We start from the raw sequence: 51,190 nt of genomic DNA, 5'->3' as shown, positions 1-51,190 counted from the left end.
AAACGCCCGGTTACATTCCGAACCCGGAAGCTAAGCCTTTCAGCGCCGATGGTACTGCAGGGGGGACCCTGTGGGAGAGTAGGACACCGCCGAACGAATATTGATGAAGCGTCAGCCCCCGTGCTCAGCACGGGGGCTGACGCTTTTCTGCGTTCAGAACCGCGTTCAGGACCTCTGACCGCCCGCCCTCACTTTGCCGCCGCTACGGCGATCGGCAGCGGGTCCTGGGGCTCGCGGCCGAGGAGTTCGGCGAGGTCCGGAGTGGTGTCGGCCAGGAAGCCGTGGCGGACGGCCGACGCGAGGGAGGCCAGCATCGGGGGCTGGAAGGGCAGCAGGTCCGGCGTCTCCAGCAGCCGTCGGCGGTATTCGGCGAGGTCGAGGGTGTGGTGCGGGGCGCCCAGCTCGGCAGCGATCTGGGCCGCCGTGATCGGGGTGCCGACCAGGTCGTAGACGCGGCCCTGGTGGGCGCCGGGGTCCGCGGCGACGACGGCCGCGGCTTCGGCGAGGTCGTCCCGGGCGACCGCGGCCAGGGCGCCGTCACCGAACGGGGACCGCACACCGGCGTCGCCCGCCGGCGTCAGCAGGGCGCCGAACAGCTCGGCGTAGAGGCCGTTGCGGAGGATCGTCCAGGGCAGCCCGCTCGCCTGGAGGAGGCGTTCGGTCGCGCGGTGGGCGAGGGCGAAGCCGAGGTGGTCGCCCGCGGTCGTGAGGCTGGTGTAGACGACGTGGCCGACCCCGTCCCGTACGGCCGCGTCCAGGGCTGCCGTGTGGCGGCGGATCACCACGTCGTCCTCGGCGTAGCCCGCGGAGACCAGGACCAGCGTCGTGACGCCGGAGAGGTCGAGGGTCGAGGGGGTGTCGAAGTCGAGGGGGCGTATGCCCTCGGCCGGGGTGCGGCTGCCGCCGAGGGCCGTCTCGCCGCGGGCGTGCAGGGCGGCACGGGTGGCCCTGCCGAGGTTTCCGTTCGCTCCGGTCACCAGGATCATGATCAGTCGCCGTCTTCCGTCGTCGTTCTGTCGTTCGTTGTTCGTCGTTGTTCGTCGTCGTTCTCGGCGGTCCGTGTGTGTGCGGCGGGCCGCCGTGGTTCTCTTCGGTAACTAGGCTTGATCCTTGATCGGCCGTCCACCGGCCACAAGGAGGCATTTCGATGTCCGTCACGCACACCGCGGTAACCGCCCAGGTCAGCGCGCCGACGGCGCCCGCGGCCCTCGATCCGTGCGGGCTGCCGGAGCATCCCGACTGCGGGATCCGGGACGTCCTGGACCGGATCGGCGACAAGTGGTCGGTGCTGGTGATCGTCGAGCTGGCGGGCGGGCCGCGGCGCTTCCGGGAGCTCCAGCGGGCGATCGACGGCATCTCGCAGCGCATGCTCACCCTGACAGTGCGCAGGCTGGAGCGCGACGGGCTCGTGCTGCGTACCGTCTATCCGACCGTGCCCGCGCAGGTGGACTACCGGCTGACGGAGACCGGCGCGGGGCTCACCCACCTCGTCAAGGCGCTGGCCGACTGGTCGCTGGCCCACCGCGGTGTCATCGCCGAGGCCCGGCACGCGTACGACGACGCCCACCCCGACCACGACATCCACTGAGGCGGGCGGCCGGTGGCCACCAGGTGCAGCCACCCGGGCCGGCCGGCCCGCGTACCGGAGCCGCCTAGAGTGGGTCCGTGCGGTATGAACTGATCATCTTCGACAACGACGGCGTGCTGGTCGACAGCGAGCCGATCTCCAACCGGATCCTCGCGCAGTGCCTCACCGAGGCGGGGTATCCGACGACGACGGAGGAGTCGGTCCGGGACTTCATGGGCGCGGCCATGCACCGTGTGCACGACGTCGTCCGGGAGCGGCACGGCGGGACGTTGCCGGAGGGCTTCGACACGGCCTACCACGGGCGGGTCTTCGCGGCGTTCGAGCAGGAGCTGCGGGCGGTGGACGGGGCCGGGACGGTGCTGGAGAAGCTGGCGGCGGACGGGGTGCCGTACTGCCTGGCGTCGTCGGCGACGCACGAGCGGATCAGGGTCGCGCTGCGGACGACGGGGCTCTACGGGCGCTTCGACGAGCGGCGGCTGTTCTCGGCGCAGGACGTCGGGCGCGGCAAGCCGGAGCCGGACCTCTTCCTGCACGCCGCCCGCACGATGGGTGTGGCGCCGGAGCGGTGCGTGGTGGTCGAGGACAGCGCGCTCGGGGTGCAGGCGGCGCGGGCGGCCGGGATGGACGTCTTCGGCTACACCGCGATGACACCGGCCGCGAAGCTCGCGGACGCCACCGCGCTCTTCGGCGGGATGGCCGAGCTTCCCGCGCTGCTCTCCGGCTGAACCGGGGGCCGCTCCCGCGCCTGGTCAGAGGTGACGCCGGATCGTGACGCCGGACACCTACTCAACCGTAGCTTTCGCGTCTAGCGTGCTCGCTCATGAGCGACGCTAGCGACGTACGCGACGTCCCGCAGCCCGCCCGGCCGCTGCGGCTGGGCCGCGCCGCCCTCGCGGTGAGCTTCTTCGCGCAAGGGGCGCTCTTCGCGCTGCTGGTGACCCGGATCCCGGCGATCCAGGACCGCTACGGGATCAGCGACGGGCTGCTGCCGGTGTTCCTGGCGGCCGTGCCGATCCTGGCGGGCGCGGGCAGCGTCGTGACCGAGCAGCTGGTGCGGCGGGTGCGGCCGAGCGTGGTGCTGCGCTGGGTGCAGCCGGTCGTCGCGCTCGTGCTGGTCGGGCTCGGGGCCGGGGACCGGATGTGGGCGGCCGCGGTGACGCTCGCGCTGTTCGGGGTGTGCGTCGGCGGGCTGGACGCGTCGATGAACATGCTCGGGGTGAGCCTCCAGCGGGCGTACGGGCGCAGCATCATGCTGGGCTTCCACGCCGCCTACAGCCTCGGCGGCATCGTCGGCTCGGTGCTGGCCTGGTCGGGGGCGCACTGGCACATCGCCCTGGTGACCGTCTACGGGCCCTTCACCGCGGTGATGATCCCGCTCACGCTCGCCGCGAGCCGCTGGTACCGCGACGCGGACGACGGGCCCGCCGTCCAGGAGGCCGCCGCGGGGAAGGGCCCGCAGGTCGCGATGCGGGTGCTGCTGCCGCTGTGCCTGGTCATGAGCTTCGCCTACATCGGCGACTCGACCGTCTCCAACTGGAGCGCGAAGTACCTCCAGGACACCCTGCACAGTTCCGAGCAGCTCTCCACCGTCCCCTACGCCGTCTACATGGTCACGACGCTGCTCGGCCGCTCGGTCGGCGACTTCGGGGTGCGGCGGTACGGGGCCGTGCCGGTCGTGCGGCTCGGGACGGTGGTGGCGGTCGCGGGCTTCGCGGTGGTGGCGGTGGCGCCGGGGGCATGGGTCGGCATGCTGGGCTTCACGCTGCTGGGGTTCGGGCTGTGCGTCATCGTGCCGCAGACCTTCGCGGCGGCCGGGCGGATGTTCCCGCACGGGTCGGACGCGGCCATCGCGCGCCTGAACGTCTTCAACTACGTCGGTTTCCTCGTCGGCTCGCCGCTGGTGGGCGCGCTGGGCGACGCGTGGAGCTACCGCGGCGCCATGCTCGTCCCGATGGTGCTGGTCGCGGCGACACTGCACTACGCGCGCTCCTTCGGGGCGGCGGGCGGCGGGTACGGTGTCGGCCATGAGCGGCCGAGCACTGTTGATGTGGGATGAGCGGGTCACCGGCTACGACTTCGGGCCCGGACACCCGATGGACCCGGTGCGGCTGACGCTCACCCGGGGCCTGGTGCGGGCGGTGGGGCTGGACCGGGCGCTGACGGTGGTGGCGGCGCCGCCCGCCGGGGAGTCGACGCTCGCGCTCGTGCACGACGGGGACTACATGGCCGCGGTGATGCGCGCGGGCGAGGACCCGGACGCGGTGCGGGCCTCCTTCGCCGCTTTCGCCGCGTACGGGCTGGGCACCACGGACAATCCCGTCTTCCCGCGGATGCACGAGGTCTCGGCGCTGATCGCGGGCCAGTCGGTCGCGGCGGCGGAGGCGGTGTGGCGCGGCGAGGCGGCGCACGCGGTGAACTTCACCGGCGGGCTGCACCACGCGATGCCGGGCGCGGCCGCCGGTTTCTGCGTCTACAACGACGCGGCGCTCGCGGTGGCGCGGCTGCTGGAGCTGGGCGCGGAGCGGGTCGCATACGTCGATGTGGACGTCCACCACGGGGACGGGGTGCAGGCGGCCTTCTGGGACGACCCGCGGGTCCTGACGGTGTCGCTGCACGAGCACCCGCGCACGCTCTTCCCGCACACCAGCGGCTGGGCGGAGGAGACGGGCGGCCCGGACGCGGAGGGCGGCGCGGTCAACGTGGCGCTGCCCGCGGGCACGGGTGACGCGGGCTGGCTGCGGGCCTTCCACGCGGTGGTGCCCGAACTGCTGGCCGCCTTCCGGCCGCAGGTGCTGGTCACCCAGCACGGGGCGGACACCCACGTCGAGGACCCGCTGGCGCATCTGGCGGTGACGGTGGACGCGCAGCGGGCGGTGGCCGAGGCCTGCCACGCGCTGGCGCACGAGCACGCGGGCGGGCGCTGGGTGGCGCTGGGCGGCGGCGGGTACGCGGTCACCGACGTGGTGCCGCGCACCTGGACGCACCTGGTGGCGATCGCCGCGGGGGAGCCGCTGGCACCGGCCACGGAGGTGCCTCAGGAGTGGCGGCACGAGGTGTACGCGCGCACCCGGCAGCCCGCGCCGCTGCGCATGACGGACGGGGGCGAGCCGCGCTGGACGGGCTTCGCGGAGGCCGGGTACGACCCGGCGGACCGGCTGGACCAGGCCATCCTGGCGACCCGGCGGGCCGTCTTCCCGCTGCACGGCCTGCTGCCGTAGCGGGGTGCCGGGGTGCAGGGACGCCGCCGGACGGACCGGACGGGTTTCCGGCGGGTGAATTCGGCCGGTTCGGGGTGCCGCCCCGCGGACGGGCCGGGACGATCATGGCGTGGTGAGTGTGGGCGCGCTGCGCGCGCATCTGGAGGCGACGGGCCTGGCCGGCAAGGTCGGGACGCCGCGTGAGAAGAGCCTGGCGAGCTACCGGCTGTTCGCCGCCCGGGATCCGCGGCTGACGCTGGGCCTTGACCCGCAAGGGGAGTGGGACGTACCGGAGTTGCTGCGGCTGATGGCCGACCGGTGCGGGGTGTCGGCGGATCCCGCGCACACCTCGGGTCAGGAGGCGATCGACCCGGACTGCACGGTCGCGGCGCTGGACGCGTTCGCGGAGCGCCTCGCACGGGCGGCCCGTGACCGTATTCCGATCCTTCTGGGCACAGGACATCCACACCGCCTCCTCGGTTTCTACGCATCTCTGGCGGCCGCTCTCTCGGCGGCGGGATGTGTCGTCCTCACCCCTGCGTATGGTCCGGGAGTGGACATGCGCACGCAGTTCGGCGTACGCCGTCACCTCCTGCGCTACGTCGGAGGGGTCGCCGTCGTCCGTCCCGTGGCCACGGAGGGTGACGGTGCGCCGGTCGAGCCGGGTGCGCACACCCACTCGCCGCTGCCGGTCAGAGCGGCGCTCGCGGCGGCCGCCGAAGACGGCGGAATGCTGCCCGGACTCGTGGTCGGAGATCACGGATTCGTGTGCGGCGCAGGTCAGTTGGGGGTTGAAGCCATCGGGCTGGCGGACTGCGACGACCCCGCCGTTTTCGTCGCCGAGGCGGAGGGCAGCGTATCGGTGGCGGTGCCGGTGGACGACGCCGTAAGGTCCGATTACTACCGGCCATTGACGCGCTACGTGCTCAAACGGGCCTGGCTGTCACAGTAGTCATCCATAGGCAACTCCTCTTCCCCACATACCTCATGCGCCCCTAATCTGGTGGGGAGCGCACATGCCGCTTTGAGTCGCCGGAGGGGAAGCCGGTGCCCGGCGTGTGCGGAAGGTTCAGGTGTGACATGGCTACTACTGAAACGCGCCCTCTGAACGAGGTCGTCTTTCTCACCGTCGCCGAAGTTGCGGCGGTGATGCGGGTCTCGAAGATGACGGTGTACCGCCTGGTGCACAGCGGTCATCTGCCGGCGATTCGCGTGGGCCGCTCGTTCCGGGTTCCGGAGCAGGCTGTCCACGAGTACCTCCGGGAGTCGTACGTGGGGGTGGAATCTGCCTGAGAACGCCCCGGCGGGCAGATGACGGCTTGGATCGGGCCTCGTTTATGCCCCTCCGCTCGGGGCGGGTAGGCTAGGCCGACGAAGGTCGTGTGGGCTCGGACGCCCCGCACCGAGTGAAACCGAAGCGAGGGTAGTCGTGGGCTCAGTCATCAAGAAGCGGCGCAAGCGTATGGCCAAGAAGAAGCACCGCAAGCTGCTCAAGCGGACGCGTGTCCAGCGCCGCAACAAGAAGTAGCAGCCGTCCCCGCCCACGGCGGGGATGAGCGCGGGCGACCTTCCGGCCCTGCGGCCGCCGTCCCGCTTCCTGCCCTCCTCCACCGCCTCCGGGCGGCGGGGGAGGGCAGTGCGCTGTCCGGGACCGGACGGCGCCGGGGAACGGGCGGGGAACGGGCCCGGGTCGCGGCTGTGACGGGTCTGTGTCGGGGCGGGCGGTGTCCGGGCGCAGGGGATACGGTGCGAGTGTTCCCCCGAGGAGGCGCTGAGCGTGAGCGAGGGCAGAGTGGGCGGCGGCGTGGTGCTGGTCACCGGCGCGGCGCGGCAGCTGGGCGGGCGCTTCGTCCGCCGTATCCAGCGCGATCCGGCGGTGGCCCGGGTCGTCGCCGTCGACGCGGTGCCGCCCGAGCACGACCTCGGCGGCGCGGAGTTCGTCCGGGCCGACATCCGGCAGCCGATGATCGCCAGGGTGCTGGCCCAGCACGGCGTCGACACCGTCGTGCACCTGGACGTGACCGGCACCCCGCTGGGCTCCGGCGGCCGCACGCAGGTCAAGGAGACCAACGTCATCGGCACGATGCAGCTGCTCGGCGCGTGCCAGAAGGCGCCCACGGTACGGCGGCTGGTGGTGAAGTCGACCACGAGCGTCTACGGTTCCGCGCCGCGCGACCCGGCGGTCTTCCGCGAGACGACCCCGGTCAAGTCGCTGCCCAGCGGCGGCTTCGCGAAGGACGCGGTCGAGGTCGAGGGCTACGTCCGCGGTTTCGCGCGGCGCCGCCCGGACGTCGCGGTCGCGGTGCTGCGCTTCGCGAACATCCTCGGGCCGACCGCCGACACCCCGCTCGCGGAGTTCTTCAAGCTGCCGGTGCTGCCGACCGTCTTCGGCTACGACCCGCGGCTGCAGTTCGTGCACGAGGACGACGTCGTCGACGTCCTCGTGCTGGCCTCCCGCGAGGCCCGCCGCGGCACGCTCAACAGCGGCACGTTCAACATCGCCGGGGACGGGGTGCTGCTGCTGTCGCAGACCGCCCGGCGGCTCGGCAAGCCCACCGTGCCGGTGCTGCTGCCCGCCGTCACATGGATCGGGCAGCTGCTGCGCACCGTCTCGGTCACCGACTTCTCGCCCGAGCAGATCCGGCTGCTCACGCACGGGCGGGTCGTCGACACCCGCGAGATGCGCGAGACGCTCGGCTTCACCCCGACCTACACCACCGCCGAGGCCTTCCACGACTTCGCCCGCGCCCACGGCCCCGGGCTGCTGCCCCCGCAGCTGCTGGCCGCAGGCGTGGACCGGCTCGCGGCGGCGGTCCCGGGCGGGACGGGGGACACGCGATGAGCGAGAGCGCGCCGAGGGGTGCTTCAGGTTCGGCGGAAGGAGCAGGGGCCGTGGGCGACGCGAAGGTGATCCCGTTCGACGAGGGGGCGCGCGGCCGCCGCGCCGCCGCCCGCCGGGAGGCGGGTTCCGCCGCGGGCGGCGAGGGCGCACCGGGCATCCCCGCGCAGGCCGCGGGCGGACGTACCGGCCCGGAGGCGGCGCAGGAGCCGCCCGCGGCCCCGGGCGGCGGGCTGTTCGGCGCGGTGGCCGGACGGCTGCTGGGCGACGACTGGGACCGCAGGGTCGCCTCCGGCCTGGCCTTCCTGCGCCGCCGGGTGACGGGCGACTACGAGGTCGACGAGTTCGGGTACGACGCCGAGCTGACCGACCAGGTCCTGATGTCGGTGCTGCGGCCGCTGTACGAGTCGTACTTCCGCGTCGAGGTCCGCGGCATCGAGAACATCCCCGCCGAGGGCGGCGCGCTCGTCGTCTCCAACCACTCCGGCACGCTGCCGCTGGACGCCCTCATGACCCAGGTCGCCGTGCACGACCACCACCCGGCCAAACGGCATCTGCGGCTGCTCGCCGCCGACCTGGTCTTCATGCTCCCGCTGGTCAACGAGCTGGCCCGGAAGGCCGGCCACACGCTGGCCTGCGCGGAGGACGCGGAGATCCTGCTGGAGCGGGGCGAGGTCGTCGGGGTCATGCCGGAGGGCTTCAAGGGCATCGGCAAACCCTTCGCCGACCGCTACAAGCTCCAGCGCTTCGGACGCGGCGGGTTCGTCGCGACCGCCCTCAAGACGGGGGTGCCGATCGTGCCGTGCTCGGTGGTGGGCGCGGAGGAGACGTACCCGATGCTCGGCAACGCGAAGACCGTTGCCCGGCTGCTGGGCCTGCCCTACTTCCCGCTGACCCCGACGTTCCCGTGGCTCGGTCCCGCGGGTGTCGTGCCGCTGCCCACGAAGTGGGTCATCCAGTTCGGCGAGCCGATCCCCACGGACGGCTACCCGGCGGAGGCGGCGGAGGACCCGATGCTCGTGTTCAACCTGACGGACCAGGTACGCGAAACGATTCAGCACACCTTGTACGAGCTGCTCGTGCAGCGCCGGTCCGTGTTCTTCTGAGGCCGAGCGCCCCGCGCGGGGCAACCGTCAGGGGCGCGTGGGAGGTGCCCCACGCGCCCCTGTGCGGCGCTACTCGTCGTCCTCCGACGCGCCCAGGCCCAGGCCGGGCAGCAGGCCCGGGAGGAGCGGGGGCAGGGTCACGGAGTGGTCCGTGGACGGCGGGGACGTCGGGGTGGCCGGGGCGGTGAGGCCCGGGAGCGGCCCCAGCGGGTTCGTGCCGCCGATGAGGCCCTGGGCGGGCGCCGTCGCGGACGGCGACGGGGTGGCCCCGGGCGTACCGTCCGCGCCGGGCGTCGCGCTGGACGACGCCGAGGGCGGGGCGGACGCGCTGCCGGTCGAACCGCCGCCCGTACCGCCGGAGCCGGAGCCGTGCGACTCCCGCTTCTTCGGCTGGGGCAGCAGCCCCTGGAGCGGCGCGACCTCCTGGTCTATGGCGTCGAAGACCGAGGAGACCTGGTCGGAGACGTCGGTGAGCTGGCTGGGCAGCTTGCCGCGCAGCTCCGTCCAGCCCTGGCGGTGGGCCTCCGTGAAGTTGTTGAGCGTCTCGATCGGCTGGAGGTCGCCGTCGTGCCGGTAGGCCTGGCTGAGCAGCTTGTGGCCCTCGGTGGCCTCCTGGTGCATGCCCGACAGGGCCTTGCGCACCTCGGCCACCGACTCGTCGTCGAGCTGCCCGCCCCGCCCGCGGTCCATGAGGCGGCGGGCCTCCTGGAGCCGGGTGGAGGCCATGTCGAGGTAGATCTTGCCGCGCGAGGCGTCGCCGCTGGCCATGTCGAGCTTGAGATCTTCCATGCCGCGCTTGAGCGGGTAGAGCGTGTCGCCGGGCAGCGCGTTGGTGCTGGCCGCGGCGACCCCGCCGAAGGCGCCCGCGGCGACGCTGACGGTGAGCCCGCCGACCGCGAGCCGCCGGGACAGCTTGCTGCCGGGGGTGAGCCGGCGCAGCCCGCTCCTGCCGCTCCGGCCGCCGTCGCGCTGCTCGGGCACCCGGGCGGTGACCGGGAAGCTGCCGTCGGCGAGGGCCTGCTCCATGGCGGCGATGAGCTGGGCGCGCTGCACGGTCTTGCGCTCGGGGTCGAGCGTGGGCCGCGGCTGCTCGGCCAGCGCCGTGGCGAGGGCCAGCAGGGTGTTCTGCTCGGGGTCGGCGTGCCGGGCCGCCGCGTGGCTGCCGTGGGCGGCGCCGGACGTACCGGGCCGACGGCCTGCCGCGGTGCCGTCCTGGGCTGCCGCGGCGCCTTCGCGCTCTTCAAGGGCCTCGCGGTCCTCAAGCGCCTGGGCGAAGGCGTTCGCCCGGCGGTGTGCCGTTGCCTGTCCGATCACGCGCGGCACCTCCTCTCGTCATCCACACTCGACTCCCCGCACCGCCCGGGGGTTGCGCGGCCCCTCGGCCATGCACCCGAACGGGTGAAAAGCGAGGGGTGCGGGGCGGTGCGCGGGTGTCCGCATGGGAAGCAACGAGCACCGCGCCAGTTGGGTTACGCAGGTGTGATGATCGTGCGGTGGCACCGGGGCCTCACCTCGCGTCATCCGGGAGGAGTCTGGCCAGCGTGCGGACGGCGCGGTATTGCAGCGTCTTGATCGCGCCCTCGTTCTTTCCCATGACCCGGGCCGTCTCGGCGACCGAAAGCCCTTGCAGGAAGCGCAGTGTCACGCATTCCTGCTGCTGCGGGTTGAGTTTGCGCACCGCGGTCAGCAGCGCCTCGTTGGACAGCGACTCCAGGACCGAATCCTCGGGACTTCGTTCGACCTCGTTCGCGTCGAGCATTTCGCCGGTGGTCACTTCGAGACGGAAACGGCTCGACTTGAAGTGATCGGCGACCAGATTGCGCGCGATGGTGACCAGCCACGCGCCGAAGTCGCGTCCCTGCCAGGTGAAGGTGCCGATACGGCGCAGGGCGCGCAGAAAGGTCTCGCTGGTCAGGTCCTCGGCCGTCGCCTTGGAGCCCACCCGGTAGTAGATGTAGCGGTAGACCGTGTCGCTGTAGTGGTCGTAGAGGCGGCCGAAGGCCTCGGTCTCGCCGTCCTGCGCGCGTTCGACCAGGTCCATCATGCGGCCCGAGTCGGTGTCGGCGGCGGGGCGGCGCGGCTGGGCGCCCGGGGCGGCGGCGTGGGTACCGGCGGATCCCGAACTGTTGCGGGTGCGTCTGCCTGCGGCTGTGCTGACTTCGGCCAGCGCGTACGCGGGCCCGGGGACGGTGGGACCTGACGTGGCGAGGGCGGGCACGGCGTGCGCGGGGACGGCGTGCACAAGGTGCCGGAGCACCATGGCGCGCAGCGCAGCCAGGCCGGAGGTGTCAACCCCGTCGTGTGGGTACACGGGACTCCCAGAGGCAGAACTTCCATCACGTGCAGTACGGGACCGTTCACCCGTCGTGGCGACGTGTGGGTACCGGATTGCGTCTGAGGAGAATAACGCTTCGTACAGGAGACGCTACACCGAGTTGCGCAAATCGTCGTTTGCGCCATTTCCTGTGCGGATTGATGATCGACCAATTATCGAACAGGTGGCTGTTGTTGACCACTTGGGTTCGTGAACAGCTCGCGCAGAGGCCGTGATGTGACCGTGTGCGCGCCGTGCGCGGGGCGTACACCCGCCCGCCGGACGGGGCCGTACGATGCCGGGCCGCCCGCCGGCGCGGCTACTTGTGCCGCCGGCTGATCGCGACCGCCGCCGCCGTACCGCCCGCGAGCGCGCCCAGACCGGCCGCCGCCGGGATCCCGATACGGGCCGCCTTGCGCCCCGTGCGGTAGTCGCGCAGCCGCCAGCCCTCCGCGCGGGCGTGCTTGCGCAGCCGGCTGTCGGGGTTGATCGCGTACGGGTGTCCGACGAGCGACAGTATGGGGATGTCGTTGTGCGAGTCGCTGTACGCCGCGCACGCCGACAGGTCCAGATCCTCGCTCATCGCCAGCGCCCGCACCGCCTCGGCCTTCGCGGGCCCGTGCAGCGGCTCGCCGACCAGCCGCCCGGTGTACACGCCGTCCACCGACTCCGCGACCGTGCCCAGCGCGCCGGTCAGGCCCAGCCGGCGGGCGATGATCGTCGCCGTCTCCACCGGCGCGGCCGTCACCAGCCACACCCGCTGCCCGGCGTCCAGGTGCGCCTGCGCGAGGGCGCGCGTCCCCGGCCAGATCTTGCCGGCCATGTACTCGTCGTAGATCTCCTCGCCGATCGCCATCAGCTCCTCGACGCGGTGCCCCTTGACGATCGACAGCGCGCTGTCCCGCGCGTCCTGCATGTGCTCGGGGTCCTCGGAGCCGGCCATCCGGAAGTACGCCTGCTGCCACGCGAACCGCAGCAGATCCTGCGTGTCGAAGAAATGCCGTTTGTACAGCCCGCGGCCGAAGTGGAAGAGCGCGGCGCCCTGCATCACGGTGTTGTCGAGGTCGAAGAACGCGGCGGCCCGCGGATCCCCGGCGACCGGGAAGCAAACCTCCTCCGTCCTGTCCGCCTCTTGCGGAGCGGTGTCCTCCGGCCGGGGCGTCGTCGCGAGCGCCGCCTCCGCGGCAGCCTCGCCGGCCTGCACACTCCGCTGCGTGGCGGACTGTCTGCGGGGGGTGAGCCATCGGGGAGCGGCCATGCCGTCGAGCATAACGATCCCGTGCGACAGGGCCGGTTCGCGCACGATGCCGGGGCGTGAACCGGCTGTGTCGGCCAGGAGTCACAATGAGCGGATGAGCGGAACGACGAACGAGGGCGAGGGCGCGGGCGCGGCTGCCGCGCGGACGGTGACGCTGATCGGCAAGCCGGGGTGCCATCTGTGCGAGGACGCTCGCGCTGTGGTGGAGGAGGTCGCCGCCGCGACCGGGGCGGTGGTCCTGGAGCAGGACATCACGCAGGACGAGGCGCTGTACGCGCGGTACTGGGAGCAGATTCCTGTCGTGCTGGTCGACGGTGAGCAGCACACGTTCTGGCGCGTCGACCGCGCCCGCCTCCACCGCGCCCTCACCTCCTGACCCCCCTCCTGCGGAGGGCCTGCGCGCCCCTGATAAGCACCGCCCTACCCAGAAGGCGAGCTCAGGTAGGATCGGGGGCGTTTTGTACGGCCGGGGGCGAAGTATGAGGAGTGTGCCGAGTGCCCTCGGTGGAAGGCCCCGCGCCCAGCGGGTTCGCGGTGGTGGATGTCGAGGCGACCGGGTCGTCGTCGCGGCGGCACCGGGTCGTCGAGGTCGCGGTGGTGCTGCTCGGGCTCGACCTCTCCCCGGAAGGGGAGTTCAGCACGCTCGTCGATCCGCAGGGGCCCGTGGGTCCGACGCACATCCACGGGATCGAGCCCGCCCACCTCGGCGGGGCCCCGTACTTCGCCGGGATCGCCGGGCGGCTGCTCGCGCTGCTGCGCGGTCGCGTGCTGGTGGGGCACAACGTGGGGTGCGACCGGGCGTTCCTCGCGGCGGAGTACGCGCGGATCGGGATAGTGGTGCCCGCGGTGCCGGAGCTGTGCACGATGCGGATGGCCGCCGCGTACTCCACGGGTGACACCTACGGGCTGTCGCTGCGGGCGTGCGCCCGCGCGCTGGGGCTCGGGGGTGAGGATGCCCACACCGCGCTGGGGGACGCCCGGACCGCAGCGGCGCTTTTCGGCCACTTCGTGGCGGAGACGGGTACGGTCGGCGCGGTCTCGGCCGCGGAGGCGCTGGCGCAGCGGTTGTCGCAGGCAGTGGATGTGCGCTGGCCCGAGGCCGGTGGTCTGCTGCGGACGGCGGACGCGTTGTGGAAGCGGCGCAGCAACGTTTCGGCCGGGCAGTACGTGCCCAATGTCCGACATGGGAGTGCGTGATGCCCATCACTTCCGCCGGGCAAAACGGACACCATCTTTGTGCACGCGTTCACAAAGACATAGCCTGGCACGCACGGGGCGGCTCCAACGACCGTGGCCGCTCTCAGCCCAGCTCTACCCGCAGGAGCACCGTGGCAACTGGCCGATCACACCGACCGGCGACCCGTAGCCGAGGGATCCCCGAGGCCACCGTCGCCAGGCTTCCGCTGTACCTGCGGGCGCTGACCGCTCTGTCCGAGCGCTCGGTGCCCACCGTGTCCTCGGAGGAACTCGCCGCCGCCGCCGGGGTCAACTCGGCCAAGCTGCGCAAGGACTTCTCCTACCTCGGCTCGTACGGGACCAGGGGCGTCGGCTACGACGTCGAGTACCTCGTCTACCAGATCAGCCGGGAACTGGGACTCACCCAGGACTGGCCGGTCGTCATCGTCGGTATCGGCAACCTCGGCGCCGCGCTCGCCAACTACGGCGGCTTCGCCTCGCGCGGCTTCCGCGTCGCCGCGCTGCTGGACGCCGACGCGGGACTCGCCGGGCGGCTGGTCGCGGGCCTGCCGGTGCGGCACATCGACGAGCTGGAGAGCATCGTCGCCGACAACCAGGTGTCCATCGGCGTCATCGCGACGCCCGCGGGCGCCGCGCAGGAGGTCACCGACCGGCTGGTCGGCGCGGGTGTGACCTCCATCCTGAACTTCGCCCCGACCGTGCTGTCCGTGCCGGACGGCGTGGACGTGCGCAAGGTGGACCTGTCCATAGAGCTGCAGATCCTCGCCTTCCACGAGCAGCGCAAGGCCGGCGAGGGCGAGAACGGCCGGCAGGACCCGGACGGGGACGTCCCCGCCGTGATGCCCGCATGAGTCTTCTGGTCGTCGGACTGTCGCACCGCAGTGCGCCGGTGAGCGTGCTGGAGCGCGCCGCGCTGAGCGCGGACGCGCGTGCCAAGCTGCTCCAGGACACGCTCGCCGCCGAACCCGCGAGCGAGGCCATGGCGCTCGCCACGTGCAACCGCATCGAGCTGTACGCGGACGTCGACAAGTTCCACGCCGGTGTCGCCGAACTGTCCACGCTGCTGGCGCGGCACAGCGAGGTCGGCCTCGACGAGCTGACGCCGTACCTGTACGTCCACTACGAGGACCGTGCCGTCCACCACCTGCTGTCGGTGGCGTGCGGGCTGGACTCGATGGTCGTCGGCGAGGGCCAGATCCTCGGCCAGATCAAGGACGCGCTCGCCGTCGGGCAGGAGCTGCACAGCGCCGGACGGCTGCTCAACGACCTCTTCCAGCAGGCCCTGCGGGTCGGCAAGCGCGCGCACTCCGAGACCGGTATCGACCGCGCCGGGCAGTCCCTGGTCACCTTCGGCCTGGCCCAGCTCGCCCCCGTGACCGGCCCGCTGACCGGCAAGCGCGCCCTGGTCGTCGGCGCCGGCTCGATGTCGTCGCTGGCCGCGGTCACCCTGGCGCGCTCCGGCGTGGCCGGTGTGACGATCGCCAACCGCACCCCCGAGCGGGCCGTACGGCTCGCCGCCCAGCTCACCGAGCAGGGCACGCAGGCGCACGCGGTGGGCATGGCCAAGCTGGCGGCCGCGCTCACGGAGGCCGACATCGTGGTGTCGTGCACCGGCTCGACCGGCCTGGTGCTCACCGCCGAGGACCTCGCGGCGGCCGGCCCGCTGGCCGTACTCGACCTGGCGATGCCGCGGGACGTCGATCCGGCCGCGCACGACCTGGACCACGTCCACCTCGTCGACATCGAGTCGCTCGCCGCGGCCTCCGCGGACGCGCCCATGGCCGCCGACGTGGAAGCCGTGCAGGGCATCGTCGCCGAGGAGGTCGCCGCCTTCGGCGCCGCCCAGCGCGCCGCCCGCATCACCCCGACCGTGGTCGCGCTGCGCGCGATGGCCGCCGACGTCGTCGCGGGGGAACTCGCGCGGCTCGACGGCAGGCTGCCCGACCTGGACGACAAGCAACGCGCGGAGATCGGCCAGACCGTCCGCCGCGTCGTGGACAAGCTCCTGCACGCGCCGACCGTGCGCGTCAAGCAGCTCGCGGGCGAGCCCGGCGGTGCCGGGTACGCCGACGCGCTGCGGGAACTCTTCGACCTCGACCCGCAGGCGGTCGCCGCCGTCAGCCGGGCCGAGACCCCCAGGCCCGCGGTGGCCCGGGTGCCCGACCGAATCGAGAGCGGCGATGACTAACCCCGCGAACACCCCCGCGAATCCCCCTGCCACCCCGGCGACCACCTCCGCGCCCCCGTCCGGCGCCCCCGGGCGCGCACTGCGCCTCGGCACCCGGCGCAGCAAGCTCGCCATGGCCCAGTCCGGCATGATCGCCGACCGGGTCCGCGCCCTGACCGGGCGGGAGGTGGAACTCGTCGAGATCACCACCTACGGCGACGTCTCCCGCGAGAGCCTGGCCCAGATCGGCGGCACCGGCGTCTTCGTGTCCGCGCTGCGCGACGCGCTGCTGTCCGGCGAGATCGACTTCGCCGTGCACAGCCTGAAGGACCTGCCCACCGCACCGCCCGAGGGCCTGGTGCTCGCGGCCGTGCCCGTACGCGAGGACCCGCGCGACGCGCTGGTCGCCCGCTCCGGGCTGACCTTCGCGACGCTCCCGCCGGGCGCGCGGATCGGCACCGGCTCGCCGCGCCGCATGGCGCAGCTCAACGCGTGGGCCCGGTCGCACGGCCAGGACATCGAGACCGTTCCGATCCGTGGCAACGTTGACACCAGGATCGGGTACGTTACTTCCGGCAAGCTCGACGCCGTCGTGCTGGCCGCCGCCGGGCTGAACCGTATCGGCAGGATCGCCGATGCGACCGAGCTGATCTCGGCCGACGCCGTACTGCCCGCTCCCGGACAGGGTGCGCTGGCCGTCGAGTGCGCCGCTTCGGACCCGGAGCTGGCCGCACGGCTCGCCGAACTCGACGACCCGGACACCCGGGCCGCCGTGACCGCCGAACGATCCCTGCTCGCCGCCCTCGAGGCCGGCTGCAGCGCCCCCGTGGGAGCGCTGGCCGACCTTGTGGACGACGGGCAGACCACCGAGCTGCGCCTGCGCGGCGTCGTCGGGACCACCGACGGCACCGAACTGGTGCAGATGTCCATCACCGGCCGCGTTCCGGCGTCCGGCGACGAGGCACGTGCCCTGGGCCGTGAACTCGCCGCCGAGATGCTCGCGAAGGGCGCGGCCGGTCTTATGGGGGAGCGCACACTTTGAACCCCGCCGCCGTCGCTACGACCACGACCGCTGGTGCGGCACTGCCGGCCGGCAACGCCGCAAGCCCCGGCCCCGCCGGGCGGACCGCCCACGGTCACGTCACCTTCCTCGGTGCCGGGCCCGGTGACCCCGGGCTGCTGACCCTGCGTGCCGTCGAAGCGCTCGCCCTCGCCGACCTGCTGGTCGGCGACCGCTCCGTGCTCGACGTCGTCCGCACCCATGCCCGTGCCGACGTCGGCACCGCCGAGCCGTCCGGCGACACCGCCGGGGCAGCCGAACCGGCCGCCGGCAGCGCGGTGTTGGACACCTCCGCCCTCGCCGATGCCGCTGCCCAGCTTGTCATGGCGTCCGCGCGCACCGGCAAGCGGGTCGTCCGTGCGGTCGCCGGCGACCCCGGGCTGGACGCCTGCGCCGCCGCCGAGATGCTCGCGTGCGCGCAGGCCGGCATCCCCTTCGAGGTCGTCCCCGGTGTCGCCACCGAGGTGGGCGTGCCCGCGTACGCCGGAGTGCCGCTCGACGGCGGGGTCCGCTTCGTGGACGCCCCGACCGCCTCGCCGCGCTGCTGGACCGAGTCGGGCGCCAGCGACGCGACGCTGGTCGTCTCCACCACGCTCCAGACCGTCGCCGCCACCGCCGCCGAACTCATCGGCGCCGGCCGCAAGCCCGACACCCCGCTGACGGTGACCGTGGCCGGCACCACCACCCGGCAGCGCACCTGGACCGCGACGCTCGCGACCATCGCCGCCGAGCTCAAGGCCACCAAGGCGCTGCCCACCCCCGAGGACTCCGTCGCGGCCATAGCCGTGGTCGGCGAGCGCGCCGGGCGGCGCGAGCACCTGTCGTGGTTCGAGACCAAGCCGCTGTTCGGCTGGCGGGTGCTCGTACCGCGCACCAAGGAGCAGGCCGCCTCGCTCTCCGACCAGCTGCGCTCGTACGGCGCCGTGCCGCACGAGGTGCCCACCATCGCCGTCGAGCCGCCGCGCACCCCGCAGCAGATGGAACGCGCGGTCAAGGGCCTGGTCACCGGCCGCTACGAGTGGATCGCCTTCACGTCCGTCAACGCGGTCAAGGCGGTCCGCGAGAAGTTCGAGGAGTACGGGCTCGACGCGCGTGCCTTCGCCGGCATAAAGGTCGCCGCCGTCGGCGAGCAGACCGCCCAGGCGCTCGTCGAGTTCGGCGTCAAGCCCGACCTGGTGCCCAGCGGCGAGCAGTCCGCCGCGGGCCTGCTGGAGGACTGGCCGCCCTACGACCCGGTCTTCGACCCGATCGACCGCGTCTTCCTGCCGCGCGCCGACATCGCGACCGAGACGCTCGTCGCGGGCCTCGTCGACCTCGGCTGGGAGGTCGACGACGTCACCGCCTACCGCACCGTGCGCGCCTCGCCGCCGCCGGCCGACACCCGTGAGGCGATCAAGGGCGGCGGCTTTGACGCGGTCCTGTTCACGTCGTCCTCGACGGTGCGCAACCTCGTCGGGATCGCCGGGAAGCCGCACAACGTGACTGTCATCGCGTGCATCGGGCCGGCGACGGCCAAGACCGCGGAGGAGCACGGGCTCCGGGTCGACGTGATGGCCCCGGAGCCGTCCGTGCACGCCCTCGCGCAGGCCCTCGCGGACTTCGGCGCGGCGCGCCGCGACGCGGCGGTCCTCGCGGGCGACCCCGTCACGAGGCCCAGCGAACGCCGTCCCGGCGCCCGCCGCCGCCGCGTCTGACCTGCGGTCCGCTCAGAGGGCACGGACCGCCCGCCGAGCCCGCCTCCCCACCCCGCGGGGCACCCGCTCTTCGGGGCGCGTGTGCCGCGCGGGGGGACCCGTTTCTCGGGGGTGCGCGTGGCGGCGTGGGTGACCCGTTTTCGGGTGCGCGTGTGCCGCGCGGGGGGACCCCTTTTTAGGGGGGTGCGCGTTCGCCCGCCGGGGCACCCGTTTCTCGGGGGTGCGCGTGCCGCGTGGGGCACCAGGTTTTTTAGGGGCGCGGGGAACTGCGCGAGCAACCCACCACCGGCCGGTGGTCCGGTACGGGCCGAAGAGACCCTTTGGGTCGGTGACGACCCGCGCCCCGGTGGGGGTGTGCCGCGCAGTTCCCCGCGCCCCAAAAACGGGTGCCCGGCGCGGCAAGCGCCTGCGTACCCCGCGAGCCCCCGACTTCGCGTCGGGAAGAGCATGGCGCGCGCGGGCGTACCGTGGATCGTATGGCTAGGTATGGGGAGTTTCCCGGGGCGCGGCCCCGGCGTTTGCGGACGTCCGCGGCGATGCGCCGCCTGGTCGCGGAGACCCGGCTGGATCCCGCGCAGTTCATCCTGCCCGCCTTCGTCCGGGAGGGCATCACCGCGCCGCAGGCGGTCTCCTCGATGCCCGGCGTCGTCCAGCACACCCGCGACACCCTGCGCAAGGCGGCCGCGGAGGCCGCCGCCGCCGGTGTCGGCGGCATCATGCTCTTCGGCGTCCCCGAGGTGAAGGACGCGGTCGGCAGCCAGGGAACGGACCCTGACGGCATCCTCCAGCAGGCGATCCGCGACGTCGCCCGGGAGGTCGGCGACGCGATGGTCGTCATGTCGGACCTGTGCCTGGACGAGTTCACCGACCACGGTCACTGCGGCGTCCTGGACGCCGAGGGCCGAGTCGACAACGACGCGACGCTGGAGCGCTACGCCGAGATGGCGCAGGTCCAGGCGGACGCGGGCGTCCATGTCGTCGGGCCGTCCGGGATGATGGACGGCCAGGTCGGCGTGGTCCGCGAGGCGCTGGACGAGATCGGCCGGCAGGACGTGGCGATCCTGGCGTACACCGCGAAGTACTCCTCCGCCTTCTTCGGGCCCTTCCGGGAGGCCGTGAACTCCGGCCTCCAGGGCGACCGCAAGACTTACCAGCAGGACCCGGCGAACGTCCGCGAGTCGCTGCGCGAGCTGGCGCTGGACCTCGCCGAGGGCGCCGACATGGTCATGGTCAAGCCCGCGCTGCCGTACCTGGACGTGCTGACGAAGGTCGCGGAGTCCGTGGACGTGCCGGTGGCCGCCTACCAGGTGTCCGGCGAGTACGCGATGGTCGAGGCCGCGGCCGCGAACGGCTGGATCGAGCGGGAGCGGGCGATCACCGAGACGCTGACCTCGATACACCGGGCGGGCGCGAACATGATCCTCACGTACTGGGCGACCGAGGTCGCGCAGAACCTCTGACGGCGGGGCCGCCTACGGCCCCGCGGGGTCAGTCCCACCAGAACGTCCACAGCGTGCGGCCCAGCACCTCCCCGGCCGCGTACTCCGCCAGCGAGCCGCAGCCCTGGTCGACGTTGTCCGGGCAGAAGGCGTAGTGCTCGGCGGCCACCGCCGCGGCCTCCTCGGGGGTACGCGGCGGGGCGGCCACCGAGACGGTGAGGGTGTCGAAGCCGAGGGCCACGACACGTATCCCGAAGCGCTCCTCCCACGAGCGCAGCACCGCGCACAGCCGCGCCACGTCGTCCTCGTGGTTGAGCGGGCCGTTCCAGCCGATCGCGGCGGGTATGTCGGCGCTGCGGCGGGCGGGCACCAGGGCGAGGAGGGCGTCGTCGATCGCCGTGTCGACGAGCCACTCGGCGATCTCGGCCGCCCGCTCGTCCGGATCCGCCTGCGGCGGCGGTGCGGCGGCGAGGCCGGGCCAGCCGTCGTCCCCCGCGGCCTCGGGGGCTTGCCCGTCCGCGTCGTCCCGCCAGGCCCGGCCCGTCCAGTAGCCGACGAGCACCTCCTCGGCGTCGTGGTCGCCGGGGTCGGACGCGCGCCCGGGTGCCAGGCCGAAGCGGGACAGGTCGAAGCTGTCCTGGTCGATCAGCACCGGGAGCAGCCCCACCGCCCGCGCGGGCAACGCGTCTTCCCAGGCTTCCGGCGCCGCCGCCTGATCGGCGACCCACAGCAGCGGCGCGTCGCCCGAACCGTCCTGCGTGCCGTGCACGAGCCGGCCCGGTGGCAGGGCCAGGCCGAGGGCGGAGCCGGTCGGGTCGGCCGCGAGAGCCGGGAGCGGGTCGGGGAGCGTCGCCATGTCCCGACTGTAGGGGCGGGGTCTGACAACGGGTCCACAATGGGCGGCGCGGACCGCCCAGTTCGCGCCCCGGCCGGTGTCGGTACGGGTGGCGGCGGGAGGTGCCCGGCGCGGGCGGGAAGAAGGCGAGCGGCACATGACGGTGAGAGCGGCGGCGTCCGACCTGCTGACCAGGGCGCGCGGCGGGGACGGCGACGCCTTCCGGGCGCTCACCGAACCGCACCGGCGCGAACTGCTGGTGCACTGCTACCGCATGCTCGGCTCCCTCCAGGACGCCGAGGACGCCCTCCAGGACAGCCTGCTCGCCGCCTGGCAGGGCCTCGACGGCTTCCAGGGGCGGGCCTCGCTGCGCACCTGGCTCTACCGGATCGCCACCAACCGCTGCCTCAACGCGCTGCGGTCGCAGGCCCGGCGGCCCGCCCAGGAGTGGAACGCCCCCGGGCTGAATCCGCCGGAGCCCTCGCGGATGGGCGAGGCCGTCTGGCTGGAGCCCTTCCCGGACGCGCTGCTCGCGGGCGCGATCGACGTACCGCTGGGGCCCGAGGCCCGCTACGAGCAGACCGAGTCGATCTCGCTGGCCTTCGTGACCGCGCTGCAACTGCTGCCGCCGCGCCAGCTTGCGGTGCTCGTGCTGCGGGACGTGCTGGGCTTCCGGGCGAGCGAGGTCGCCGGGATGCTGGACACCACCGTCGAGTCGGTGACCAGCGCCCTCAAGCGGGCCCGCGCGGGCCTGCTGCGGCACCGCGCCGCCGACCCCGGCGACGAGCCGCCGCCGGCCGCCGGGTCGCCCGCCGAGGAGGAGATCCTGGCGCGCTTCGTGAGCGCGTACGAGGCCGCGGACGTGGCGGGGCTGGTCGCGCTGTTCACCGACGACGTCTTCATGTCCATGCCGCCGGTGCCGTTCGAGTACCTCGGGGTGGACGCGGTGGGCCGCTTCTGCGCCGCGCTGTTCGGCGGCGGCCGCGCCTTCGACCTGGTGCCGAGCCGCGCCAACGGCCAGCCGGCCTTCGGGGTCTACCTGCGGGCGGCGGACGGCGAGCGGTACGGGATCGGCGTGATCGTGCTCGGGCTCAGCGGCGGGCGGGTGTCCGCGCTGTGCCGTTTCGAGGGCAGCACCTACCCGTGGTTCGGGCTGCCGCCGTCGCTGCCCCCGGCCCCGTCGGCGCCATCGTCCCCGAAGTCCCCGTCGGCGCCGTCCGCGCCGTCCGCGCCGCGGGTCCGCTGAGCCCGCGCCGGGTGCCCGTACGGGGGCGGGCACCCGGCGCGTCACCCGGTGGGGCCCGTCACAGCCGCAGGACGACCAGGGCGGTGTCGTCGGTGGCGCCCTCCGGCGGGAGCAGCTCGTCCAGCAGCGCGTCGGCGACCTGCTCGGGGTCGGCCTCGCGGTGCCGGGCCAGGGACGTCGCGAGGCGGCCCAGCCCGACGTCGATGTCCTCCCCGCGGCGCTCGATGAGCCCGTCGGTGTAGAGGACGAGCGTGGCGCCCGGCTCGAAACCGACGACGGCCTCGGGGCGCGGCTCGGGCTCGGGGCTGGCGCTGATCGGCGGGTCGGTGGCCTGGTCGAGGAATTCCACCGTGCCGTCCGGGTGCACCAGCGCGGCCGGCGGGTGCCCCGCGGTGCTGTACGTGATGGTGCGGCCGCTCCAGTCGACGTGCGCCTTGACCACGGTCGTGGACTCCGCCCCCTCGACGGACTCGGCGTACAGGCCCAGCGCGTCCAGCGCCGCGGCCGGCCCCTCGGTGACCCGGGCGGCGGCGCTCAGCGCGCTTCTGAGCTGGCCCATCACCGTCGCGGCCTGCAGGCCGTGGCCGACGACGTCCCCCACCGCCACCGTGGTGCGGTTGCCGGGCAGGTCGGCCATGTCGTACCAGTCGCCGCACACGTTGAGCGCGCTGACCGCCGGCTGGTAGCGCACCGCGGCCCGGTGGCCGACCGGGCGGGTGGCAGGCAGCAGCGCGGACTGGAGGGTGAGCGCGACCTCCCGCTCGTGGGCGTGCGCGCGGCGCAGCCGCATGTTCAGTTCCTGCAGCTCCCGGGCCCGCATGTACAGCTCGGCCTCCAGCTTGCTGTGGCTGGCCGGGCCGCCGTCGCGGGCCTTCATGAAAGCGGTGACCTCTTCGACGCGGTGCACGATGAGGGTGACCTCGCCGTCGTCGTCGAGGACGGGGGTGTTGATCGTGCTCCAGTAGCGCTCCTCGAAGACGCCGGAGCGGTCCGTGCGCTCCACGTCGTAGCGCTGGAGGGGGAGCGAGTCTCGCTCGTGGGTCGCCAGGACGTGGCGCAGCGAGGCGCCGAGGTTCGCCGGGCCGTTCGCCTCGTCGGCACGCTCGGGGCTGTCGGGGAAGACGTCGAAGATGTAGCGCCCGACCAGGTCGGCCGCGGCGTGGCCGGACAGGCGCGTGTAGGCGTCGTTGACGTCGACGTAGCGCAGCTGCGGGTCGAGCAGCGCGATGCCCGCCGGGAGCCCCTTGTAGACCGCCCGGTAGTCGATGCCGGGTCCGTCGCCGTCGCCTGACACGTGCCCGTCCGTCCGCCTTCGGTGCCGTCGCTGACACTTCCATCGGACCACAGGAGCCGCCCGGCCGCCCGCCGAGCGGCGACCGGCCGGGCGGGTGCGGCCCGGCGGGGGCCGCACCCGGGCGGTCGGACGGCGTGGCGGGTCAGAGGCGGTCGGGGGTGCGGATGCCCAGCAGGGCCAGGCCCTGGCGCAGGGTGCGGGCGGTCAGCTCGCACAGCAGCAGGCGGTTCTCCACCTGGGCGGGGCCGCCGTCGGCGGTCAGCACCGGGCACTGCTCGTAGAAGGTCGTGAACAGCGACGCGAGCTGGTACAGATACGCGGCGAGCCGGTGCGGCTCGTACACCTCGGCGACCTCGGCGAGGGTGTCGCCGAAGGCGTCCAGGTGCAGGCCCAGCGCGCGCTCGGCCTGCTCCAGCGGCAGCTCCGGGTGGGCGGCGGGCCGCTGCTCCGCGGTGGCCTTGCGGAAGATCGACTGCGTCCGCGCGTAGGCGTACTGGATGTAGACGCTGGTGTCGCCGTTGAGCGAGACCATCCGGTCCAGGTCGAAGACGTAGTCGCGGCCGAGCGAGGTCGACAGGTCGGCGTACTTGACCGCGCCGACGCCGACCTGCGCGCCGTTGGCGAGGATCTCGTCCTCGGTCAGGCCGATCTTCTCGCCCTTCTCCCGCACGACCGCGGTGGCCCGCTGGACCGCCTCGTCGAGCAGCGCCTCCAGCTTGACGCTCTCCCCGGCCCGGGTCTTGAACGGCTTGCCGTCCTTGCCGAGCAGGGTGCCGAAGGGCAGATGCCGGGCGGTGACCTCGTCGGTCAGCCAGCCGGCCCGGCGGGCGGCCTCGAAGACCATCTTGAAGTGCAGGGACTGCCGGACGTCCACGACGTAGAGGAGGGTGTCGGCGTGCAGCTCGCCCGTCCGGTTCCGGATCGCGGACAGGTCGGTGGCCGCGTAGCCGAAGCCGCCGTCGGACTTGCGGACGATGAGCGGGACCGGCTCGCCGTCCTTGCCCTTGACGTCGTCGAAGAAGACGCACAGCGCGCCGTCTGACTCGACCGCGACACCGGACTTCTCCAGCAGCTCGCACGTCTCGGCGAGCATGTGGTTGTAGCCGGACTCGCCGACGATGTCCTCGTCGCGGATGTGGATGTCGAGCTTGCCGTAGACCGAGTCGAAGTAGATCTTCGACTCGTCGACGAACCGCTGCCACAGCGCGACCGTCTCCGGATCGCCCGCCTGGAGATCCACCACCCGGCGCCTGGCCCGCTCCTTGAAGCCCTCGTCGGACTTGAACAGCGCGCCCGACGCCTTGTAGAGCCGGTCCAGCCGGGACATCGAGGCCTCGCCCGCGTCCGCCTCGTCGGCGGTGTGGTCCAGCTCGTGCGGGTGCTCGATCAGATACTGCACGAGCATGCCGAACTGCGTGCCCCAGTCGCCGATGTGGTGCCGGCGGACGACCTGCTCGCCCTCGAACTCCAGGATCTTCACGATCGCGTCGCCGATCACGGACGAGCGCAGATGGCCGACGTGCATCTCCTTGGCCACGTTGGGCTGCGCGTAGTCCACGACGGTGATGCCGGGGTGCTCCTTGAAGGGCACGCCGAGCCGCTCGTCGGCGGCGCGGGCCGCGACATTGCGGGTGATCGCCGCGTCGGTGACCGTGATGTTGAGGAAGCCGGGGCCGGACACCTCGACGGCCGCGACCGGGTCCTCCCCGGGCTGCTCGGCGGCGAGTGCGGGCAGCGCCTCGACCACCTGGGCGGCGAGCGCCTGCGGGTTGGTCTTCTGCCGCTTGGCGAGCCCCAGCACCCCGTTGGCCTGGAAGTCGGCCCGGTCGCTGCGTCGCAGCAGCGGGTCGGCACCCGCGGCCGACGGCACGGCCGCCGCGAGGGCGGCCGAGACACGCTGCTGGAGCGAAGCGGAAAGGGAAGCGACCGAGGCCATGAAAGGTGCCGTTTCGTGTGTCGGGATCGTGGGTGGTGGCCCGCGCGGGGCCGCCGTCCTTAGTTTCCCACGTGTGCGGCGGACGGCGAGCAGGTTATCCACAGGGGTGGGGGCGAGGCGGGGGCGGAGTGCCGGTTGTCCACAGGGCGGCCCGGCGGGGCTCGCGGGTCTGGGAGAATCAAGGGAGCGGGACGCCTCCGGGGCGGCCCGCCCAGCAGGGGAAAGGACAGAGCAGTGGCTGCCAGCACCGAGACCGACTGGGTCTCCCGTTTCGCGGACGAGGTCATCGCCGAGTCGGAGCGCCGCGCCCCCGGGAAACCCGTCGTCGTCGCGTCCGGGCTCAGCCCCTCCGGCCCGATCCACCTGGGCAATCTCCGCGAGGTCATGACGCCCCACCTGGTCGCCGACGAGATCCGCCGCCGCGGTCACCAGGTGCGGCACCTGATCTCGTTCGACGACTACGACCGGTACCGCAAGGTACCGGGTGGGGTCCCGGGCGTCGACGCGTCGTGGGCCGAGCACATCGGCAAGCCGCTCACGTCCGTGCCCGCGCCCGCGGGCTCCGCGTTCCCGAACTGGGCGGAGCACTTCAAGGCGCAGATCGTCGCCTCGCTGGCCGAGCTGGGCGTGGAGTACGACCCGATCAGCCAGACCGCGCAGTACACCTCGGGGGCCTACCGCGAGCAGGTGCTGCACGCGATGCGGCACCGCGGGGAGATCGACGCGATCCTCGCGCAGTACCGGACGAAGAAGGCGCCCGCCAAGCAGCAGCAGAAGCCGCTCGACGAGGCGGAGGTCGCCGCCGCGGAGGGCTCCGGCGCGGCCGCCGAGGACGACGGCAGCGGCAGCGGCGCGGAGTACTACCCGTACAAGCCCTTCTGCGCCCAGTGCGGCAAGGACTTCACCACGGTCACCTCGTACGACGACGAGACGACCGAGATGACGTACACGTGCACGTGCGGCCACACCGAGACGGTGCTGCTGCGCGAGTTCGACCGCGGCAAGCTGGTCTGGAAGGTCGACTGGCCGATGCGCTGGGCGTACGAGGGCGTCGTCTTTGAACCGTCGGGGGTGGACCACTCCTCGCCCGGGTCGTCCTTCCAGGTCGGCGGGCAGATCGTCGGGCCGATCTTCGGCGGGGAGCAGCCCATCGGGCCGATGTACGCCTTCGTGGGCATCTCCGGCATGGCGAAGATGTCCTCCTCCAAGGGCGGTGTCCCCACGCCCGGGGACGCGCTGCAGATCATGGAGCCGCAGATCCTGCGCTGGCTGTACGCGCGCCGCCGCCCCAACCAGTCCTTCAAGATCGCCTTCGACCAGGAGATCCAGCGGCTGTACGACGAGTGGGACGCCCTGACGCGCAAGGTCGAGGACGGCACCGCGCTGCCCGCCGACGTCGCCGCGTACAGCCGTGCGATCGGCACGGCGGCCGGTGAGCTGCCGCGCACCCCGCGGCCGCTGCCCTACCGGACGCTGGCCTCGGTCGCCGACATCACCGCGGGTGCCGAGCAGCAGACGCTGCGGATCCTGTCCGAGCTGGATCCGGAGCGTCCGATCGCGGCGCTGGACGAGGTGCGCCCGCGGCTGGACCGGGCGGAGGCCTGGATCACCACGCAGGTGCCCGCCGAGCAGCGCACGGTGGTGCGGGCCGAACCGGACGAGGGCCGCCTCGCCGCGCTGGACGACGCGGGCCGCGGCGCGTTGAAGCTGCTGCTCGACGGGCTGGCGTCGCACTGGTCGCTGGACGGCCTGACGACGCTGGTCTACGCCGTGCCGAAGGTCCAGGCGGGCCTGGAGCCGGACGCCAAGCCGACACCCGAGCTGAAGATCGCACAGCGGGCCTTCTTCGCCCTGCTCTACGAACTGCTCGTCGGCCGCGACACCGGCCCCCGGCTGCCGACCCTGCTCCTCGCGGTGGGCCAGGACCGCGTCCGCACCCTGCTGGGCGCGCCCGCGGCCTGACCCGGCCCCCGCACCCGCCCGGGAGCCCGGCCACCCGCCGGACCCGGGCGGGCCGGGCCTGCGCGGGCTTGGCTTTCGGGCGGGCCGGGCTCCCGCCGGGCTCCGCCCGCTCCCCGGCGGGCCGGGCTCGCCGGTGGGACGGGCAAGGCCGTCAGGGTGAGATTGGCGGGGCGGGGCATCGGCAGGGCCGGCGTGCGGGGATCCATCGGGGGCGCTTGCTGCGCCCGATCCCGATGGGAGCTCGACCGTATGTCCCGTCTTGCCGCGCGGTACGCCGCGTCACTCACCGCCGCCGCCGTCGCGGCAGTCCCCGCCGTCCTCGTCTGCGCCGCACCGGCCGGGGCGGCGGACGCCGTACGCCAACCCGTCACCGCGACCGACCTCGGGCCGCGGGGCCCGTGGCTGCGGTTGCAGGACGACCCGGGGAACGCCGGGCGGCCGTTCGGCACGCAGGAGGTCTCGCCCTTCGCCGACCCGGTCCGCTTCAACGGCAGCCTGCACCTGGCCGTGACCGGTGCCGCCGAGGCCGAGCAGTCGCAGGCCGCCCGCTACTTCGGCCTTCCGGTGCAGTGGAGCCGGATCGCCGCGTCCCCGCTGTCGTACGACCTCTACGTGCGCAGCGCCGACTCCACCCCCTCCGCGATCCCCTTCGGCGCGAACCTCCAGCTGCCCGGCTTCTGCCGCGGCGCCTTCACCACGCTCAGCTTCCAGCCGCAGCTGGCCACCGACGCGCAGGGCAGGACCGGCGCGGTCGCCGACATCTGGCGGCACTTCGACGCGGGCGGCGACGCCCTGTGGCGCACCTCGCGTGCGGTGGGCTCCTTCGCGGCCGGCAGCGACCACCCGTTCAGCGACTACGCCGCGGAGTGCGGCGGGGTGGGCAGCGGCGCGATCGGCGTCATCGCCAACGTCGGCCGGCTCGGCGACGCGAGCGCGAGCCTGGACACCTCCGTCGACAACCTCACGGTGGACGGCACCGTCTACGACTTCCTGGTGGACGGCACCGCGACCGGCCACATCCACCTCGCGCCCACCGCGCCGGGCGGCCCCGGCCACCCCGGCACGTACAACGTCGGCGGTACGCCCGCCCGCGTCGGCGCGCTCCCGGCGTCGGTGCGCGGCGGCGGCGGGCACGGCGGTGGTGACGGGTGCGGCGACGACGCCTGCTCCCTCGCGGGTGAGGTCGTCTTCACGAGCCCGGCCGACGGCCCGTACTTCACCGAGGTCGGCACCCGTCTGGTGCTCTCCCGGCCCGGCGGCCTGCACCCGGACGACGTGACCGTGACCGCGGACGGCGAGCCGGTGACCCTGACCGGGGGCCCGGACGGCACGCTCGTCGCCGTCGTCACCCCGGCGACCGCCACCGACCTGGCGCCGGGCGGCACGTACCGCACGTCCCTCACCGTCACCTGCGCCGACGGCTCGACGGGCCCGGTCGCGGTGACCGCCGAGCTGCTGGCCCGCGGCTACGAGCAGCTCCAGCCGACCGGTGTCCTCGCGCGGCCGTAGCGGGACCCCGGAGCGGGTTACGGGATGTGCTCGATGTCCGACTCGGACTGGAAGCGGTAGCGCATGTCCCGGATGACGGCGACGAGGGTGCGCTCCTCCGGCGCGGTGCCGCCGTACACCGTCGGAAGGTAGCGGGAGAACTGCCGGGCGTTCGGGAACTCGCCCTTCTCGCGCACGTACTGGCGGTAGGCCGCGAAGTAGGCCTCCTCGACGGAGATCCCCTCGGGGAGGTCGAACGTCGCGGCGGCCTCGGCCACGACGACGGGCGCCGGTCCGGGCGCCGGTCCGGGCCCCGGCAGCGGCTCGGGGACGGGCTCCGGGGCGAACTCCTCGCGCGGACCCGGGAAGGGCAGCGGGGCGCCGTTCGGGCCCGTGCCGACGCCGAGCGGGCGGTCGCGGCCCGGGGCGGTGGGGATGCGCGGTCCGTCCGCCGCGGGCTCGGGCTCGGGGGCCGGTGCCGGGACGGGCTGCGGGCGCTCCGGCAGCCGCTGGGCGTGGAACCAGGGGCTGCCGGGCTGCTCCACCTCGCCCCCGCCCTGCGGCTGCGGCGGGACGTCCATCGGCGCGTACTGCCCCTGCGGCGCCACCTCGGCGTACCGCGGGTCGTAGCGGGGGTCGTACCTCGGGTCGTACCGGGGGTCGTACCCGGCGTCGAGGCGCGGGTCGTAGCGCGGGTCGTACCGGGGATCGAACCTCGGGTCGTAGCGCGGGTCGAAGCGGGCGTCGTACGCGTGCCCGGCCGGTTCGGCGTACGGCACCGGCTGCTCCGCGCCCTCGGGCAGCGACGGCGGCACGGGCTGCTCGGCGCGCTCCGGCTCGGCGACGGGGGCGGGGCCAGGGACGGGGGCGGGGCCAGGGACGGCGACAGGGCCAGGCGCGGGGGCGGCCTGCTGCGGCGCGGCCTCCGACACCGGCTCGGACGCGGGGGCCGCGGCGGTCAGTTCCTTGGGCGCGGGGCCCGCGAGGGGGTCGAGGCCCGCCGCGGCGAGTCCGGCCTCGGCGGTGTCGGCGAGCGGCACCCCGTACTTGGCCAGCCGCAGCGGCATGATCGCCTCGACAGGTGCCCGGCGGCGCCAGGCGACGCCGTAGCGGGCGCGCAGCCTGGCCCGGTAGACGAGGCGGTCCTGCTCGCGCCGGATGACCTCCTCGTACGACCGCAGCTCCCACAGCTTCATACGGCGCCACAGCCGGAAGGTCGGGAAGGGCGCGAGCAGCCAGCGGGTGAAGCGGACGCCTTCCATGTGCTTGTCGGCGGTGATGTCGGCGATGCGCCCGATGGCGTGCCGCGCGGCCTCGACCGACACCACGAACAGCACCGGGATGATGGCGTGCATGCCGACCCCGAGCCCGTCGGGCCAGGCGGCGGCGCCGTTGAAGGCGATGGTCGCGGCGGTCAGCAGCCAGGCGGTCTGCCGCAGCAGCGGGAAGGGGATGCGCAGCCAGGTCAGCAGCAGGTCGAGGGCCAGCAGGACGACGATGCCGGCGTCCACGCCGATGGGGAAGACGTTCGCGAACCAGCCGAAGCCCTTGTCGAGCGCGAGTGAGCGCACGGCCGCGTAGGACCCGGCGAAGCCTATGCCGGCGATGACGACGGCTCCGGTGACGACGACCCCGACCAATATGCGGTGCGTGCGGGTCAAACGTATCGCGGCCACCCGCGACCCCTCCTGCGACTGCGACTCGGCGACTGGGCCGCCCCAGACTGCCATACCGCGGTGGCGGTCCGGCGCTCCGCGGCCCGGACAAACGTACGGATTGCCGCTGGATTGCGGACGGGCGGGGCGGTGTTTGTTACGCGTTCGCCGCCGCGACCGCCGCGACGGCTTCCTTGGCCGCCCGCAGCGCGTTGGCGTTGACGGTGGAGGCGCTCGGGTTCTTCTTGCCCTCCAGACCCGCGCCGTTGTACTCGACGATCACCAGGACGTTGCCGGTCCGCACCAGCAGCGTGTCGTCCTGCGAGGTGACCTTCGCGACGGTGGCCTTGCCCGCGACCGAGGTCGCCTGGTCGCCGAGGCCGGAGACGGCCGACGCGGTCGCGCCCGACGTCTTGCCGAGGTCGGCGGCCTGGTCGGTGTAGCGCTGCTGGGCCTGCGTCTCGGCGGGCGTGGCCGGGGTGGAGCTGAAGCGCTGGAGGGTGACGGACAGCCAGCGGTACTGGTAGCCGTCCGGGCCGTTGCCGGTCCAGGAGCAGCCCGCGCGGTCCTTCGCGTCGTCGGAGGTGGCGGGTGTGCCGGCCGGGGACTTGGCCTTGGGCACGATCGCGGTCACGGTGGCCTTGCCGACCGACAGGCAGGCGTTCGGCAGCGTGGCGAACTTCTCCGGCGCGGGCGCCGCGGTCGTCGTGGTGCCGCCCGCGGTGTCCTTGCCCGCGGACGCGGTGCTGCCCTTGCCGCCGGAATCCGAGCCGGAGCCCGAACTGGAGCCGGAGCTGGAGCCCGAGCCTGAGCCGGAGTCCGAGCCGCCGGAGGAGCAGCCGGCGAGCAGCAGCGCGGGCACGGCCGCGGCGCACGCCAGCAGCAGGGCCCGGCGCGGTGCGGTGCGTCGTCGTCGTTCCATGGGTCCTGGGTTCCAGTCGTCGTGAGTCGTGCCTGTGCGGCCGGTCGGCCCTCCACCCTAAGGGGTGAACGGAGCGCCCCCGTGCCGCCGGCGGCTCAGCTCTCGACCTTGCGCTCCAGCTGCTTGGCGACCTTCTGGGCGCTTTGCTGCACGTCAGAGCTTTGCGGAACGGCGTCGGCGGTGGGCGCGGAGGTGGCGCCGTAGTGGATGCTCACGACGACGTTCGCGGTGCAGAAGACGAGCGTCGCGTCGCGGCGCGCCCCGCCCGTGGCGGCCTTGTCGCCCTTGGGCGGGGTGAGGGTGTCGTAGATGAATGCGGCGTTGCCCACATCCGTCAGCCGCCGCGGCCCCCAGTCCTGGCTGTCGCCGTCCGTGCCGGTATCCGGGCTGCCGCTCGCGGTGCCCGAGGGTGTGGGCGTGGACGTGGCCGAGGGGGGAGTGGTGGGCGTGCTGCCGGGCAGCGGCGGCGGCGGGATCGACGCGTGCGAGGCCTGCGCGTCGAAGTCGTTCTTGGCCTCGACCTCGTCGCTGACGGCCGGGTCGTAGGAGACGACCCGCTCCATGTCGATGACCAGCGAGTGGTCCGTGCCGTCCTTGGTCGTCGCGTGCCAGGTGCAGCCGACCCGGCGGTCGGTGTCGTACGTGAGCGACTCCGTGCCCGCGTAGGTCTGCGCGCCCGGCACGAGGGCCTTGAGGGTGTCCAGGTCGACGGCGATGCACGGCTGCGGCAGCGTCTTGTACTTGCCCGGCGGGGCGGGCGAGACGGTCTGGTCGGTGACCGGCGACGACTTGCTGTCGCCGTCCGCGTCGTCCGAGCCGCCGCCGGTGCACGCGGCGAGCGTGCCGAGGCCGCCGAGCGCGACCGCGAGCGCCAGTGCGCCCAGCGCGGCCTGCGGCCTGCGCCTGGAGTGCGCTGTGCGGAGCCCTTGCCTCACGTGCCGCCTCTCGATCTCGTGCCCCGGAGCCCGCCTCGGGGCGGTGGCCCTGCCGGGGGCTTGTGCCACAACCGGGTGCCGTAACGGTCCCGGGGCGGTAATTCCTTGGCGCGCATGAGCGAACCCTGGACACAATGTCTACCGCACGCGGCGCGGAAAGCACCCGTGGGGGTGGGTTTATCGGGTGACCCGTTGGTCTATTCGACGAATCAGACGTTTCATGCCGTATGGGTGTGAAGCTGGCGTGTTGTGCGTCATCGGCCCGGTCGGTCCTGGATCTCCCTGATGTCCTGGTCTGTCGGTTCTGTCGGTCCGGCCGCCTTCTCGTCCCGTTCGTGCGTCCGTCCGTGCGTCCGTGCGTCCGTGCGTGCGTCCGTTCGTCCGTTCCAGTCGGTCTATGTCCCGGGGGGCAGCCATGTCGTACACCGAAGTACCCGGGGTCCGGGTCCCGATCCGTATGTGGACCGATCCCGCCGCGGTGGAGAGCGGCGCGATGCAGCAGCTGCGCAACGTCTCGTCGCTGCCGTGGATCAAGGGCCTCGCCGTGATGCCCGACGTCCACTACGGCAAGGGCGCCACGGTCGGCTCCGTCATCGCGATGCAGGGCGCGGTGTGCCCGGCGGCGGTCGGCGTCGACATCGGCTGCGGCATGAGCGCGGTGAAGACGTCGCTGACGGCGAACGACCTGCCCGGCGACCTGTCGCGGCTGCGGACGCGCATCGAGCAGGCCATCCCGGTCGGCCGCGGTCTGCACAGCGACCCGGTGAGTCCGGGGGACGTGCACGGCATGCCGACGTCCGGCTGGGACGACTTCTGGGCGCGTTTCGACGGGCTCACCGAGTCGGTGCACTGGCGGGCCGAGCGCGCCGCGCAGCAGATCGGCACGCTGGGCAGCGGCAACCACTTCATCGAGGTGTGCCTGGACGAGTCCGGCGAGGTGTGGCTGATGCTGCACTCCGGGTCGCGCAACATCGGCAAGGAGCTGGCCGAGCACCACATCGGTGTGGCCCAGTCGCTGCCGCACAACAAGGGCCTGGTCGACCGCGACCTCGCCGTCTTCGTCGCGGACACCCCGCAGATGGCGGCGTACCGCAACGACCTGTTCTGGGCGCAGGAGTACGCCAAGCGCAACCGCGCGCTGATGATGGGCCTGCTCCAGGACGTCGTGCGCAAGGAGTTCAAGAAGGCGCGGGTCACCTTCGACCAGGTGATCTCCTGCCACCACAACTACGTGGCCGAGGAGCGGTACGACGGTGTCGACCTGCTCGTCACCCGCAAGGGCGCGATCCGCGCGGGCGGCGGCGAGTACGGCATCATCCCCGGTTCCATGGGCACGGGCTCGTACATCGTGCGGGGCCTCGGCAACACCGACGCGTTCAACTCGGCCTCGCACGGCGCCGGGCGGCGGATGAGCCGGAGCGCGGCGAAGAAGCGCTTCTCCACGCGGGATCTGGAGGAGCAGACGCGCGGGGTGGAGTGCCGCAAGGACTCCGGGGTCGTCGACGAGATCCCGGGCGCGTACAAGCCGATCGAGAAGGTCATCGACCAGCAGCGGGATCTGGTCGAGGTGGTGGCCAAGCTCAAGCAGGTCGTCTGCGTCAAGGGCTGAGCCCGGCAGGGCGGCCCCCCTGGGGAGGGGGCGCGGACGGCGGAGGGAGAGGCGTCAGCTTTCGGGCGGCGCCTCTTCCTCGTCGTCCTCCTTGTCCTTCTCCGGCGCCCGCTGGACGGACGCGCCCGCGTCCTCCTCCTCGCGCTGGACGGCAGCGCCCGCGGGCACGGCGGGGGCCGCGGCCGGTGCGGGCTCGGCGGCGGCGGGGGAGGGCTCGGCGGGGGAGGGCGCGGCCATGACGCGTTCGGCGTTGGCCGACGCCTCCCGCTCGAAGCGGTCGGAGGGGTCGCTGACGCGGATCCCGCCCGCGGTCTCGGTGCCGTCCACGGGGCCCTGCCGCTGCTGCATGACGTGCGTCAGTTCGTGGGCGAGCGTGGTGCGGCCGGTGTCGGAGGCGGTGTCGTAGGCGTCGCGCTGGAAGACGATGTCGTTGCCGACGGTGTAGGCGCGGGCGCCGACCTCGGACGCCGAGGCGTGCGCGTCGGAGCCGGTGTGCACGCGGACGTCGCCGAAGTCCGCGCCGAGCCGGGACTCCATGTCGGTGCGCGTCCCGGCGTCCAGCGGCTCGCCGCCCCCACCGCCGACGACGTCGTGCACGGACGACCGGGGCGGGGCCTCGGCCGCGGGCGCCTCCGTGTGGTCCTCGTCGTCGTGCCGCCGCTCGCGTTGCAGCACCGCGCCCACCCCGCTGTTGCCGACGAGCCGCTGGAGCACGCCGAATCCCGCGGCGCCGACCACGTCGGTACGGCCCGTCGCCGCGGCCCGGAGCAGATGGGGCAGGGCGTCCTGCCGGGCGTCGGCGTCCGCGTCCTGCCGGTGGCCGCCGTCGTGGTCGTGGTCCGGGCCGTGGTCGTGCGCTCGCATGCCGGGCTCCTCCCGGAGGGTGTCGTACGGGGTGGTGCGGGTCCTGGGCGGACGGTCAGCCGGTGAGGGTCTGGAGGGTGCCGCCCAGCAGCAGGGATTCCGCGCACTGCGACGGGGCGGGCGCCTTGACCGGGCGGCCGACCTCGCGGCAGTCGACGGTCAGGGTGATCTTGCCGCCCGCCGGGACGACGATCGGCGTGACGAAGTGGTAGTCGGGGGCCCGGAAGTCCTCCAGTGCCAGGCTGAGCAGCTGCCCGTCCGGGGTGGCGACCACGAGGGTGCCCGCGTCGCCCTGCGGGTTCTGCACCACGACATCGGTGACGTTGAAGTTCTTGCCGCCCGGGACGGTGTACGAGGCGGACTTGGTGCCCCCGCCGACCGCGTCCTTGACGCTGATGTGGGCGGTGGTCGGCGTCCCGGCCGCGACGCCCGACCCGGGGCCGGTGCCGGGGCCGCCCGAGCTGCCCGCCGTGCCGCCGGCGCCCGCGGAGGTGCCGCCCGCGGTCGCCGCGGGGGCGGTCGTGCCGGTGCCGGCCGTCGCGCCGGTGCCCGCCGTCGCCCCGGAGGTGCTGCCCGCGGTGGACCCGGCCGTCGTCCCCGAGGTGCTGCCCGCGGTCGTCCCCGGGGAGACGGACGCGGCGCTCGCGATCGACTCGGGCGTGATGGCGTCGCGCGCCGCGGACCGTACGGTCGGGCGCAGCAGCCCGTACCACAGGCCCACGAGGACGCCCGCGAGGAGCACCGTGGTGATGATCGCGCGGGGCAGCCAGCGCGGCAGGATCGCCTGCTGCTCGTAGGTGCCGTCCAGGACGGCGGGCGGGCGCGGGGTGCCGTCCGGGTCGGGCTCGGGCGTGATCAGGACCTGGAAGGAGTGCGTCGCGGGCGCGCCGCGCCAGATCCGCCGTACGGGGCGGGCGCCCAGCCGCGACAGCTTCGTCTCGCCGCAGGGGATGGTGAGTTCGGCGGGCTCCAGCACGAACTTCACGCGCTCGCCCATGCCCTGGGCGGCCAGCGCGACGGTCAGCGGTGTGTTGCCGCGGTTGTCGATCGCGGCCTCGTGGCGGCCGCGCCACGCGCTCTGCGAGGCGCGCGGCACCAGTTCGGCGGAGACGTCGGTGAACGGCAGGACGTCCAGCGGCCGTTCGGCCACGACCGGCAGGTTCGCGTCGCTCGTCGGCACCAGCCGCAGGCCCAGCGTCGTGGTGCCGGGGGCGGTGCCGGGCGCCCGCGGCGGACGGACGTGCACCTGCGCGCTGCCCGAGGCGCCCGGGTAGAGCGACAGCCGCTCGGGCTCCACCGTGGTCCACGCGGCGCACGGGCCGACGGGTTCGAGGCGCAGCTCCTCCACGGTGGTGCCGGAATTGGCCACCTGAACCAGCAGCGCCACGTCGCCGCCGGGCTCCACGGCGACGGCACCCTCGTCGAAGCTCGCCGAAATACTCATACGCGTCACCGTAGGAGCGGAAGTTTTCCTTCCGGAGGGGCCGTGCAGGAAGTCTTTCGGGCAGGAATGGGTTCGCTTTGAGTCATCGTGTGTTGCTCCGGGGAATAGCGGGATGACAGAACGGGAACTCCAGATGCCGACAGTGCACGTCAGGGGTTTGAGACCTGTGCACGAAAGGGGGAGGGACTGTGAAGGAAATGAGTGTCGACCGCATCGCGGTCGATCTTCGGGCCTGGGATCCGATCTCGCAGGCCGGAGTGGCGAGCCAATTGCGGCTGCGGCCGGAGGTCCGCCTGCTCGACCGGGATCCGGAGGCCGCGTCCGTCGTCGTGGCGGTCGTCGACGCGGTGGACGACGAGGTGCTCGGCATGCTGCGGCAGATCCACCGGGCGGGGAGCCCGCGCGGAGTGCTCGTGGTGACCCTCATCGACGAGAATCAGCTGGTCAAGGCCGCGGAGTGCGGATTCATCGGGGTCATCCGCCGTTCCGAGGCCTCGCCCGCGAAGCTCGTCGAGGTCATCGGCGCGGTCGCCCGCGGCGAGGGGTACGTGCCCGCGGACCTGCTGGGCGGACTGCTGGTACAGGTCGGCCGCTTCCAGGGAGACCGAACAAATGTGCATGGATTGAATCTCAGCCGGCTCAACGAACGGGAGATCGAGGTGCTGCGGCTCGTCGCCGAGGGGTGCAGCACCGCGGATATCGCCCTGAAGCTCGCATATTCCGACCGCACGATCAAGAACATTCTGCACTCGGTGATGACCCGGCTGAATCTGCGGACCCGTTCGCAGGCGGTCGCGTACGCGATGCGGCAGGGCCTGATCTGAAAGCCCGCGACATATGCTCCGGGCGCCGGTGATCGTTTTTCCGTGACCGGTCACGGAAAAACGATCACCGGCGCGGATCACCGCCCGTCCGGCGCCTCGTCATATGCGTCGCGGTTCGCCTGGACCTCGTCCATGTGCATTTCCGCCCAGTTCTTGAGCGCGCCCACGACATGGTGCAGCGAGAGGCCGAGCGCCGTCAGTTCGTAGCTGACCGCGACCGGGACCGACGGGGTGACGGTGCGGGTGATCAGGCCGTCCCGCTCCAGCGAGCGCAGCGTCTGGGTCAGCATCTTCTGGCTGACGCCGGAGAGCCGGCGCGACAGCTCGGAATACCGCATGGCCCGCGGCCCGTCGCCGTGCTCGACCCCCGGGCGGTGCGGGCCGTCGCTGCCGAGGGCGGCCAGGACGAGCGCGACCCACTTGTCGGAGAGCCGGTCGAGCAGCCGGCGGCTCGGGCACGCCGCGAGAAAGGCGTCGTAGGAGGCCCTGGCGTGGGCCCTTTCCTCCAGTGTGGTCCGCGACGGCATCGGCGGCTCCTTCCTGCCTCGGTACGCACTTTGAAGTGCCCACTTCCCCGTGGAGAGTAACCCACCCAGGATGAAGCACGAGCTGATCGCACCACATCCGAGGAGCCGCACCATGAGCGTGACCACTTTCCGCACCGCCGTCGTCCGCGAGCCCGCAGGGCCCGACTCGATCGAGATCATCGAGGTACCGCGGGCCGAACCCGGCCCCGGCCAGGTGCGGGTCGCCGTCGCGGGGGCGACCGTCAACCCCGTGGACCTGGGCGTCGCGGGCGGCTTCTTCCACTCGCTCGGCCTGATCCACCAGCCCGAACACACCGGCCTCGGCTGGGACTTCTCCGGCACCGTCACCGCCGTGGGCCCGGATGTCGACCCCGTGGACGGACCGGCCGTCGGCACCCGGGTGGCCGGCCTCGTCACCGGCTTCGACCGCGACTACGGCACCTACGCGGAGGAGATCGTCGTCGCGGCCGCCGACGTCGCCGTCGTCCCCGACACGCTCGACCTGACCGCGGCCGCCGCGGTGCCGCTCAACGCCCTGGCCGCGGCGCAGGTCGTCGACCTGCTCGGGGACGCCCCCGCGGGCCGCGCGCGCCTGCTGGTGACCGGCGCGGCGGGCATCGTCGGCGCGTACGTCAGCGTGCTCGCGCGGGAGCGCGGCTGGCAGGTGACCGGGCTGGCGCGCGAGGGCGACGAGGAGTTCGTCCGCGGCCTGGGCGCCGCCTTCACCGCGGAGCCCGGCTCCGGATGGGACGCGGTCGCCGACGCCGCCGCGCTCCAGGACAAGGCCGTACCGCTGGTCCGCGACGGCGGCGCGTTCGTCGGTATGCGGCCGAACCTCGCACCGCCCGCCGAGCGCGGGATCACCATGACCGCGGTGGAGACGGTGGCCGACGGCCCCCGGCTGGCCGGGCTGCTCGCCCGCGCCGCGAGCGGCCAACTGCCCGTCCGCGTCCACGACGTCGTCGGCCTCGACCGGGCCGCCGACGCCCACCGCCGCATGGCCGAGGGCGGGGTACGCGGCCGGATCGTCATCAGCCCGCGGGCGGACGTGCGCGGATGAGCCCGCGGGGCCGCGGGCCCGGCGGCCCGCGGCCCTTCCGCTCACTGGCGTCCGAAGAACTCCACCTCCGCGACGGCCAGCCGGTGGCCGTCGGTCGCGCCGTAGCTGGCGTCGGTGGTGAGCCGGACGCGTGCGACATCGGACGCGTGGACGTCGAAGGTCTGCGGACCCGCCTGGTCGTGCAGCGTGACGGTGTGTGCGGTCGGGTGGCCCGCGGTGTCGTAGAAGGTCAGGGTGATCCTGGCGGGGCGGGCCTGCGTGAGGAAGGTGCCGTCGTCCGTCGAGCAGCCCGGGGTGACCAGGATCGTCACCAGGTGCACGGGGTGCGGGAACCCGGCCTCCACGTACTGGCCGACACCCGTGCCGGGGGCGGAGGGCGCCCAGTAGCGGTTGGCGTAGCCGTCGAAGGCCATGCCCGCCGGGTGCGCGGGATCCGCGGAGGACGCCGTCGCGGTGTTCGGGTGCAGCGGGGCGGGCTTCGCCGAGCGGTCCCGGACGTTCGAGACCAGGTCGGAGATCTGGCCGCGGACCAGCCAGCCCACGAGGGCCAGCACCACCGCCACCGCGGGCCACACCGCACGCGGGGGCAGCCTGCGGCGGGTGCGGGTCGGCGGCCGGTACCCCGCGGCGACCGCGCGCTCCGGCCGCCGCAGCAGCCGCCGCCACCAGGGCGTCGGCGCCTCGGGGACGGGCGCGGGCGCGGCCGCGGGCGGGGCCTGCGGGTCGAGCACCGCGCCGCACCGCGCGCACAGATGCCGGTTCGCCGGGTTGGCGGTCCCGCAGGTCGGGCACGGCCGGTCCGGCAGCCGCGCGGCCTCGGCGGCGGGCTGCTCCGCGCCGACGTCGAAGAACCCGGTCACGGGCTGCGGCCGGTCCGTCCGCTCCCCGGGCCGCCGCGCCGCCGCCGCGTCCGGCACGAGGGGCCCGCTGCGCGGATCGGGCGGCGGCAGCGGTACGGCGGCGGGCTGCCCCGCGAGCGTCCCCGCACCGACCGGCCCCTCCACGGACGCCCGCGGCGCGACGGGGGCGGCGGGCACGGGCGGTTGTGGCCGGGGCTGAGGCTGGGGCTGCGCCTGCGGCGCGGGCGGTACGGGTGGCGGCACGGCCTCGTACGGCCGAGGCGCGGGCCCGAACCCCTGCCCGCTCCGCGGCGGCTGCGCGGGCGGAGGCCCGTACCCCGGGGAGGGCGGACCGGGCGGGGCCGGGGACGGAGTGGTCGGGGGGGCCGGCGGGGTCGGCGGTTGCGGGACGGGACCCGGCCGGCGGCGGGAGTCCGGGCGCGGCTCGGGCGTGAGGCCGTACTCCTGGGACGGCGGCGCGGACGGCGGCGCGGGCTGCGGCGCGGGCGCGGGGCCGTACCCCTGCGGGGGTGGCTGCCTGCGGGAGTCGGGGTCGGCCCCCGGAGGCTGCGGGTCCGGGGAGTCCGGGGGCGGGTCCCAGGCGAGGAAGGCCTGGCAGGCGGCGCAGAAGCGGGCACCCGGCGGGTTGTCGTGGTGGCAGGTGGGGCAGATCATGACGGCTCCCCGGCGGAGTCGCGGGGGAGGATCTCGACGCGGTACGTGACGTGCGCGGGCACTTCCGAGGCGACGAGCTTGTCCAGCGCGGCCCGGTCGATCCGCGCGGGGTCGGCGACCCGCAGCCGTACCGTCACCCGGGCGCCGGGTGTGCCCGGCAGGGCGGTGCCGGGGCGCGGGGACCAGGCGGTGCCGCCGTTCTCCCGGATCTCCGGCTCCGTGCCGGTCGCCCGGCGGATCGCCTGGACCAGGCCGCGGCGGGTGCCGCGGATACGGTGCTGGCCCACGGCCGCGGCGATGACCTCGCGGCGCAGTGCCTCGGGGCGCTCCTGGTCCTGCTGGACGGCGGCCCACTGGCCGAGCCACAGCAGGAAGTCGGCGGGGGCGGTGCCGCTGCTGAGGTGGGCGGCGAGGTTGTCGAGGACGAGCAGGTCGGGGGCGACGACCTCGTCGAGCGCGGCCAGGAAGCGGTGCAGGAAGTCCTGTTCCTGGTAGACGGCCGGGAGCCGGTCGATGAGCGGGTGCGGGCTGGGCAGCCCGGGGATGGCCGAGCGCATGTCATCTCACCTGCACCTGGACGTCGTGGCTGTAGCTGAACACCAGCGAGTTGGGGGCGAGTTCGAGCCGGTCGACGGGATCGGTGCGCTCGCCGGTGTACGGATCGGCGGGGAAGAGCTTGACGTCCTCGACGAGTTCGACGCCCGGCACGCGCTGGAGCACCGCGAAGACCTCCCCGGCGTGGATGGGCCGCCCGAACGGCCAGCCCTGGTCGTCGGGTCCGCCCGTGAGCGGGCTGAAGTGGTGGTAGAGCGCGGCGAGCGCGGTGTCCCGCAGCGGCCCGGTGGGCGTGCCCGGCACCGCCTGCACCCGCGCGGCCACCGTCATCCCCTGGTAGAAGGGCGGTTCGACGTTGAGCCGGGTGCCGACCGGGCAGCGGTCGTGCAGGTAGGAGGCGATCCCGGAGAGCATGTCGGTGGGCGGCTCCAGTTCGCGGAAGTCGATGCGGCCCTGCGCGTCGCCGCGCCCCGCCGGGACGACCAGCAGCCGTACCCCGCCCGCCGCTTCGGCCGGGTCCTCGCCGGAGGCAGCCGCGGACAGGCACCGCACCCGGGCGACGCCGGGGGCGACCTCGCGGGCGAGCCGTTCGTAGTCCTCGGCGACGACCGCGCGGTGCAGCGTGCGCAGGGTGAGCGGCCCGCGCACCCGGGCGTTGCCGACGGTCTCGCCGTCCACCCCGCCGACCGCCGCCCGGCGGTTCTCGACCCGGGCGACGAAGGGCACGGAGCTGCGCAGGATCCGCAGCGCCCCGCGCGAGACGTTGCCGCGCCGCCCGCCGCCGGTGCGGTAGCCGCGCACCCGTACCGTCGCGTCCTTGGGCGGCACCGCCCCGAACAGCCGCACCGTGCCGTCCGGTTGGTGCACGGCCGGGCCGAAGTCGACCCGTCCGGAGCCGGGGTCGAGGGTGAAGTGCCGGTCGGACCAGGTGGAATGGGCGAAGTCGTCGACCTGCTGCCAGCGCGCCCAGCCGTCGCCCTCGGCGACCTCGACGACGAAGGGCGCCCCGGTCGGCTCGACCGGCGGCCGGGCGACGTGGAAGGTCTGCCCCGGCAACCCCTCGGCCGCGCCCAGCACTTCCGCGGCGACGCTCTCGGCGTGCAGCGCCTCCACCGTGCCGCCGATCGTGAACGCGCCCGCCTGCCGTACGGTCGGCGGGGCCACGTACGTGGGCCTGCCCTGCCCGGCGGCGACCAGCCGGCAGCGCACCCAGCCCGCGGTGACGCCCGCGCGGACCGCGGTCGCGTGGCCCTCGGGGACGTGCAGCACGACCTCACCGGCCTTGTTGAAGCCGCCGGTGTCGTCCTTGTCCACTTCGCAGGGCAGCCACTCGTCCCCGCACAGCGCCTCCCAGCGCAGCGGCGGGTCGGTCGGATCGACGCCCACACCGTGCACCTGGCAGTCCAGCCGCAGCACCACCGCGCAGCCGGGCACCGCGGCCGACAGCCCGACGTACAGGCAGTCGCCGGGCTGCGGGGTGGCCCCGAAGCACGGCACGTCACGGCCGAGCCGCAGCTCGGCGGTGCGGTCGGTGACCGCGCCGCCCGCGGTGCCGGTCGCGAGGTACGCCCGCTCGCACGGCACGACCGCGAGGTCGCGGGCGGTGCTGAAGACCACCGCCTCCTCGGTCTCGGTGCGCACGGTCGCGACCTGGGTCCCGGCCGGTACGCGTACGGTGTCGGGCTGCGGCGCCGACAGCCAGAACGTCACGTCGGCGCGGGCGGCGGTCGGCGGGAAGAGCCGCACGCCGATGAGGTCGAGGAAGGCCAGGTAGTTCTTCTCCGGCACCCTGTTGAGCCGGTAGACGAGCTGGTCGACCATCGTGGCGAAGGCCTCGATGAGCGTCACGCCCGGGTCGGAGACGTTGTGGTCGCTCCATTCGGGGCAGCGCCGCTGCACCAACTGTTTGGCCTGGTCGACCAGTTGCTGGAAGGTGCGGTCGTCCAGGTTCGGGGCCGGCAGCGTCATGCGCCCTCCTGGTGCTGCGGGATCACGTAGAACGGGAAGACGAGGTTGCGTGGGTCGTTCGTGCCGCGCACGGAGTAGCCGATCTCCAGGTAGAGCACGCCCTTGTCGGCCTCGTCGAAGCGCACGGCGACCTCGGCGACGTCGATGCGCGGCTCCCACCGGTCGAGCGCGAGCCGTACCTCGTACGCGAGTTGGCCCGCGGTGCCCGCGTCGGCGGGGGCGAAGACGTAGTCGCCGAGGGCGCAGCCGAACTCCGGGCGCATCGGGCGTTCGCCCGGCGAGGTGGACAGGATCAGCCGGATCGACTCGGCGATCTCCCGGTCGTCGCGGACCAGCGCGATGCCGCCGGTCGCGTCGGTGTGCGGCGGGAAGGCCCAGCCCGCGCCGATGAACTCCTGCCCCATGGCTCAGCCTCCGATCAGCACGGTCGGGCAGCCCGCGACGACGGGCGAGCCGCATCCGGCGGTGTCGCCGACCCGGGCGGCGCGCCGCCCGCCGATGAGCACGGACGTGCTGCCCGGCCCCTGGACCACCGACGGCGGGTGCAGCGGCGTCCCGCACGTGTGCGGGGTGCCGACGACCGCGGCGGCCCGCCCGCCGATCAGCACGGAGGCCACGCCGGGGCCGCCGATCACCCCGCCGTGCCCGGTCGCGTCGCCCACCCGGGCCGCTGCTCCCATCCGCCCCTCACCCCTGTGACGTCGGTCGGTCGTCCATCACTTGTCAGTTGATACGGACCATCGGCGCGGTCACCGACAGCGAGCCGTTGCTGCGGACGTCGGTGCGCTCGGTGCCGTCCACCGTCACCTGGCGGCCCTGCACCGAGACCGCCGCCTCCGTGCTGAGCGACACCGCGCCCGAGCCCGCCTGGAGCGCGAGGCCGGAGCGCGCCGCGACCTCGACGACATCCCCGGCGAGCCGCAGCCGGCCCTTCCCGGCGTCGAGTTCGACCCCGCTCGCGGCCTTCACCGACACCTGCGAGCCCGCCTCGATCGCGACCGAGCCGTCGCTGTGCACGGTGATCGCGGTCTGCTGCCGGTCGAGCGTCAGATGCGCCTTGCCGTCGCCGGTGACCAGCCGGACGCCCTGCGGGCCGCCCGCGGTGTCCAGCAGCTCCAGCTTGTTGCCCTCCCGGGAGGCCAGCGCCCGCCGGTTGACGGCGCCGCTCGTCGGATCGACGGCGTGCCCGCCGCCGCCCTGCGCCCCCGCGGGCTTGTCCTTGCCGTTGAACAGCCCGCACAGCACGTACGGCGCTTCGAGGCGGCCCTGTTCGAAACCGGCGAGCACCTCCTCGCCGACCTCGGGGATGAAGGCCTCGCCGCCGCCCGTGCCACCGGCCTGGCCGCAGCGCGCCCAGTCGCTGGTGTAGTCGTCCGACAGCCACGGGAAGCGCACCTTCACCCGGCCCAGGCCCTGCGGGTCCTGGGTGTCGGTGACGGTCGCGTTGACCAGCCCGAAGCACCGGCCGTCCCGCTCGGAGCCGCCGTCGCCGGACAGGCCGTAGAGCGTACGGTCCTGGTCGCCGGTCACACCGACCCAGGTCTGGTAGCCGCTGACCGGGTCGAAGACGTGCCGCACCGACGTCACCGTGTAGCCGCCCTCGAAGGGCGCGCCGACCCCGGCGAGCGTCACCGTGCTGCCCGCGCGGATATCCGGGTTGCCGCGCACCACCGCGTCCAGCTCCGCGAACGACCCGGCCACGCGCGCCGCCAGCGCCTTCGCGGCCTGGTCGACGTGCGCCTGGTCGCTGTACGCGGTGTCGCTGACCAGCAGACCGGCCGGGCCGAACGGGCGCGTGACGTCCGCGGCGGTCACCCCGAGCCGCAGCGTGCCGGACGTCCCGGCGTCGGCGTGGCCCACCAGCGGCTGCTTGGTCTGCACGTCCCAGCCGCGCACCTCGACCTCGGTGACCTGCTCGGCCGCCGACACCGACGCCCGGCAGCGCAGCAGGTTGTCGCCCATCTCCAGCACCAGCGGATCGCGCGCGGCCCGCGCGGTCACCGCGGGCGCCCCGCCCGCGCCGGGCGGCGCGGTGACGTTGAGCTTCCCGTCCTCGACGTACACTTGCGCGCCCGCCTGCTCGGCGAGGCCCCGCAGGAACGCCCAGTCGGTGACGTTCGGCTGCACGACGTGCTCCAGCACCGGCCCCGCCACGTCGATCGACCCCGGGCGCAGGCCCGCCCGCTGGGCGACCTGCGTGCAGATGTCGGACAGCGTCATGTTCTGGTAGCCCGCGACCCGGCGGCCGCGGAAGAGCCGGTAGGACTCGTCGGTGCCGCGCACCACCGTGAAGGTGCCGCCGTCGTCGATCTCCAGCTCCAGTGCTGTGACCGCGCCCGTCAGCAGCGGTCGCGCGGTCGGCGGCCCGCCCGCGGCCGCCCGCAGCCGCACCGGCGTGCCGACCGCGACACCCGCCTTGGCGAGCAGCACCCGGCCCGGGTCGCGGAAGCGCAGCAGGAAGGTGCCGGGCAGCGTGCGGCTGCCGTCCACCGACGCCTCGACGAGCGTGTCCGCGAGCCCCGGCGGCAGCGGCCGGCCACCGAACTCCATCACCAGCGTCTTCGCGACGCCCTGGTCGACCACGGTTCACACCCCGCCGGAGCCGCTGCCGGGACCGCCGTTGTACGTGCCGTGCCCGGACTGCCGCAGCCGGTCGATCTCCTCGACGGCGGGCAGCAGCAGCTCCCGGCCGTGCGCGAGCCGGATCGGGTCGTCGATGCCGTTGGCCTCGGCGATCACCCGCCAGGCCGCCGGGTCCCCGTACTCGCGCCACGCCAGCACGGCGAGCGTGTCGCCGCTGCTCACCTTGTGCACGCGGTGCGGGTGCAGCGCGCCCGACGTCGGGTTCTGGCCCGGGGTGTCGCCGCTGATCTCCTCCATCGTGACCTGGCAGACCGCCCGGATCGGCACCCCGGAGGTCGTGAAGAGCGTGTAGTTGGCCTGCACCTGGCTGACGTAGCCGGGAAAGCCGGTGAGCCCGCCCCAGTGGAAGACCACCCACGGTGGCGACGCCCGCTTCTGCTGCCGCGTCTGCCCGGTCGGCACGCAGCACGCGAAGAGCTGCTCGACCGTCCGCACCACGCTGGTGTCGTGCGTGTCGCTCGCGTCGAGGAACATCTCGACGGTGAGCTTGCTGGGCTGCGGCCCCTGGTACTCGGGCGGCCCCGCGCTCTTGGCGCCCTTGGCGGGCGTACGGTTCCAGGTCGCCGCCTTGGTGAGGCTCAGCTCCTTGGGGTTGAACTGGAAGTCGATCCGCCCGCACGCCGGGCCCGGGGTCAGGCTGCCGCCCGGTGGCGGGGTGCGCAGCTCCAGGTAGGCGTGCTCCAGCTTCGGACGCGCGCCGCCCGCCGCGCCTGCCACGCTGCCCGTGCCCGTCGCGCTGAACGCCACCGGACTGCTCATCGGCTCAGCTCCCCATCACGTAGCCGTGGTGGGCGATCTCGATCGTCTCCACCGCGACCTTCGGCGACTCCGGACTGAACGACGGCCCGCTCCACCGCACCGGCACCACCTCCAGCAGGCCCCACTGGGCCACGACATGGCCGTCCGCGGTGCGTGCCTCGATGTGCGCGGTGCGCCGCTTGATGCCCGTCGTCATGCTCGCGAACCACTTGGCGACCTTCTCGGTGTCGCGGGTCAGCGGCCGGGAGAGCTTGACGTTGGAGTAGCGCAGCCGGGTGGGCAGTTGCCACGACAGGCTGTTGTTGCCGCCCTCCTCGCGCGTCTCCAGCACGACCTCGCAGCCGAGCCCGTCGCAGGTGTTGAACGAGCCGAGCTCGATGCCGTCGACGGTCACGACGAAGCAGACGCTGACCGCGGGGTCATCGGTGACCGACATGACGTCTTCTCCTTCTTCTGCCCGTAGGGCCTTGTCAGTGGCGGGTGTTGATGAGGAAGCCCGCGCGTTCGCGGTCGCGCCGCAGCTCGTCCTTGAGCAGGCGGCTCAGCCGGGGGAAGAGGGCGCGGACGAGGGCGTCGTCGACGTGCGGGGCGGCGCCGTCCTCCGCGTCCGCCTTCTGTCCGGGGGCGGTGGGCCTGCTCGTGGTCGTGGCCGCGGGCCCGCCCGGGTCGGGAGCGGAGTCCGCGGAGTCGGCGGCGTCGGACACGGGCGAGGGGGCGAACTCGGGCTCCGCCGTGGACGGAGGGGGCTCGGGGTCGGGCGCGCGCTGGACGGCGAGGGCCCGCTGGACGGCGAGGGCGCCCGGGGAGGGGGGTGCGAAGACCACCGAGCCGTCCGCCGCGCGCTGGGCCACGCCCGCCGCGACGGCCACCGCGCCGGCGTCCGTCCAGGGGCGTCCGGCGGGTGCGGGACGCGGGGGCGGTGGCGGGTTCGGGCCGCCGCCGGGTGCGGTGGCGGCCGAGCGCTGGACGTAGGGGGCCGCGGGGACCGCCGGGCGGCGGGCGGGGGCGGCCGGTGCCTCGGTGGCCCAGCGCGCGACCACCGGCCGCTCCGGGTCGGGCGCGGGCGTCGTGGCGGTACCCGGGCCGTCGGTACGGGCGAAGAGCGGTACGGGGCGTTCGCCGACCAGCCCCGCCACGGGCTCGGCGGAGGGCTGCGGCTGCGGCAGGGGCAGGTCCGCGGGAAGGCGCTGCACCCCGACCGGGACCGGCGGCTCCTGCGGCTCCTCGGCGGGGGACCCGGCCGCCGGGAGCAGCGGGTCGTCGCCGAGCAGGGGGGAGTCCGCGGGGGAGTCCGGCGGGGGCTGCTGGGCCCGCGCGACCTCCGGGACCTGCGGTGCACGCTGCGCCGTGAGCGGCTCCGGGGCGGCGGGCCCGGGCCGTACGGACGCGGGCGTGGAGCGGGCGGCGGGCCCGCGGGCGGTCGGGGGCAGCCCCGGGAGGGGCTCGCCGATGCCGAGGTGCGGGTGGGGCCGGGCCGCGGGCGGCTCCGTCGTGCGCTGCACGGGCGGGGTGGGCGGGCGCGTTTCCGGGCGGGCCTGCGGGCGGGCCTCGGACTGGGTCTCCGGTCGGGCCGCGCGCTGGACCGCGGGCGGGGCCGGGGGCCCGGCGCCGGGGGACGGTACGAGCGGGGGCGCGGGCAACTCCCGTACGGTGGGCGGCTCCTGCGCGGCGGGCCCGGAGTCCGGCGGGGTGAGCGGCCGTACGGTGACGGGCTCGGCGGCCGTGGTCGCCGCCTCCTCGCCGGGCGCGGCTGCGGAGGTCAACGGCCCGCCGTCCAGAACGCGTTGCAGCGCCACCGCCGGGTGCGTGCCCGTACCGCCCGAACGCGGCCGCTCCCAGGTGTGGTTGCCCGGTTCCGGAGCCTCCGCCGACGGCGGTTCGGGGGCGGCGGCGGACGCGACGTCGTACAGCATCCCGGCGGGTGCCTCGGAGCTGACCAGGTGGCCCAGCGGCCGGGACAGCGAGACGTCCTGCCAGGTGCCGAGCGAGGCACGGAAGCCGCCCGGGTCGGTGACCAGGCCGAGGTCGCCCGCGGTGCGCTGGATCGGCGGCAGGTCGCGCCACGCCTGCCCGCCGCCCGTCGCGGGGGCCGCGGGCCCGGCAGACGGCGCGGGCGGCCGGTTCCGGCCCCCGCCGCCGAGCCATGACAGCAGTCCCACCCGTCCCCCTCCCTTCCGGCTCAGCGCCGATCAGCCGCTGAGCTGTGCCGCGTGCCGGACGTACCGGAGCCGGTCGGCGTGCTCCAGATCGAGGATCTGGTCGAGCGGCCAGTGCAAGTGGTAGGCGAGGTACGCGACTTCCTCGTGGATGCGGTCGGCCGCGTACGTCACGATTCCCCCAGGCGACCACCGCCGCCGGACAGCTCCACCGCGAAGTCCTCCCGACAGGCCGGGCAGGTGACGCGGGCGCGGGTGTGGCCCTCGGAGTTGATCCGCCGGTAGAAGTCCTGGAGGAAGGCCAGGTCGGACGCGAAGAGGTCCTCGATGACGCCCGGGTGGACGTCCTCGACCGTCCCGATCCGGACGACCACCCGGGAGATCAGCACCACCGACAAATACGCGGAGTTCTCCCGCACCCGGTCGTCGCGCAGCGGCACCAGCTCGTCCCGGGCCGTCGCCAGCCGCATCACGCCCGAGCGGTGCACCGCGCCCGACCCGTCCACGTAGCCGCGCGGCAGCTCGAAGGCGAACTCCGTGCGCAGCCCCGCCCCTTGGCCCGCCTCCGGCGAAGCCGAAGCCGAAGCCGATGGCGGGGCCGGTGCCGCGGCCGTGATCCGGCGCATCAGTCGAGTTCCACGCTCTCGTAGGTGATCGACAGCTTCTCGGTGAGGACCGAGGTGTCGCCCGCCTTGAGCGTGCTGATCTCCAGGGACTTGGGCCAGGCGTTGATCAGCTTGTAGCGCTTGATCGGCAGGCCCTCGTAGTCGTAGACGATGATCGACCCGTTGCGCCGGGCGTTCGTCATCTTCCCGAACCGCGAGTCCTTGATCCACTTCTCGAAGCTGTTGTCCTCGGTGAGACCGCGGGTGACCGTGACCTCGCCCGCCTTGGGGCGGCCCGGCAGCTTCTTGATCGCGTACTTGCCGTCCGCGGTGTTCTGCTTCAGCTCGATGACGTCCTGCTCCATCTTCAGACCACTGACCTCGGTGATCCGCTTGATGAGGACGCTGTCGAACTCCAATCCGAACGAGTGCCCGACAGAACTGTCGAGTTCGGGCAGCGGCATGACTCCGGCCTCCTGTGATCGCCTTCCGGCTGCTTCCGGCTGCTTCCGGCTGCTTCCGACTACGGGACTTGGGGCGGTTTACGAATCGGCGCCGGCGTCCTACTCGTCGACGGCGCCGGACCCGGCGGACATCTGCGCGAGCCGGAAGACGACGAACTCCGCCGGTTTGACCGGGGCCACGCCCACCTCGCACACGACCTGCCCCGCGTCGATGGCCTCCGGCGGGTTGGTCTCCGCGTCGCACTTGACGTAGAAGGCCTCGTCCGGCGTGAGGCCGAACAGGGCGCCCTTGCGCCACTCGTTGACCAGGAAGGCGGAGATCGTGCGGCGGATCTTGGCCCACAGCGCGTCGTCGTTCGGCTCGAAGACCGCCCACTGGGTGCCGCCCAGGATCGACTCCTCCAGGTAGTTGAAGAGCCGCCGCACGTTCAGGTAGCGCCACGACGGGTCCGACGACAGGGTGCGCGCGCCCCACACCCGGATGCCGCGCCCCGGGAAGACCCGCACGCAGTTGACCCCCGCCGGGTTGAGCAGGTCGTGCTCGCCCTTCGTGATCTGCGTCTGCAGCGCCACCGCACCGCGGACGACCTCGTTCGCCGGGGCCTTGTGCACCCCGCGCGTCTCGTCGCTGCGGGCCCACACCCCCGCGATGTGACCGCTCGGCGGCACGAAGCCGTCCCGGCCCACGGACGGGTCGAAGACCTTGATCCACGGGTAGTACAGCGCCGCGTACTTCGAGTCGAACGCCGCCGTACGCTCCCGCCACACCTTCACCTGCTGCGGGCTCAGCGCGGGCGGCGGGTCCAGGATCGCCACCCGGTCGCCCATCAGCTCGCAGTGCGTCACGAGCGCCTGCTGCACCGAGATCAGCTGCTCGCCGTCGATCCGCCCCGCCTGGTACGCGCTCATCAGGTCCGGCGCGGCCACCATCGTGACCTCCTCGACCGCCTCCAGCCCCGCCACACCCGTCCGCTGCTCCGGGTCGCCCGTGTAGGACGCCGCCGACACCTCCAGCGGCCCCGGCGCCGCCGCCGGCACCGCCACCTGCTGCGCCTCCGGCCGCTGCGGCGCCGGGCCCTGCTGGCTCTCGGCCAGCGCGATGAACTGCGAACGCGAACGCACCTGCGTCGCCGCGTTGTCCTTGCTGCGCTTGGTGGTCAGCTTCGGGTACGTCTCCACGACCTCGCCGTCCCGCCGGACGACCAGCCCGAACGTGTCCTGCGGCGGATCCTCGCCCTCGGGCTCCGTGACCTCGACCGTGATCTGCCCGGTGACCTGCGGCAGCGCCCGCACCTCGTACGGCCCGACCCGCGCCGCCTCCCCGCCGGTCAGCTCGGCCGGCTCGTCCTGCGCGGCGGAATCCGGCGCCCCGATCCGGACGACGTAGCAGATGCCGCCGCCGTTCGCGAAGAAGCCGTAGACGGCACCGGGCAGATACGCCCCCTCCGCGAAGTCGCCGAACACACTCTTGAACTGCGTCCAGTTGCTGATCGGTGTCGGCTCGTGCAGCGGCCCCTTGCGCGCGAATCCGATGAAGGCGGCAACCGCGGTCCCGACCCCCTCGATGGGCCTCGACCCGGACTCCACCTCTTCGACGTAGACGCCCGGGGACAGGTACGACGGCATGCCACTCCCCCTCGACCATGAGATACGGGAGGAAATCCTCCGGCGACCTCCCCCGTGGCGCACAGGATTTGGGCCGTACCGGCGACTCGACCTCGATGACCGACAGGGCAGCCCGAACGGTCGAACCGCCGGGGCACCTTTCCCTTCCCCAACGGCTTGCCTTCCCGCCTGTCCCACCGGGACGGGGCAGAGGTGACCCTGGCGGTCATGGTGTCGACCGCGCACGGGGACCGCGGAGGAGCCGAGCGGACCGGGAACCGCCCGGCCCCTGCCCACGAGCCCGAGCCCGCGCCCCTTCCAGCTCCGGAGGCCCCGTTGAGCCGGGCGTCGGTGCACCTGCTCCAGGGTGTGGCGGGGAATGCGGCGGTTTCACGGCTGGTGGCGCAGCGGTACGTGGCTCCGGTGGTGCCTTCGCCGTCGCAGGCGCCGGGGATGCGTCG

General features: G+C 73.8%; 48 protein-coding genes and 1 rRNA gene. 23 read left to right on the top strand and 26 right to left on the bottom strand.

What is annotated here, in order from left to right:
- A 5S ribosomal RNA gene (gene rrf, locus ACH4PY_RS36560) occupies positions 1–95 on the top strand; the annotation flags it as partial.
- A 93-nt stretch (positions 96–188) separates the two neighbouring features.
- Here rrf and ACH4PY_RS36555 read toward each other — a convergent pair.
- The gene (locus ACH4PY_RS36555; protein WP_398192832.1) at positions 189–986 is read right to left on the bottom strand and encodes an NmrA family NAD(P)-binding protein; all 798 of its coding nucleotides are present in this window, start codon (positions 984–986) and stop codon (positions 189–191) included.
- Positions 987–1,147: 161 nt separating this feature from the next.
- Between ACH4PY_RS36555 and ACH4PY_RS36550 the strand changes: the two genes are divergently transcribed.
- The 9 genes from ACH4PY_RS36550 (at position 1,148) to ACH4PY_RS36510 (ending at position 8,730) form a co-directional block, all read left to right on the top strand.
- Complete coding sequence (locus ACH4PY_RS36550; RefSeq protein ID WP_398192831.1) at positions 1,148–1,588, top strand: winged helix-turn-helix transcriptional regulator; 441 nt, start codon at positions 1,148–1,150, stop codon at positions 1,586–1,588.
- A 77-nt stretch (positions 1,589–1,665) separates the two neighbouring features.
- Positions 1,666–2,313, top strand: a complete 648-nt coding sequence (locus ACH4PY_RS36545) for an HAD family hydrolase (RefSeq protein ID WP_398192830.1) — start codon at positions 1,666–1,668, stop codon at positions 2,311–2,313.
- A 95-nt stretch (positions 2,314–2,408) separates the two neighbouring features.
- Entirely contained in the window at positions 2,409–3,644 is a 1,236-nt protein-coding gene (locus ACH4PY_RS36540) for an MFS transporter (protein WP_398192829.1), read from the top strand.
- On the top strand, positions 3,613–4,806 hold the full coding sequence (locus ACH4PY_RS36535; protein ID WP_398192828.1) for an acetoin utilization protein AcuC: 1,194 nt from the start codon (positions 3,613–3,615) through the stop codon (positions 4,804–4,806). The genes ACH4PY_RS36540 and ACH4PY_RS36535 overlap by 32 nt, the downstream gene beginning before the upstream one ends.
- A 109-nt stretch (positions 4,807–4,915) precedes the next feature.
- Positions 4,916–5,737: a phosphatase gene (locus tag ACH4PY_RS36530; RefSeq protein ID WP_398192827.1), complete on the top strand. Its 822-nt coding sequence runs from the start codon at positions 4,916–4,918 to the stop codon at positions 5,735–5,737.
- 128 nt (positions 5,738–5,865) lie between these two features.
- Complete coding sequence (locus ACH4PY_RS36525) at positions 5,866–6,078, top strand: helix-turn-helix domain-containing protein (protein WP_031524045.1); 213 nt, start codon at positions 5,866–5,868, stop codon at positions 6,076–6,078.
- A 136-nt stretch (positions 6,079–6,214) separates the two neighbouring features.
- Positions 6,215–6,313 (top strand): 30S ribosomal protein bS22, encoded by a 99-nt coding sequence (locus tag ACH4PY_RS36520; RefSeq protein WP_003948845.1) that lies wholly within the window; start codon positions 6,215–6,217, stop codon positions 6,311–6,313.
- A gap of 249 nt (positions 6,314–6,562) precedes the next feature.
- On the top strand, positions 6,563–7,627 hold the full coding sequence (locus ACH4PY_RS36515; RefSeq protein ID WP_398192826.1) for an NAD-dependent epimerase/dehydratase family protein: 1,065 nt from the start codon (positions 6,563–6,565) through the stop codon (positions 7,625–7,627).
- Positions 7,628–7,677: 50 nt separating this feature from the next.
- Positions 7,678–8,730, top strand: coding sequence for a lysophospholipid acyltransferase family protein (locus ACH4PY_RS36510; RefSeq protein ID WP_398192825.1), 1,053 nt, complete (start codon positions 7,678–7,680; stop codon positions 8,728–8,730).
- Positions 8,731–8,799: 69 nt separating this feature from the next.
- On the opposite strand, the gene ACH4PY_RS36505 is transcribed toward ACH4PY_RS36510, so the two are convergent.
- The 3 genes from ACH4PY_RS36505 to ACH4PY_RS36495 all read right to left on the bottom strand — a co-directional run bounded on the left by ACH4PY_RS36505 (position 8,800) and on the right by ACH4PY_RS36495 (position 12,302).
- Positions 8,800–10,044 (bottom strand): DUF5667 domain-containing protein, encoded by a 1,245-nt coding sequence (locus ACH4PY_RS36505; RefSeq protein ID WP_398192824.1) that lies wholly within the window; start codon positions 10,042–10,044, stop codon positions 8,800–8,802.
- A 193-nt stretch (positions 10,045–10,237) separates the two neighbouring features.
- Positions 10,238–11,041 carry an ECF subfamily RNA polymerase sigma factor, BldN family gene (locus tag ACH4PY_RS36500; protein WP_398192823.1) on the bottom strand — a complete coding sequence of 268 codons (804 nt, stop codon included), beginning with the start codon at positions 11,039–11,041 and terminating at the stop codon, positions 10,238–10,240.
- A 322-nt stretch (positions 11,042–11,363) separates the two neighbouring features.
- Positions 11,364–12,302, bottom strand: coding sequence for an HAD family hydrolase (locus tag ACH4PY_RS36495; RefSeq protein WP_398192822.1), 939 nt, complete (start codon positions 12,300–12,302; stop codon positions 11,364–11,366).
- A gap of 94 nt (positions 12,303–12,396) precedes the next feature.
- Between ACH4PY_RS36495 and ACH4PY_RS36490 the strand changes: the two genes are divergently transcribed.
- The 7 genes from ACH4PY_RS36490 to hemB all read left to right on the top strand — a co-directional run bounded on the left by ACH4PY_RS36490 (position 12,397) and on the right by hemB (position 19,880).
- Positions 12,397–12,678 carry a glutaredoxin family protein gene (locus ACH4PY_RS36490; protein ID WP_398192821.1) on the top strand — a complete coding sequence of 94 codons (282 nt, stop codon included), beginning with the start codon at positions 12,397–12,399 and terminating at the stop codon, positions 12,676–12,678.
- Positions 12,679–12,797: 119 nt separating this feature from the next.
- The gene (locus tag ACH4PY_RS36485; protein WP_398192820.1) at positions 12,798–13,499 is read left to right on the top strand and encodes an exonuclease domain-containing protein; all 702 of its coding nucleotides are present in this window, start codon (positions 12,798–12,800) and stop codon (positions 13,497–13,499) included.
- Between the two features lie 131 nt (positions 13,500–13,630).
- Complete coding sequence (locus tag ACH4PY_RS36480) at positions 13,631–14,350, top strand: redox-sensing transcriptional repressor Rex (RefSeq protein WP_398192819.1); 720 nt, start codon at positions 13,631–13,633, stop codon at positions 14,348–14,350.
- The gene (locus ACH4PY_RS36475) at positions 14,347–15,687 is read left to right on the top strand and encodes a glutamyl-tRNA reductase (protein WP_398192818.1); all 1,341 of its coding nucleotides are present in this window, start codon (positions 14,347–14,349) and stop codon (positions 15,685–15,687) included. The genes ACH4PY_RS36480 and ACH4PY_RS36475 overlap by 4 nt, the downstream gene beginning before the upstream one ends.
- Positions 15,680–16,708, top strand: coding sequence for a hydroxymethylbilane synthase (gene hemC / locus ACH4PY_RS36470; protein WP_398192817.1), 1,029 nt, complete (start codon positions 15,680–15,682; stop codon positions 16,706–16,708). The genes ACH4PY_RS36475 and hemC overlap by 8 nt, the downstream gene beginning before the upstream one ends.
- 41 nt (positions 16,709–16,749) lie before the next feature.
- Positions 16,750–18,420: a uroporphyrinogen-III synthase gene (locus ACH4PY_RS36465; protein WP_398192833.1), complete on the top strand. Its 1,671-nt coding sequence runs from the start codon at positions 16,750–16,752 to the stop codon at positions 18,418–18,420.
- 476 nt (positions 18,421–18,896) lie between these two features.
- Positions 18,897–19,880: a porphobilinogen synthase gene (hemB, locus tag ACH4PY_RS36460; protein ID WP_398192816.1), complete on the top strand. Its 984-nt coding sequence runs from the start codon at positions 18,897–18,899 to the stop codon at positions 19,878–19,880.
- Positions 19,881–19,908: 28 nt separating this feature from the next.
- Here hemB and ACH4PY_RS36455 read toward each other — a convergent pair whose 3' ends face one another.
- Positions 19,909–20,715, bottom strand: a complete 807-nt coding sequence (locus ACH4PY_RS36455; protein ID WP_398192815.1) for a DUF4253 domain-containing protein — start codon at positions 20,713–20,715, stop codon at positions 19,909–19,911.
- Positions 20,716–20,851: 136 nt separating this feature from the next.
- Between ACH4PY_RS36455 and ACH4PY_RS36450 the strand changes: the two genes are divergently transcribed.
- Positions 20,852–21,940: a sigma-70 family RNA polymerase sigma factor gene (locus tag ACH4PY_RS36450; protein ID WP_398192814.1), complete on the top strand. Its 1,089-nt coding sequence runs from the start codon at positions 20,852–20,854 to the stop codon at positions 21,938–21,940.
- 58 nt (positions 21,941–21,998) lie between these two features.
- Here ACH4PY_RS36450 and ACH4PY_RS36445 read toward each other — a convergent pair whose 3' ends face one another.
- The gene (locus tag ACH4PY_RS36445) at positions 21,999–23,234 is read right to left on the bottom strand and encodes a PP2C family protein-serine/threonine phosphatase (RefSeq protein ID WP_398192813.1); all 1,236 of its coding nucleotides are present in this window, start codon (positions 23,232–23,234) and stop codon (positions 21,999–22,001) included.
- A gap of 142 nt (positions 23,235–23,376) precedes the next feature.
- On the bottom strand, positions 23,377–25,170 hold the full coding sequence (gene argS, locus ACH4PY_RS36440) for an arginine--tRNA ligase (protein ID WP_398192812.1): 1,794 nt from the start codon (positions 25,168–25,170) through the stop codon (positions 23,377–23,379).
- 234 nt (positions 25,171–25,404) lie between these two features.
- Here argS and lysS point away from each other — a divergent pair, with 234 nt between their 5' ends.
- Entirely contained in the window at positions 25,405–27,132 is a 1,728-nt protein-coding gene (lysS, locus tag ACH4PY_RS36435) for a lysine--tRNA ligase (RefSeq protein WP_398192811.1), read from the top strand.
- 249 nt (positions 27,133–27,381) lie between these two features.
- Positions 27,382–28,641, top strand: a complete 1,260-nt coding sequence (locus ACH4PY_RS36430; RefSeq protein ID WP_398192810.1) for a hypothetical protein — start codon at positions 27,382–27,384, stop codon at positions 28,639–28,641.
- A gap of 17 nt (positions 28,642–28,658) precedes the next feature.
- Here ACH4PY_RS36430 and ACH4PY_RS36425 read toward each other — a convergent pair whose 3' ends face one another.
- From ACH4PY_RS36425 to ACH4PY_RS36415, 3 genes are all read right to left on the bottom strand, one after another.
- Positions 28,659–30,296: a DUF2637 domain-containing protein gene (locus tag ACH4PY_RS36425; RefSeq protein ID WP_398192809.1), complete on the bottom strand. Its 1,638-nt coding sequence runs from the start codon at positions 30,294–30,296 to the stop codon at positions 28,659–28,661.
- Positions 30,297–30,432: 136 nt separating this feature from the next.
- Positions 30,433–31,197: a DUF3558 domain-containing protein gene (locus ACH4PY_RS36420; RefSeq protein ID WP_398192808.1), complete on the bottom strand. Its 765-nt coding sequence runs from the start codon at positions 31,195–31,197 to the stop codon at positions 30,433–30,435.
- Positions 31,198–31,292: 95 nt separating this feature from the next.
- Complete coding sequence (locus tag ACH4PY_RS36415) at positions 31,293–32,132, bottom strand: DUF3558 domain-containing protein (protein ID WP_398192807.1); 840 nt, start codon at positions 32,130–32,132, stop codon at positions 31,293–31,295.
- A gap of 415 nt (positions 32,133–32,547) precedes the next feature.
- Between ACH4PY_RS36415 and ACH4PY_RS36410 the strand changes: the two genes are divergently transcribed.
- A complete protein-coding gene (locus ACH4PY_RS36410; protein ID WP_398192806.1) occupies positions 32,548–33,741 on the top strand; it encodes an RtcB family protein in 1,194 nt (397 codons plus the stop codon).
- A 54-nt stretch (positions 33,742–33,795) separates the two neighbouring features.
- On the opposite strand, the gene ACH4PY_RS36405 is transcribed toward ACH4PY_RS36410, so the two are convergent.
- Positions 33,796–34,605: a DUF4157 domain-containing protein gene (locus ACH4PY_RS36405; RefSeq protein WP_398192805.1), complete on the bottom strand. Its 810-nt coding sequence runs from the start codon at positions 34,603–34,605 to the stop codon at positions 33,796–33,798.
- Positions 34,606–34,660: 55 nt separating this feature from the next.
- A complete protein-coding gene (locus ACH4PY_RS36400; protein ID WP_398192804.1) occupies positions 34,661–36,049 on the bottom strand; it encodes a hypothetical protein in 1,389 nt (462 codons plus the stop codon).
- Between the two features lie 197 nt (positions 36,050–36,246).
- On the opposite strand from ACH4PY_RS36400, the gene ACH4PY_RS36395 reads away from it, so the two are divergent.
- Positions 36,247–36,873, top strand: a complete 627-nt coding sequence (locus ACH4PY_RS36395; RefSeq protein ID WP_398192803.1) for a response regulator transcription factor — start codon at positions 36,247–36,249, stop codon at positions 36,871–36,873.
- 77 nt (positions 36,874–36,950) lie between these two features.
- Here the strand turns inward: ACH4PY_RS36395 and ACH4PY_RS36390 are convergent, their stop codons facing one another.
- On the bottom strand, positions 36,951–37,400 hold the full coding sequence (locus ACH4PY_RS36390; protein WP_398192802.1) for a winged helix-turn-helix transcriptional regulator: 450 nt from the start codon (positions 37,398–37,400) through the stop codon (positions 36,951–36,953).
- A 112-nt stretch (positions 37,401–37,512) separates the two neighbouring features.
- Between ACH4PY_RS36390 and ACH4PY_RS36385 the strand changes: the two genes are divergently transcribed.
- On the top strand, positions 37,513–38,460 hold the full coding sequence (locus ACH4PY_RS36385; RefSeq protein ID WP_398192801.1) for an NADP-dependent oxidoreductase: 948 nt from the start codon (positions 37,513–37,515) through the stop codon (positions 38,458–38,460).
- A 41-nt stretch (positions 38,461–38,501) separates the two neighbouring features.
- On the opposite strand, the gene ACH4PY_RS36380 is transcribed toward ACH4PY_RS36385, so the two are convergent.
- The 13 genes from ACH4PY_RS36380 to ACH4PY_RS36320 all read right to left on the bottom strand — a co-directional run bounded on the left by ACH4PY_RS36380 (position 38,502) and on the right by ACH4PY_RS36320 (position 50,750).
- Positions 38,502–39,497: an NADase-type glycan-binding domain-containing protein gene (locus ACH4PY_RS36380; protein ID WP_398192800.1), complete on the bottom strand. Its 996-nt coding sequence runs from the start codon at positions 39,495–39,497 to the stop codon at positions 38,502–38,504.
- A 473-nt stretch (positions 39,498–39,970) separates the two neighbouring features.
- On the bottom strand, positions 39,971–40,531 hold the full coding sequence (locus ACH4PY_RS36375; protein WP_398192799.1) for a phage tail protein: 561 nt from the start codon (positions 40,529–40,531) through the stop codon (positions 39,971–39,973).
- 1 nt (position 40,532) lies between these two features.
- The gene (locus tag ACH4PY_RS36370; RefSeq protein ID WP_398192798.1) at positions 40,533–42,497 is read right to left on the bottom strand and encodes a putative baseplate assembly protein; all 1,965 of its coding nucleotides are present in this window, start codon (positions 42,495–42,497) and stop codon (positions 40,533–40,535) included.
- Complete coding sequence (locus tag ACH4PY_RS36365; protein ID WP_398192797.1) at positions 42,494–42,901, bottom strand: GPW/gp25 family protein; 408 nt, start codon at positions 42,899–42,901, stop codon at positions 42,494–42,496. Before ACH4PY_RS36365 ends, ACH4PY_RS36370 begins: the two co-directional genes overlap by 4 nt.
- 3 nt (positions 42,902–42,904) lie before the next feature.
- Complete coding sequence (locus ACH4PY_RS36360; RefSeq protein ID WP_398192796.1) at positions 42,905–43,177, bottom strand: PAAR domain-containing protein; 273 nt, start codon at positions 43,175–43,177, stop codon at positions 42,905–42,907.
- A gap of 43 nt (positions 43,178–43,220) precedes the next feature.
- Positions 43,221–45,080 (bottom strand): VgrG-related protein, encoded by a 1,860-nt coding sequence (locus ACH4PY_RS36355; protein WP_398192795.1) that lies wholly within the window; start codon positions 45,078–45,080, stop codon positions 43,221–43,223.
- 3 nt (positions 45,081–45,083) lie between these two features.
- Positions 45,084–45,899, bottom strand: coding sequence for a peptidase M23 (locus ACH4PY_RS36350; RefSeq protein WP_398192794.1), 816 nt, complete (start codon positions 45,897–45,899; stop codon positions 45,084–45,086).
- A 4-nt stretch (positions 45,900–45,903) separates the two neighbouring features.
- Positions 45,904–46,335, bottom strand: a complete 432-nt coding sequence (locus ACH4PY_RS36345) for a phage tail protein (protein ID WP_031525793.1) — start codon at positions 46,333–46,335, stop codon at positions 45,904–45,906.
- A gap of 34 nt (positions 46,336–46,369) precedes the next feature.
- Entirely contained in the window at positions 46,370–48,058 is a 1,689-nt protein-coding gene (locus ACH4PY_RS36340; RefSeq protein WP_398192793.1) for a hypothetical protein, read from the bottom strand.
- Between the two features lie 30 nt (positions 48,059–48,088).
- Entirely contained in the window at positions 48,089–48,229 is a 141-nt protein-coding gene (locus ACH4PY_RS36335; protein ID WP_199923532.1) for a DUF6760 family protein, read from the bottom strand.
- A complete protein-coding gene (locus ACH4PY_RS36330; RefSeq protein ID WP_398192792.1) occupies positions 48,226–48,681 on the bottom strand; it encodes a hypothetical protein in 456 nt (151 codons plus the stop codon). The genes ACH4PY_RS36335 and ACH4PY_RS36330 overlap by 4 nt, the downstream gene beginning before the upstream one ends.
- The gene (locus ACH4PY_RS36325; RefSeq protein ID WP_398192791.1) at positions 48,681–49,124 is read right to left on the bottom strand and encodes a phage tail protein; all 444 of its coding nucleotides are present in this window, start codon (positions 49,122–49,124) and stop codon (positions 48,681–48,683) included. Before ACH4PY_RS36325 ends, ACH4PY_RS36330 begins: the two co-directional genes overlap by 1 nt.
- 99 nt (positions 49,125–49,223) lie before the next feature.
- A complete protein-coding gene (locus ACH4PY_RS36320) occupies positions 49,224–50,750 on the bottom strand; it encodes a phage tail sheath family protein (protein WP_398192790.1) in 1,527 nt (508 codons plus the stop codon).
- Positions 50,751–51,190: the final 440 nt, after the last annotated feature.

The sequence above is a fragment of the Streptomyces sp. NPDC021224 genome (assembly GCF_044332905.1).
Lineage (GTDB): Bacteria > Actinomycetota > Actinomycetes > Streptomycetales > Streptomycetaceae > Actinacidiphila.
Note: the sequence above shows the minus strand (reverse complement) of the source record. Positions and strands in the feature narration are given on the sequence as shown.

Bases quoted from the DNA above. Each gene is read 5' to 3' on its own strand.
- ACH4PY_RS36555 (WP_398192832.1), bottom strand. From the start codon at position 986: ATGATCCTGGTGACCGGAGCGAACGGAAACCTCGGCAGGGCCACCCGT.
- ACH4PY_RS36550 (WP_398192831.1), top strand. From the start codon at position 1,148: ATGTCCGTCACGCACACCGCGGTAACCGCCCAGGTCAGCGCGCCGACG.
- ACH4PY_RS36540 (WP_398192829.1), top strand. From the start codon at position 2,409: ATGAGCGACGCTAGCGACGTACGCGACGTCCCGCAGCCCGCCCGGCCG.
- ACH4PY_RS36535 (WP_398192828.1), top strand. From the start codon at position 3,613: ATGAGCGGCCGAGCACTGTTGATGTGGGATGAGCGGGTCACCGGCTAC.
- ACH4PY_RS36525 (WP_031524045.1), top strand. From the start codon at position 5,866: ATGGCTACTACTGAAACGCGCCCTCTGAACGAGGTCGTCTTTCTCACC.
- ACH4PY_RS36495 (WP_398192822.1), bottom strand. From the start codon at position 12,302: ATGGCCGCTCCCCGATGGCTCACCCCCCGCAGACAGTCCGCCACGCAG.
- ACH4PY_RS36490 (WP_398192821.1), top strand. From the start codon at position 12,397: ATGAGCGGAACGACGAACGAGGGCGAGGGCGCGGGCGCGGCTGCCGCG.
- ACH4PY_RS36475 (WP_398192818.1), top strand. From the start codon at position 14,347: ATGAGTCTTCTGGTCGTCGGACTGTCGCACCGCAGTGCGCCGGTGAGC.
- hemC (WP_398192817.1), top strand. From the start codon at position 15,680: ATGACTAACCCCGCGAACACCCCCGCGAATCCCCCTGCCACCCCGGCG.
- hemB (WP_398192816.1), top strand. From the start codon at position 18,897: ATGGCTAGGTATGGGGAGTTTCCCGGGGCGCGGCCCCGGCGTTTGCGG.
- ACH4PY_RS36455 (WP_398192815.1), bottom strand. From the start codon at position 20,715: ATGGCGACGCTCCCCGACCCGCTCCCGGCTCTCGCGGCCGACCCGACC.
- ACH4PY_RS36450 (WP_398192814.1), top strand. From the start codon at position 20,852: ATGACGGTGAGAGCGGCGGCGTCCGACCTGCTGACCAGGGCGCGCGGC.
- argS (WP_398192812.1), bottom strand. From the start codon at position 25,170: ATGGCCTCGGTCGCTTCCCTTTCCGCTTCGCTCCAGCAGCGTGTCTCG.
- ACH4PY_RS36430 (WP_398192810.1), top strand. From the start codon at position 27,382: ATGTCCCGTCTTGCCGCGCGGTACGCCGCGTCACTCACCGCCGCCGCC.
- ACH4PY_RS36420 (WP_398192808.1), bottom strand. From the start codon at position 31,197: ATGGAACGACGACGACGCACCGCACCGCGCCGGGCCCTGCTGCTGGCG.
- ACH4PY_RS36410 (WP_398192806.1), top strand. From the start codon at position 32,548: ATGTCGTACACCGAAGTACCCGGGGTCCGGGTCCCGATCCGTATGTGG.
- ACH4PY_RS36405 (WP_398192805.1), bottom strand. From the start codon at position 34,605: ATGCGAGCGCACGACCACGGCCCGGACCACGACCACGACGGCGGCCAC.
- ACH4PY_RS36400 (WP_398192804.1), bottom strand. From the start codon at position 36,049: ATGAGTATTTCGGCGAGCTTCGACGAGGGTGCCGTCGCCGTGGAGCCC.
- ACH4PY_RS36395 (WP_398192803.1), top strand. From the start codon at position 36,247: ATGAGTGTCGACCGCATCGCGGTCGATCTTCGGGCCTGGGATCCGATC.
- ACH4PY_RS36390 (WP_398192802.1), bottom strand. From the start codon at position 37,400: ATGCCGTCGCGGACCACACTGGAGGAAAGGGCCCACGCCAGGGCCTCC.
- ACH4PY_RS36385 (WP_398192801.1), top strand. From the start codon at position 37,513: ATGAGCGTGACCACTTTCCGCACCGCCGTCGTCCGCGAGCCCGCAGGG.
- ACH4PY_RS36375 (WP_398192799.1), bottom strand. From the start codon at position 40,531: ATGCGCTCGGCCATCCCCGGGCTGCCCAGCCCGCACCCGCTCATCGAC.
- ACH4PY_RS36370 (WP_398192798.1), bottom strand. From the start codon at position 42,497: ATGACGCTGCCGGCCCCGAACCTGGACGACCGCACCTTCCAGCAACTG.
- ACH4PY_RS36365 (WP_398192797.1), bottom strand. From the start codon at position 42,901: ATGGGGCAGGAGTTCATCGGCGCGGGCTGGGCCTTCCCGCCGCACACC.
- ACH4PY_RS36360 (WP_398192796.1), bottom strand. From the start codon at position 43,177: ATGGGAGCAGCGGCCCGGGTGGGCGACGCGACCGGGCACGGCGGGGTG.
- ACH4PY_RS36350 (WP_398192794.1), bottom strand. From the start codon at position 45,899: ATGAGCAGTCCGGTGGCGTTCAGCGCGACGGGCACGGGCAGCGTGGCA.
- ACH4PY_RS36345 (WP_031525793.1), bottom strand. From the start codon at position 46,335: ATGTCGGTCACCGATGACCCCGCGGTCAGCGTCTGCTTCGTCGTGACC.
- ACH4PY_RS36330 (WP_398192792.1), bottom strand. From the start codon at position 48,681: ATGCGCCGGATCACGGCCGCGGCACCGGCCCCGCCATCGGCTTCGGCT.
- ACH4PY_RS36325 (WP_398192791.1), bottom strand. From the start codon at position 49,124: ATGCCGCTGCCCGAACTCGACAGTTCTGTCGGGCACTCGTTCGGATTG.
- ACH4PY_RS36320 (WP_398192790.1), bottom strand. From the start codon at position 50,750: ATGCCGTCGTACCTGTCCCCGGGCGTCTACGTCGAAGAGGTGGAGTCC.